At 64.8% G+C, this 53379-nt stretch carries 48 protein-coding genes and 1 tRNA gene (1 of these 49 cut by a window edge); 25 read left to right on the top strand and 24 right to left on the bottom strand.

All coding sequences use genetic code 11. From position 1 onward, the window contains the following. Window positions 1–2709, bottom strand: a 2709-nt coding sequence (locus tag JQ573_RS33495) for a hybrid sensor histidine kinase/response regulator (RefSeq protein ID WP_212408779.1), incomplete at its 3' end; no start/stop codon positions are given. A 398-nt stretch (window positions 2710–3107) separates the two neighbouring features. Then, a complete protein-coding gene (locus JQ573_RS33490; RefSeq protein ID WP_212319029.1) occupies window positions 3108–4706 on the bottom strand; it encodes a flagellin in 1599 nt (532 codons plus the stop codon). A 555-nt stretch (window positions 4707–5261) separates the two neighbouring features. Here JQ573_RS33490 and JQ573_RS33485 point away from each other — a divergent pair. The 3 genes from JQ573_RS33485 to JQ573_RS33475 all read left to right on the top strand — a co-directional run bounded on the left by JQ573_RS33485 (window position 5262) and on the right by JQ573_RS33475 (window position 7277). After that, entirely contained in the window at window positions 5262–5972 is a 711-nt protein-coding gene (locus JQ573_RS33485) for a Crp/Fnr family transcriptional regulator (protein WP_249132617.1), read from the top strand. A gap of 181 nt (window positions 5973–6153) precedes the next feature. Continuing rightward, complete coding sequence (locus JQ573_RS33480) at window positions 6154–6873, top strand: Crp/Fnr family transcriptional regulator (RefSeq protein ID WP_212319027.1); 720 nt, start codon at window positions 6154–6156, stop codon at window positions 6871–6873. A gap of 155 nt (window positions 6874–7028) precedes the next feature. Further along, on the top strand, window positions 7029–7277 hold the full coding sequence (locus JQ573_RS33475) for a hypothetical protein (protein ID WP_092121780.1): 249 nt from the start codon (window positions 7029–7031) through the stop codon (window positions 7275–7277). A gap of 151 nt (window positions 7278–7428) precedes the next feature. On the opposite strand, the gene JQ573_RS33470 is transcribed toward JQ573_RS33475, so the two are convergent. Continuing rightward, complete coding sequence (locus JQ573_RS33470) at window positions 7429–7992, bottom strand: helix-turn-helix transcriptional regulator (protein ID WP_249132616.1); 564 nt, start codon at window positions 7990–7992, stop codon at window positions 7429–7431. A 661-nt stretch (window positions 7993–8653) separates the two neighbouring features. On the opposite strand from JQ573_RS33470, the gene JQ573_RS33465 reads away from it, so the two are divergent. Beyond that, window positions 8654–9049 (top strand): hypothetical protein, encoded by a 396-nt coding sequence (locus JQ573_RS33465; RefSeq protein ID WP_249132615.1) that lies wholly within the window; start codon window positions 8654–8656, stop codon window positions 9047–9049. 369 nt (window positions 9050–9418) lie between these two features. Here the strand turns inward: JQ573_RS33465 and JQ573_RS33460 are convergent, their stop codons facing one another. After that, the gene (locus JQ573_RS33460; protein ID WP_212319018.1) at window positions 9419–10420 is read right to left on the bottom strand and encodes a glycoside hydrolase family 3 N-terminal domain-containing protein; all 1002 of its coding nucleotides are present in this window, start codon (window positions 10418–10420) and stop codon (window positions 9419–9421) included. Between the two features lie 75 nt (window positions 10421–10495). On the opposite strand from JQ573_RS33460, the gene JQ573_RS33455 reads away from it, so the two are divergent. Next, a complete protein-coding gene (locus JQ573_RS33455) occupies window positions 10496–12652 on the top strand; it encodes an acetoacetate--CoA ligase (protein ID WP_283815134.1) in 2157 nt (718 codons plus the stop codon). 16 nt (window positions 12653–12668) lie between these two features. Here JQ573_RS33455 and JQ573_RS33450 read toward each other — a convergent pair whose 3' ends face one another. Continuing rightward, a complete protein-coding gene (locus JQ573_RS33450; protein WP_212319014.1) occupies window positions 12669–13592 on the bottom strand; it encodes a LysR substrate-binding domain-containing protein in 924 nt (307 codons plus the stop codon). 71 nt (window positions 13593–13663) lie between these two features. Between JQ573_RS33450 and JQ573_RS33445 the strand changes: the two genes are divergently transcribed. From JQ573_RS33445 to JQ573_RS33435, 3 genes are read left to right on the top strand one after another with little or no spacing between them, the layout of a single operon-like run. Continuing rightward, on the top strand, window positions 13664–14824 hold the full coding sequence (locus JQ573_RS33445) for a DSD1 family PLP-dependent enzyme (protein WP_212319012.1): 1161 nt from the start codon (window positions 13664–13666) through the stop codon (window positions 14822–14824). Between the two features lie 17 nt (window positions 14825–14841). Continuing rightward, the gene (locus JQ573_RS33440; RefSeq protein WP_212319010.1) at window positions 14842–15498 is read left to right on the top strand and encodes an HAD-IA family hydrolase; all 657 of its coding nucleotides are present in this window, start codon (window positions 14842–14844) and stop codon (window positions 15496–15498) included. 13 nt (window positions 15499–15511) lie between these two features. After that, entirely contained in the window at window positions 15512–16642 is a 1131-nt protein-coding gene (locus JQ573_RS33435) for a threonine synthase (RefSeq protein WP_212319009.1), read from the top strand. Window positions 16643–16742: 100 nt separating this feature from the next. On the opposite strand, the gene JQ573_RS33430 is transcribed toward JQ573_RS33435, so the two are convergent. The 4 genes from JQ573_RS33430 to JQ573_RS33415 all read right to left on the bottom strand — a co-directional run bounded on the left by JQ573_RS33430 (window position 16743) and on the right by JQ573_RS33415 (window position 20125). Further along, the gene (locus tag JQ573_RS33430; RefSeq protein WP_283815133.1) at window positions 16743–17777 is read right to left on the bottom strand and encodes a glycosyltransferase family 1 protein; all 1035 of its coding nucleotides are present in this window, start codon (window positions 17775–17777) and stop codon (window positions 16743–16745) included. Continuing rightward, window positions 17777–18595, bottom strand: a complete 819-nt coding sequence (locus JQ573_RS33425) for a UDP-2,3-diacylglucosamine diphosphatase (protein ID WP_212319044.1) — start codon at window positions 18593–18595, stop codon at window positions 17777–17779. The genes JQ573_RS33430 and JQ573_RS33425 overlap by 1 nt, the downstream gene beginning before the upstream one ends. 281 nt (window positions 18596–18876) lie before the next feature. Next, window positions 18877–19536, bottom strand: a complete 660-nt coding sequence (locus JQ573_RS33420) for a DedA family protein (RefSeq protein ID WP_212319007.1) — start codon at window positions 19534–19536, stop codon at window positions 18877–18879. Between the two features lie 10 nt (window positions 19537–19546). Further along, entirely contained in the window at window positions 19547–20125 is a 579-nt protein-coding gene (locus JQ573_RS33415; protein WP_212319005.1) for a class I SAM-dependent methyltransferase, read from the bottom strand. A gap of 323 nt (window positions 20126–20448) precedes the next feature. Between JQ573_RS33415 and JQ573_RS33410 the strand changes: the two genes are divergently transcribed. Continuing rightward, window positions 20449–21123, top strand: a complete 675-nt coding sequence (locus JQ573_RS33410) for a response regulator transcription factor (protein WP_212319003.1) — start codon at window positions 20449–20451, stop codon at window positions 21121–21123. Window positions 21124–21128: 5 nt separating this feature from the next. Next, window positions 21129–22484: a HAMP domain-containing sensor histidine kinase gene (locus JQ573_RS33405; protein ID WP_212319041.1), complete on the top strand. Its 1356-nt coding sequence runs from the start codon at window positions 21129–21131 to the stop codon at window positions 22482–22484. Here the strand turns inward: JQ573_RS33405 and JQ573_RS33400 are convergent. Beyond that, window positions 22481–23674, bottom strand: coding sequence for a serine hydrolase (locus JQ573_RS33400; RefSeq protein ID WP_212319001.1), 1194 nt, complete (start codon window positions 23672–23674; stop codon window positions 22481–22483). The genes JQ573_RS33405 and JQ573_RS33400 overlap by 4 nt on opposite strands. Window positions 23675–23765: 91 nt before the next feature. Beyond that, window positions 23766–25406, bottom strand: coding sequence for an NAD(P)/FAD-dependent oxidoreductase (locus JQ573_RS33395; protein WP_212318999.1), 1641 nt, complete (start codon window positions 25404–25406; stop codon window positions 23766–23768). 299 nt (window positions 25407–25705) lie between these two features. Between JQ573_RS33395 and JQ573_RS33390 the strand changes: the two genes are divergently transcribed. Beyond that, on the top strand, window positions 25706–26608 hold the full coding sequence (locus JQ573_RS33390) for a helix-turn-helix transcriptional regulator (RefSeq protein ID WP_092121732.1): 903 nt from the start codon (window positions 25706–25708) through the stop codon (window positions 26606–26608). A 30-nt stretch (window positions 26609–26638) separates the two neighbouring features. Here JQ573_RS33390 and JQ573_RS33385 read toward each other — a convergent pair whose 3' ends face one another. Continuing rightward, on the bottom strand, window positions 26639–27673 hold the full coding sequence (locus tag JQ573_RS33385; protein ID WP_212318997.1) for an aldo/keto reductase: 1035 nt from the start codon (window positions 27671–27673) through the stop codon (window positions 26639–26641). Window positions 27674–27695: 22 nt separating this feature from the next. Continuing rightward, window positions 27696–28877: an MFS transporter gene (locus JQ573_RS33380; RefSeq protein WP_212318995.1), complete on the bottom strand. Its 1182-nt coding sequence runs from the start codon at window positions 28875–28877 to the stop codon at window positions 27696–27698. Window positions 28878–28977: 100 nt separating this feature from the next. Here JQ573_RS33380 and JQ573_RS33375 point away from each other — a divergent pair, with 100 nt between their 5' ends. After that, window positions 28978–29934, top strand: coding sequence for a LysR family transcriptional regulator (locus tag JQ573_RS33375; protein ID WP_212318993.1), 957 nt, complete (start codon window positions 28978–28980; stop codon window positions 29932–29934). Between the two features lie 7 nt (window positions 29935–29941). Next, the gene (locus JQ573_RS33370; protein WP_212318991.1) at window positions 29942–30430 is read left to right on the top strand and encodes an SRPBCC domain-containing protein; all 489 of its coding nucleotides are present in this window, start codon (window positions 29942–29944) and stop codon (window positions 30428–30430) included. Window positions 30431–30436: 6 nt separating this feature from the next. On the opposite strand, the gene JQ573_RS33365 is transcribed toward JQ573_RS33370, so the two are convergent. Next, window positions 30437–31186: a class I SAM-dependent methyltransferase gene (locus JQ573_RS33365; protein ID WP_212318989.1), complete on the bottom strand. Its 750-nt coding sequence runs from the start codon at window positions 31184–31186 to the stop codon at window positions 30437–30439. Between the two features lie 348 nt (window positions 31187–31534). Between JQ573_RS33365 and JQ573_RS33360 the strand changes: the two genes are divergently transcribed. The 6 genes from JQ573_RS33360 (at window position 31535) to JQ573_RS33335 (ending at window position 40759) form a co-directional block, all read left to right on the top strand. After that, window positions 31535–33910, top strand: coding sequence for a glucose/quinate/shikimate family membrane-bound PQQ-dependent dehydrogenase (locus tag JQ573_RS33360; protein ID WP_212318987.1), 2376 nt, complete (start codon window positions 31535–31537; stop codon window positions 33908–33910). A gap of 33 nt (window positions 33911–33943) precedes the next feature. Then, entirely contained in the window at window positions 33944–35320 is a 1377-nt protein-coding gene (locus tag JQ573_RS33355) for a carbohydrate porin (protein ID WP_212318985.1), read from the top strand. A 121-nt stretch (window positions 35321–35441) separates the two neighbouring features. Continuing rightward, window positions 35442–36761: an Hsp70 family protein gene (locus JQ573_RS33350; RefSeq protein ID WP_092121710.1), complete on the top strand. Its 1320-nt coding sequence runs from the start codon at window positions 35442–35444 to the stop codon at window positions 36759–36761. 136 nt (window positions 36762–36897) lie between these two features. After that, window positions 36898–38487, top strand: coding sequence for an ABC-F family ATP-binding cassette domain-containing protein (locus JQ573_RS33345; RefSeq protein ID WP_212318983.1), 1590 nt, complete (start codon window positions 36898–36900; stop codon window positions 38485–38487). Window positions 38488–39239: 752 nt separating this feature from the next. Beyond that, a complete protein-coding gene (locus JQ573_RS33340) occupies window positions 39240–39878 on the top strand; it encodes a flavodoxin family protein (RefSeq protein WP_212318981.1) in 639 nt (212 codons plus the stop codon). Beyond that, window positions 39875–40759: a sigma-70 family RNA polymerase sigma factor gene (locus JQ573_RS33335; RefSeq protein ID WP_212318979.1), complete on the top strand. Its 885-nt coding sequence runs from the start codon at window positions 39875–39877 to the stop codon at window positions 40757–40759. The genes JQ573_RS33340 and JQ573_RS33335 overlap by 4 nt, the downstream gene beginning before the upstream one ends. A 21-nt stretch (window positions 40760–40780) precedes the next feature. Here JQ573_RS33335 and JQ573_RS33330 read toward each other — a convergent pair whose 3' ends face one another. From JQ573_RS33330 to JQ573_RS33305, 6 genes are all read right to left on the bottom strand, one after another. Further along, on the bottom strand, window positions 40781–41287 hold the full coding sequence (locus JQ573_RS33330; RefSeq protein WP_212318977.1) for a GNAT family N-acetyltransferase: 507 nt from the start codon (window positions 41285–41287) through the stop codon (window positions 40781–40783). Between the two features lie 348 nt (window positions 41288–41635). After that, the gene (locus JQ573_RS33325; protein ID WP_212318975.1) at window positions 41636–42382 is read right to left on the bottom strand and encodes a glucose 1-dehydrogenase; all 747 of its coding nucleotides are present in this window, start codon (window positions 42380–42382) and stop codon (window positions 41636–41638) included. Window positions 42383–42405: 23 nt separating this feature from the next. After that, entirely contained in the window at window positions 42406–42786 is a 381-nt protein-coding gene (locus tag JQ573_RS33320) for a DUF427 domain-containing protein (protein ID WP_212318973.1), read from the bottom strand. Window positions 42787–42815: 29 nt separating this feature from the next. Then, window positions 42816–43562, bottom strand: coding sequence for an SDR family NAD(P)-dependent oxidoreductase (locus JQ573_RS33315; RefSeq protein ID WP_212318971.1), 747 nt, complete (start codon window positions 43560–43562; stop codon window positions 42816–42818). Between the two features lie 82 nt (window positions 43563–43644). Beyond that, window positions 43645–44481, bottom strand: a complete 837-nt coding sequence (locus JQ573_RS33310; RefSeq protein WP_212318969.1) for an alpha/beta fold hydrolase — start codon at window positions 44479–44481, stop codon at window positions 43645–43647. Between the two features lie 42 nt (window positions 44482–44523). Next, the gene (locus tag JQ573_RS33305) at window positions 44524–45270 is read right to left on the bottom strand and encodes an SDR family NAD(P)-dependent oxidoreductase (RefSeq protein ID WP_212318967.1); all 747 of its coding nucleotides are present in this window, start codon (window positions 45268–45270) and stop codon (window positions 44524–44526) included. 156 nt (window positions 45271–45426) lie between these two features. Between JQ573_RS33305 and JQ573_RS33300 the strand changes: the two genes are divergently transcribed. Next, window positions 45427–46308: a LysR family transcriptional regulator gene (locus JQ573_RS33300; RefSeq protein WP_212318965.1), complete on the top strand. Its 882-nt coding sequence runs from the start codon at window positions 45427–45429 to the stop codon at window positions 46306–46308. A 208-nt stretch (window positions 46309–46516) separates the two neighbouring features. On the opposite strand, the gene JQ573_RS33295 is transcribed toward JQ573_RS33300, so the two are convergent. After that, a tRNA-Ser gene (locus JQ573_RS33295) sits at window positions 46517–46606 on the bottom strand. Between the two features lie 212 nt (window positions 46607–46818). Here JQ573_RS33295 and JQ573_RS33290 point away from each other — a divergent pair. Beyond that, the gene (locus JQ573_RS33290; protein WP_212318963.1) at window positions 46819–47682 is read left to right on the top strand and encodes an alpha/beta fold hydrolase; all 864 of its coding nucleotides are present in this window, start codon (window positions 46819–46821) and stop codon (window positions 47680–47682) included. Window positions 47683–47880: 198 nt separating this feature from the next. Here the strand turns inward: JQ573_RS33290 and JQ573_RS33285 are convergent, their stop codons facing one another. Together JQ573_RS33285 and JQ573_RS33280 are read right to left on the bottom strand one after the other, a co-directional pair. Next, window positions 47881–49038, bottom strand: a complete 1158-nt coding sequence (locus JQ573_RS33285; RefSeq protein ID WP_212318961.1) for an ROK family protein — start codon at window positions 49036–49038, stop codon at window positions 47881–47883. Between the two features lie 106 nt (window positions 49039–49144). After that, entirely contained in the window at window positions 49145–49948 is an 804-nt protein-coding gene (locus JQ573_RS33280) for an SDR family oxidoreductase (RefSeq protein WP_212318958.1), read from the bottom strand. Window positions 49949–50072: 124 nt separating this feature from the next. On the opposite strand from JQ573_RS33280, the gene JQ573_RS33275 reads away from it, so the two are divergent. The 4 genes from JQ573_RS33275 to JQ573_RS33260 all read left to right on the top strand — a co-directional run bounded on the left by JQ573_RS33275 (window position 50073) and on the right by JQ573_RS33260 (window position 52875). After that, window positions 50073–51023, top strand: a complete 951-nt coding sequence (locus tag JQ573_RS33275) for a GlxA family transcriptional regulator (protein WP_212318957.1) — start codon at window positions 50073–50075, stop codon at window positions 51021–51023. A gap of 255 nt (window positions 51024–51278) precedes the next feature. Then, complete coding sequence (rplU, locus tag JQ573_RS33270; RefSeq protein ID WP_212318955.1) at window positions 51279–51737, top strand: 50S ribosomal protein L21; 459 nt, start codon at window positions 51279–51281, stop codon at window positions 51735–51737. 102 nt (window positions 51738–51839) lie between these two features. Continuing rightward, window positions 51840–52109, top strand: coding sequence for a 50S ribosomal protein L27 (rpmA, locus tag JQ573_RS33265; RefSeq protein WP_024583287.1), 270 nt, complete (start codon window positions 51840–51842; stop codon window positions 52107–52109). A gap of 169 nt (window positions 52110–52278) precedes the next feature. Then, window positions 52279–52875: a GNAT family N-acetyltransferase gene (locus JQ573_RS33260; RefSeq protein WP_212318953.1), complete on the top strand. Its 597-nt coding sequence runs from the start codon at window positions 52279–52281 to the stop codon at window positions 52873–52875. A 211-nt stretch (window positions 52876–53086) separates the two neighbouring features. Here the strand turns inward: JQ573_RS33260 and JQ573_RS33255 are convergent, their stop codons facing one another. Further along, window positions 53087–53379: the final stretch of a DMT family transporter gene (locus tag JQ573_RS33255; protein ID WP_212318951.1), read on the bottom strand. It continues 622 nt past the right edge of the window; 293 of the gene's 915 nt are visible here — the last part of the coding sequence; the start codon falls outside the window, past its right edge — the gene reads right to left on this strand; the stop codon is at window positions 53087–53089.

The raw sequence follows: 53379 nt of genomic DNA, 5'->3' as shown, positions 1-53379 counted from the left end.
TTCGGCGGTCTGCTCTTTCAGCGCCGCGATCAGCCCGGGACGATCAAACTTGGCGACATAGTCGTGGAAGCCGGCCTGCCGGCCGCGCTCGATCGCCGCCGGCGACACCATTGCCGACAGCGCGATGATCGGCAGCCCGGTGAGATTGTGGTCACTGCGGATGTTCTCGGCGAACTCAAAGCCGTTCATCTCGGGCATCTCGATGTCGGTCAGCACGACGTCGAAGGCCTGTCCCGAGCGCAGCGCGGCGAGCCCTTCCTGCGCGTTCGGCGCGGTCCGCACCTTGTAGCCGGCGGCTTTCAGCACCGGCGCCAGCATGTTGCGGAAGAACGCGCTATCGTCGACCAGCAGCACCGACTGCGCCGAGGCCGACGGGCGCATCTCCTTGCGCGAGAACCAGTCGGCGAACGCCATCGGCAGGAAGTGGCCGACGTCGATCACCTCGGTGGCCTGGCCCTTGATCACGGCCGAGCCCAAAATGCCGTCCTGGCTGCCCGCGACCTCGATGTTGAGCCGCTCCTCGACGATGTCGATGATCTCGTCGACCACGAGCCCCATCGAGCGGCCGTCGTCGGCGAACACCAGGATCGGCTGCGCGCCCTGGGTCTGCACCTCGACCCCTGCCATCTGCACCAGCGGCATCAGCTGCTCGCGGTACTGCACCATGTAGCGGCCGTTCGAGAGCTCGATCTTGTCGGTTGCGATCTCCTCCAGCCGGGTGACGAGGCCGAGCGGCACCGCCTTCGGCTGGCTGGAACCGGCGCGGAACACCAACAGCGAGGTCAGCTGCTCGCCGCTCGAGGCATGGGCCGCCGCATTGTCGTCGGCCATGTCATGGGCCGAGGAGCCGGACGCGCCCAAGGCCTTGGCAATGCCGTTGGGGTCGATGATCATGATCACAGCACCATCGCCCAAAATGGTGTTGCCGGAGAACATGTCGATGTGCCGCAGTTTCGTGGACATCGGCTTGACCACGATCTCCTCGGTGTGGAACACGCCGTCGACCACGATGCCAAAGGTCTGGCTGCCGACTTGCGTCACCACGATGAAGCTGTTCTCGGCATCCGAGGTGGCGCCATCGTCGATCTTGAGGAGCTTCTTCAGATGGATCAGCGGCAGCAGCTTGTTGCGCAGCCGCAAGACCGCGGTGTCCTTGATCCGCTCGATGCGGTGCTCGGAGTTGGCGCGGGCCCGCACCAGCTCGACCACAGACAATTGGGGAATCGCAAAGCGGTCGCCGCCGGCTTCCACGATCAGCGCGGAGACGATCGCAAGCGTCAGCGGGATCTTGATGGTGACCGAGGCGCCCTCACCGGCCACGCTCTTGATGTCGATGGTGCCGCCGATCTGGTCGATATTGGTGCGCACCACGTCCATGCCGACGCCGCGGCCGGACACCGAGGTGACTTGCGCCGCGGTCGAGAAGCCCGGCGCGAAGATGAACTTGTGGATCTGGGCTTCGGTCATCTTCTCCAGCTCAGCCTCGGTGACGAGACCGTTCTGGAGCGCCTTGGCCTTGATCCGCTCGGTGTTGAGCCCGCGGCCATTGTCGGCGATGCAGATGATGATATGGCCGCCTTCGTGATAGGCGCTGAGGCGGATGGTGCCCTGCTCGGGCTTGCCGCTAGCGACCCGCTCGGCGGTGGTCTCCAGGCCGTGATCGGCGGAGTTGCGCACCATGTGCGTCAACGGGTCCTTGATCAGGTCGAGCACCTGGCGGTCGAGCTCGGTGTCGGCGCCGTGCATCTCGAGCTCGATCTGCTTGCCGAGCTCGCCGGAGAGATCGCGGACGATGCGCGGCAGCTTCTGCCAGGCATTGCCGATCGGCTGCATGCGCGTCTTCATGACGCCTTCCTGCAGCTCGGCGGTGACGTTGGAGAGCCGCTGCAGCGGCACCTTGAACTCGGTGTCCTCGTTGCGGCGTGAGATCTCCAGCAGCTGGTTGCGGGTCAGCACCAGCTCGGAGACCATGGTCATGAGGTGTTCGAGGGTGTCGACGTTGACCCGGATCGACTGGTTGGCGATCTTGTCGCCTTCCTGGACATCCTCGGTGGCGGCCTTGCGCACCGGCTTCTTTGCGGCTTCAACCGGCTCGGCCGCGGGCGCAGCGGTGACGGCCTTCGCGACCGGCACAGGTGCGGGTGCTGCGACTTCAATCTCGGTCTCGCGGAAGGCGCGCTCGAGCTCGTCGAGCGAGACCTCGCCCGGGCGCAGCGGACGCTCCAGCGTCTGCACCACCAGCGTGCCTTCGGTCATCGCCGCCTGCACGGATGGAGATTCAACGACAGGCACAGCTTCTTCGGCGGCAGCTTCACCAGCAGCCATCGCCGCCATGCCGTGCTCGACCATCGCCTCGAGCTGATCGATCAGGTCGCGGTCGTTACCCTCCGGCTCGGCTTCGGTCGCCTCGAGCCCGCCGAGGATCTCCTTGATGCGGTCGATCGAGGACAGGATCAGCGTCACGGCTTCCGCCTTCACCGGCATGCCGTCGCGGAATTTGCCCATCAGGGTCTCGCCGGCATGCGCCAGCGCTTCCAGCCGCGGCAGCCCGAGGAAGCCGCAGGTCCCCTTGATCGTGTGCACAAGCCGGAAAATGTTATCCAGGATCTTCGCGTTGTTCGGATCCTGCTCGAACTGCACCAGCTGGTTGTCGACCGTGTCCAGGCTCTCGCTGCTCTCCGTCAGGAACTCGCGCAACAGATCGTCCATGAATCGGTCCCCTCAAGGTGCTACGGAACGCACGCCTCGCATCGATAACTTGGCCGGCTTCACGGCGACGTTAATTTCGTCGTCCGTGCAAATACGGACGATGAAGCCGTTCAAGGACGACGCATCACGACATCGCGGCCAGTTTCACAGCAACAAGCCCTTACCACCCGGACGGGAAAGAGCCCGTTCCACCTGTCGTCGCAATTTGAACGAAATGCGATCGAGGGACGGTCAAATCCCGCGAAATGCTGGCGGCCATGACATCCGCCTGCATCAGAGCGCGATCGCCCATGGGTTGAACATGGGTTGAAACCGGCGGGATGGTTAAGCGAACCCAAAAGCAAAGGCGGCGGAGTTTCCTCCGCCGCCTCGATAGTCGTTGTCTGTCGCGGCTACGCTTAGCGGAGCAGCTGCAGAACGCTCTGCTGCGACTGGTTGGCCAGCGCCAGCGCGGACACCGCGATCGACTGGCGGGTCGACAGCGCCTGGCTGTTCGCCGCTTCCTCGTTGGTGTCGGCCAGCGTCAGGTTGGACGAGCCGGTCTGCAACACGTTGATCAGGTTCTTCGAGAAGTCCTGGCGGATCTGCACGATCGACAGGTTCGAACCGAGGGTCGAAGCCTGGGTGCGCAGCAGGCCGCTCGCGCTGTTGAGCGTCTTCAGCGTGGCGTTGGCCGAAGCGTTGTCGATGAAGTCCGTGCCGGCGGTCAGCTTGGTGAGGTTGAGGCCGGAGGCATCGAAGGTGACGCCCTGGATCTTCAGCGTCGAGGAGCCCGTCTCGTTGAAGGTCAGCTTGAGCTGATCGCCATTGAGCAGGTTGATGCCGTTGTACGACGCGTCCTGGGCGGTCGTGGTGATCTGGTCCAGGATGTTGTTGTACTGGTTGACCAGGTTGGCGCGGTTCGCCAGTCCATTCGGATCCTGCACCGGGGCGCTGCCCACAAGGGCGTTGAACAGCTTGCCGGCGCCGGCTGCCGTGCCACCGATCGTGCCGATGGTCGCGGACGCAGCATCGTTGGTGGTGCTGATGGTGAGCGCTCCGCCCGCGCTGAGCGACGCCTGCAGGTTGTTCGCGGACAGTGCGTTGTTCAGGTCGTTGAGGGACTTCACCTGGCCCGCGCCGCTACCAAACGTAATGTTGGTGGCCTTGCCGTTGCCGGTCGCGCCGATCGTCAGCGTCAAGCCATCCAGCGGCGAAGGCGTTGCCACGGTGCGTGCCTTGGTTCCGGCGGTAAGGCCGAAAGCGGCGAGGCCCGAGCCGGAGATGTTGAGATCCTGGTTGGTGCCGGTGCTGATCTGGAGCGCACCAGCCGCCACGGTGGAGGCGGTGGCCGTGCCGGTGATGCCGTCGATCGCGGTGAGCAGGTCGCCGACCGTCAGCGTGCTGCCCGCGCCCGTGCCGAGGGTCACGTTGCCGGACGAATCGGTCGTCGACGTGGTCTGCGTGTTCGAGAACGTGATCGACTTGCCGTTGACGCTGATCGTACCGGTCGGGGTCGCTGCCAGGCTGTCGGAGTTGGCCGCAGTGACGAGCTTGGTGGCGGCCGTGATCGGCGCCGGCACCGTCAGATTGTTGTTGACGACCGTACCAGCGAGGGTCGCGTTGCTGTAGGTGGCGGTACCGCGGATATCGTCGGTGGTCGCGCCGGTGACCACGGCGGTCGTCACCTGTGACTTCTGGGAGTAGCCGACCGCGGCCTGCAGAGCCTGGTTGGCGACCGACTTGGCGCTGTCGACGAGCTTCTGCAGCGAAGTGATGCCGGTGTTGGCGGCCTGCAGCACCTGCACGCCGTTGCCGATTCCGTCCAGCAGGTTGTTGATGTCGCTGGCGCGGTTGTCGAGCGACTGCGCCGTGAAGAAGTTGGTCGGATTGTCGAGCGCGGTGTTGACCTTCTTGCCGGTGGACAAGCGGTTCTGCGTGGTGGCGAGCAGGTCGGCCGTCGACTGCAGCGAAAGCAGGTTCTGACGGACCGATGACGAAAGGACGATGCCGGACATACTGGTACCCTTCTGGATGAACACGAATGACGCGACGCCGTAAATTTCGCACGGCGACCGGTGCCACACTGGTCCGTCCGCGCTACCCGTTCGTTAAAGGGCTGCTCCGTACAAATACCCAGGATGGCTTTGCCGGTAATTCCACGGCCGCCGTGCAGACGCTCAGCTAAGCGACGCATGTTCGCCGCCGGATCAATCTCGTGACAGCGAATTTGTCCTCGCATTTGCGGGACTTGCCGCATGCTCGCGCTGCCGACGGGGGCCTTCGACATCCGTAATGGCCATCGCGACGGCACACGCTTGGGTAAACATCAGAGTTAATGGAAATCAATAAATGCGAGACAACGTCGCAACCGTCTCGTCCGGGATACGCGGCATTCGAATCGCCTCGAACGCCGCGCAGGCCGATGCGATTGCCGACCGTCTGCCCCCTAGAGGGTATAGAGTTCGCACCACAACCCTTGTGCTATTGGACAGGCAAGCTATGTTCGCTTTCCACACGCCAAGAGTAGGTGATGCGAGACCGTAGTGCTCCCGCCCTCGGCAGGAGCTCCAATGTCCGCGGTATCGCGTCCGCCCAATCGTCTGTTGCAAGCACTTCCCTCCACGGAATACGCGCAACTTCATCCCGTTCTGGAAACCGTCGACCTGACCAAGGAAACGGTGCTCGCCGATGCCGGCGCGCCGGTGCAGCGGGTCTATTTCCCGCACGGCGGTGTGGTCTCGATGATGGTCAATCTGTCCGACGGGCAATCCGTCGAGATTGCAACCATCGGTCGTGACGGCATCGTCGGCGCATCCGCCGCCCTGCATGAGCGGCCGCTGCTCGCCGACGCGATCGTCGTGGTGCCGGGCACGGCATCGATGGTGCGGGCGGAAGATTTCCGCGAGACCGCCAATCGCAGCGCGGAGTTCCGGACCCTGGTTGCTCTCTATGAGCAGGCGCTGATGGCGCAGACCCAGCAATCCGTCGCCTGCAACGTGTCGCATCCGGTGGAGGCACGGCTGTCGCGCTGGCTGCTGCGCGCGCGCGACCTGTGCGGCAGCGAAGCCTTGCCGTTGACCCAGGAGATGCTGGCGCAGATGATCGGTGTGCGGCGCAATGCGGTTTCGATCGTCGCGCATGGGTTTCAGCAGGCCGGTATCCTGCGCTACAGCCGCGGCCATATCGAAATCACCGATATCGACGGTCTGCGGAAGGCAGCGTGTGAATGCTATGCGACCGTCAAGGCGCACGCCGAACAATTGATCGGGCCCGAAGATTGATCGCGGCGACCCGCTGCAGCCGCGGATAACGTGACGCTCCGGCGATCGGCGTATTCCTAATGGAACCAAGATATGTTTCCATTGGAACCAAGACGTGCCAGAATAAGTTGCATAACGACCCAACTGCACGCATCAGCTTTGATGACCAGAGACAAGCTTTGCCGGAAGGCAGGAGGTTGCTTTGGATACGGTTCCGCGATCGCCCAACGGATTTCTGTCTTCGCTCTCGGAGAGCGATTTTGGGCTGATCCGGCCCTATTTGCGGACGATCGACCTCGCCGCCGATTCGGTCCTGATCGAGACCGACGAGATGCTCGAGCGGACATACATGCCGCACAAGGGGGTGATCTCGCTGGTGGTCAGGCTGGCAAGAGGCGTGTGCGTGCAGATCGCGATGGTCGGCCGCGGCAGCATCTACGGTGCGTTCGCGGGGCTTGGTGAAGCTCCCACGCTGAACAGCGCCGTGGTGCTGGTGCCGGGCGTCGCTTCGACGATCGAGGTCGAAGCCTTGCGGACGGCCGCCGGCCAGAGCCCGACTCTGCGAGCGATGCTGATCCGGCACGGTCTCGCCGTCTATGCCCAGATCCAGCAGACGGCCGGCTGCAACGCCGCGCACACCGTGGAGTCGCGGCTGGCGCGATGCCTGCTGCACACGCGCGATCTCTCCGGCAGCAACAAGATCGCCCTGACGCAGGAGGCGATGGCCCAGATGATCGGCGCACGCCGCAACAGCGTGTCGCTGGTCGCGCATACCTTGCAACAGGCGAATTTCATCCACTACAGCCGCGGCCACATCGAGATCACCAATGCGGATGGACTGATCAGGACCGCGTGCGAGTGCTACGCCACGGTCAAGGCGCAATATGCGGGGCTGCTGAGTTGCCAGGAAGCCGGCGGCTGAAGCTTGCTATTCTTGACGCGTCTTGTTCACGCGAATCGCTACCACTTCGTGCGAAAACGCCCCCGCCGGCGCACAAGCCGTACTTCTACGGCGTACGATTTTCACCGTCGGATAACGCTGCATCCGCAAAGTCGCGTCGACGCACGGGGGAGCCGATGTTCACGTACGAGACGACCGACCGGAAGGAAGCCCGGCGCTTCCGCATGGCCCAGTTCAACGGCCGGCCCGCCACCATCAGGTCCGCCGGCGCGACAGTGACGGGACGTGTGCGCGCGATCGTCGAAAGCAAGTCCGGCGCGACGGCGGCATGGGTGGTCACGATCGTTCCGGACGAGCCGAAGTCAGCCGCCTCCGCCGCGCGGCTCGCGCCGCGCCTGTGCTTCGCCGCGGAAGACGATTTCTGAGAACCGGGTTCTAGCGAACCGAATTCGCCGACTCAGAGCCCCGTTCCGTTGGAATCGGAACCGAACTCTGGACTTTGGTTTTGACGCGTTTCTTTGCGCGAACCGGTACCCACCCCGCATCAAGTGCGGGGCAGGCTTCGCTGAAAACGCTCTATGCGGAATGCAACAAGGCCTTGCGGACGAGATCTGCGGTGTTTCGCGCACCCAGTTTGCGCATGGCCTCGGCGCGATGGCTCTCGAACGTGCGCGGGCTGATGTTCATCCGCAGCGCGCCCTGCTTGTTGGAATAGCCGTCGCTGATCAGGCTGAGCACCTCACGCTCGCGCTTGGTCAGCGGCTTGCGGCCTGCCTCCGGCGTGAACATGACATCGGGCGACCGGGCGCCTGCCGGCTTGTCGTCAAGCGGCGGCCTGAGATCGGTGGCCGGAATCGCGTTCGGATAGAGATCGGAGATCTGCTTCAGCATCGCGGATACCCGCTCGGTCTGCTCGAGCGCGTTCTCGATCACCTGCCGCAGATAGACGCCGTTGCCGGGCGCATGCGCGAACTGCTGACTGTGCTGTTTGAGCTCGTTCATGTAGAGCAGCAGCGCCGTCACCGGCCCATTGAACTGCCGGACGATCGCCGCCCCGGCGTCCGCGGTCACCTGCGTTCGCGGCACAACAGCTCCCTGAATCTCGGGCGGCTGCGCCTCGAGCGTCGCGGTTCCGGCCATCCATGTCGGAAGGCGCGCCTCGGCTCGATTGTCATGTTGCGTCATAAGTATGGTTTACCGAAGGTGAACTTGTGGCCGCGTTAACACGGGACTCCGTAAAACTACGGGTGACGCAACTGTGACCTCGGGCCCCGACCTGCCAAGCAGGCGCAGATTACCGCTGATTTGGCAACGAATCTCGCTTGTTTGAGCCGAAGGACAGTAGTCTTACGGGGCATCAAGGCCACTTCATCCCGATGATGCCCGCAGGTTGGATTTTACCTTCCCGATGCGCTCCGGGGCGCATCGGCGCCCACATCCGCCCCCTGGCTTCAGGTTGAAATGGGCGGGGTGCGCGCCGCCCCTCAGACATCAAGGGCGCCGCCGCCGGAGGAATTTCTGCAGGAAGCGTCCCGAAAGGACAAACCTGAACCACCAATACGCCATTCGCCGGGTCGTCATCGATCAACCCTCCGGGCATCGGGATCGCATCGGCTTACCGCACGCCGGCCGACGCGCGTATGAGACGGATCACATCGGCCGAGGGGCGCGGCGGTGGGCGTCGGGTCAGGCGAATGTCGATTTACAGCCCCGGCATGCGCCGCGATGATCGCCGCCTCTCGACCAACAACAAAAGGGCGCGGCAATGAAGCGAGGGCGGAACGGGCGGAATGGATCCTGGATGACGATTGCGGCGCTGGCCGCAGCACTGCTGTCCGGCACCGGCGCGCAGGCCCAGACCACGCCGACCGGCAATGCAGCACCGACGTCAGACAACGCGATCATGGTCACCATCTTCTTCAAGCATGATCAGTCACGGCCGCTCAGCGAGTTGAATGCGCAACTCGAGCGGCAGGGCTTCTACAAGGCGTTTCCGCCCGAAGGTGTCGAGGTCGTGAGCTGGTACGTGATGATGGGGGTCGGCCAAGTGGTGACCCTGCGGCTGCCGGCCTCGCGGCTGCGCGAGGTCAACCGTGTTATCGAGAACAATGCCTGGGGCGCCTACCATACCGAGTTCTATCCGACCTACGACTACAAGCCGGTCGGGATCGGCAATCACGAGAAGGCGAAGCAATAGGTCGATCGCATGAGGACCGAACGGCATCGCGGCCGCGCGCCGCATTGCCGGCCCTGCGCGAACCGGCTCACGATTGGACGGCTCCGCTGCCTATGCGTGAGCCCGCGAACGCTGGCTCAGCCGCTTTGCCAGTATCCGCAAATCCTCGCGGCGCCCGCTGCAGAGCAGGCGGATGAATTCGTCGGGATCGATGCAGGCAGGCGGCAAATCGGCGGAGTTGCGTGGGACGCGGCGTAGCCAGGTCAATCGGAAGAGACGCTTGAGCATCTTCATGGTTCGTTGCCCCGATGAGCGTCTGTGTTAACTCGCGGCAATGAAGTTTGGTTCCGTTCCTTATGGTCGCCCGGCAGAAAATTTGGTTCAATGCCGTCAGGCGAGCAGTGCCTTGCGCCTTTGCACCCGCGCAATGGAGCGCCGCACCGCGGCCTGATCCAGCGATCCGTCCTGCAGCGCACCCGCGACCGCCGCGGCGATGCCGGCGATCGCCTGCTCCTGGTCGAGCAGATTGTTGCCGATGCAGATCATGTCCACGCCGGCGGCGATCGCCTGCAGGCTGGCCGCGCTGGTGCCGAGCGCCTTTTGTAGCCCCTGCATCTGCATGTCGTCGGTGATCAGCAGCGTCTCGGGCAGCCGGTGGCGAAGCCGGGCGATTCCAGCCGATGACAGTGTCATCGGATGCTGCGCGTCCCACTGGCGGACAATGGCGTGGCTGATCAGCACCGCATCGCCGAAGGTATCCGGGGCCAACGCGTAGAACAACTCCTCCTGCTCCGGCCGCAGCGCATCGGAAATGTCCATGAACTCCAGATGTGAATCGACGTGCGCGCCGCCGATGCCCGGATAATGCTTCAGGCAAAGGCCCACCCCTGCCTGCCGCGCCGCGGCGTCGACCAGACGGGCATTGGCCACGACCTCGCCGATCTCGGACGAATAGGATCGCTTGATCCTGCCGATATTGGGATTGTCGGGATTGTAATCGACGTCGATGACGGGCGCGAAATTGTAGCGGATGCCGAGCCGCCGCAGCTCGCCATAGCTTGCGGCCAGGATCGCCTGCTTGTCCGCAGGCGTGAGCCGATTGAAATCCTTTGCGCTCGGCAGCGGCTGAAAACCGAGGCCCTCCTTGAGCCGGCGCACCAGACCGCCCTCCTGGTCGATGAAGACCAGCGGCTGCGACGGCAACGCCGCGATCTCGGCGCAGAGCGACTGCAGCTGCGCAGGCGATACGATGTTGTTGTCGTATTGCCGGGTCTGGCACGAGTAATCGAACAGGATCACGCCGCCGAGCCCGAACTGTGCGGCAAACTCCTTCAGCCAGGGCGGAATGACCTTGCCGTGGAATCCCAGGATGAAGAGTTCGCCGACGGACATGGCCGCTCGCTATCGGATGGGCATGGAATCAGCCCCGCACCCGAAGCAATAGCACGCTGCGGCAGCGGTAAGAATATGACGCCAGTCGCGGCGCGACTGCGTTCCCCGTGCTCGCATCACTATGTTAAGACACGCCGGCACGCCTCGATCGCGGCTGCCACAACACAAGAAATTTCGGAAACGCCCATGACAGCACCTTACGTCCCGCAAATGGCCCTGTACCGCGACTGGCTGAAGGACACACGCGGCCTTGCGTTTGCGGATTTCGAGGCGATGCGGCGCTGGTCGGTCACCGATATCGACGCCTTCTGGCAGAGCGTCTGGGATTATTTTGACCTGCGCTCGCCGACGCCGCATTCGGCGGTGCTGGCCGAACGCAAGATGCCGGGCGCGGTGTGGTTTCCCGGCGCTTCGGTGAACTATGCGCGCCAGGTTTTCCGGCACGTCGCGCCGGCGCACGCCGCCGGCCTGCCGGCGCTGATCTCGAGCGGCGAGGAGGGCAAGCTTTCGGAGACGAGCTGGCCGGAGCTGCAGCGCAAATCGGCGGCGCTTGCGCTGCACCTGAAGGCCAACGGCGTCCGTGCCGGCGACCGCGTCGCGGCGTACTTGCCGAACATCCCCGAGACGATCATCGCGTTTCTGGCGACCGCGAGCCTGGGTGCGATCTGGAGTGTCTGCGCGCCCGACATGGCCGCACCCGCGGTGATCGACCGCTTCAAGCAGATCGAGCCGAAAGTGCTGATCGCCTGCGACGCCGTGACCTATGCCGGCAAGCGCCATGACCGGAAGCCGGTGATCGAGGAATTGCGGCGCGCGCTGCCGACGGTGCAGCATGTCATCCTGCACAGCGATGCCGCGCCGTCCGAAACACTGCTGTCGTCCATCCTTGCCGGCCAGAGCGCGGAGATCGACGCCTTCGAGCCGGAATGGCTGCCGTTCGACCACCCGCTCTGGATCGTCTATTCCTCGGGCACCACCGGATTGCCGAAGCCGATCCTGCACAGCCATGGCGGCATCATCGTCGTGGCGCTGCCGCTCTCGACCCTGCACAACGACATCGGCTGCAGCTATCAGCCGAACTCGTTCGGCGAGCGCTTCCACTGGTACTCTTCGACCGGCTGGATCATGTGGAACTGCCAGGCCAACGGTCTGCTCAACGGCACGACCTGCTGCATCTTCGACGGCAGTCCCGGCGGCACCAAGGACAAGCCGGACTGGACTACGCTGTGGCGCTTCGTCGCCGACGCCAAGGCGACCTTCTTCGGCGCCGGCGCAGCGTTCTTCGCCAATTGCACCAAAGCGGAGATCGATCTCGCTGGGGTAGGCGACCTCTCGGGCCTGCGCACGCTCGGCTCGACCGGCTCACCGCTCAGCGCCGACACGCAAGCCTGGTTCAACGAACGCTTCGCCGCGCTTTCGAAACGCAACGGCAACGCCGCGCAGGCCGACATGTGGTGGGCCAATATCTCCGGCGGCACCGATTTCGCCGGCGCCTTCATCGGCGGCAATCGCGAACTGCCGCAGACCCCCGGCATCATGCAATGCCGGCTGCTCGGCTGCGCGGTGGAGGCTTTCGACGAACAGGGCCGTGCCGTGATCGACGAGGTCGGTGAGCTCGTCTGCACCGAGCCGCTGCCCTCGATGCCGCTGCGCTTCTGGAACGATCCCGGCAATGCGCGCTACATGGCGAGCTATTTCGAGACCTATCCCGACAATTTCGACGGAAGTGGCCGCGGCCCGGTGTGGCGGCATGGCGACTGGCTCAAGATCAACCCCGACGGCTCCTGCGTGATCTACGGCCGCAGCGATGCCACCATCAACCGCCATGGCTTGCGGATGGGCACCAGCGAGCTCTATTCGGCGATCGAGGCGCTGCCGGAGGTGCTGGATTCGATGGTCGTCGACCTCGAATATCTCGGCCGCGACAGCTACATGCCGCTGTTCGTGGTGCTGCGCGAGGGCATTGTCCTCGATGCCGCGATGAAGGCGAAGATCAACAAGGCCGTGGAAGCCGGGCTGTCGCGCCGCTTCCTGCCCAACGACATCTTCGTCGTGGCGGAAATTCCGCGCACGCTGTCCGGCAAGAAGCAGGAGCTGCCGGTCAAGAAGCTGTTGCTCGGCCATTCCGTCGAGAAGGTCATCAACCGCGATGCGATGGCCAATCCCGGCTGTCTCGACTGGTATCTCGACTTTGCCAGGAGCTATCTGAGCAAGCAGGCCGGCGCGGCGTAAGCGATCGCGCCGTTTGTCAGCGCGGCCTGCTGCGCCAAGGCGGCGGTGAGAGGGCATCGCGCAGATGCTCGACAAAAGCCTGCGTGCGCCTGGCTCGCCCGCCGCGGCCCGGATTGAGCAGCGCGACGATGTCGGCCGGCGGCAGGCGGAAGCTCGGCAGCACCCGCACCAGCCGGCCACCGGCGAGATCCTCGGCGACATCCCATTCCGACCTGACGATCAGGCCATGATCCGCCAGCGCCCAGGCCTTCACCACCTCGCCGTCATTGCTCGACAGCATCGGCTCGATCCTGATGACATCAGGCTCCGCCGCCGCACGCCGGCGCGAGAAGCGCCAGAGCGTCACATCCTCTTCGTTCTCGCGGAGCGCGATGCATTGATGCCCGCGTAGCTCCTGCGGGCTCGCCGGGATTCCACGGCGCTTCAGATAGGCCGGCGTGGCGCAGAGAACGCGTTCATTGGGCGCAAGACGCAGCAAGCGAAGCGAGGAATCCTTCAACGCGCCGATATGGATCATGACATCCCACGCGCTCGCGGCGGCACGCGCCGGCCGATCGGACAGTTCGAGCTCGACCGACACGTCGGGATGCTGTGTTCGGAAGCCGGCAACGGCCAGCGCGATGTAGCGGCGTCCGAAGCCGAGCGGCGCAAGAATCTTCAGGTGGCCGGCGATGGTTCCGCGACGCGCCTGCAGCGCCTCCGTCAGCTCCGTCGCCTCGTCGAGCAGCGTGCCGCCGCGCAGCACCAGCAGCTCGCCTTCATCGGTCAGCGTCAGCCGCCGGGCCGAACGGCTGACCAGTTGAACGCCGAGGCGCTGCTCGAGGCTCTGCAACCGCTGCGACACCGCCGATGGCGTCACGTCGAGCGCCCGCGCCGCGGCGGCGAGCGATCGGGCCGCAGCGATGGCCACGAAGAAGCGGATGTCGTCGGTCGAGAGCATTAAGTCCAGACTTAATATAGGAATGACATTCGGTAAATTGTACTTAGCATGGAAACGGCTAGTCTCGCCGGATGTCATCAGCCCCTGTTTTGAACGCCTCGCATCCGCTTGCCGATATCGAGACGCCCTGCCTCGTGCTCGACGAAGACAGGATGCTGCACAACATCACCCGTTTGAAGACGCGGCTGACGCGGCTCGGCGTACCGCTGCGCCCGCATCTGAAGACCGCGAAATCAATTCCGGCGGCGCGCGCCGTGATGGACGGCCCAGGCGGCCCGGCGGCGGTCTCGACCCTGCAGGAGGCCGAGGTGTTCGCCGCGGCAGGCGTCAAGGACATCCTCTATGCCGTCGGCATCGCGCCGCAAAAGCTCGATCGCGTCGCCGCGCTGCGGCGACAGGGCGTGGACCTGTCGGTGGTGCTCGACAGTATGGAGCAGGCGGCGGCCGTCGCCACGATGGCGCGCATGACGAACGACCGCATTCCGGTGCTGATCGAGATCGATTGCGACGGCCATCGCGCGGGTGTCGGCGCGCACGACCCGCAACTGGTCGAGATCGGCCGCGCGTTGCATCAAGGCGGCGCCGAGTTGCGTGGTGTCATGGCGCATGCCGGCGAATCCTATTCCTGCCGCAGCGTGGCGGCGCTCGAGCAGGCGGCCGAGCAGGAGCGCGCCGCCGCCGTTGCCTGCGCCGAAACGCTGCGCGGAGCCGGACTGCCATGCCCCGTGGTCAGCGTCGGCTCGACGCCGACGGCGCATTTCGCGCGCCGGCTCGACGGCGTCACCGAGGTGCGCGCCGGCGTCTTCGTGATGTTCGACCTGGTGATGGCCGGGATCGGGGTCTGCGCGGTCGACGACATTGCGCTGTCGGTGCTCGCGACGGTGATCGGCCATCGCGCCGACCGCGGCTGGACCTTCATCGACGCCGGCTGGATGGCGCTGTCGCGCGATCGCGGCACCGCGAAGCAGCCGATCGACCAGGGCTACGGCATCGTGTGCGACATCGATGGACGGCCCTATCGCGACCTGATCGTGACCGAAACCAATCAGGAGCACGGCATCATCGCGCTCCGTCCCGGCAGCACCGCGCCGCAGGTGGCGCCGCCGGTCGGCGCGAAGGTGCGGATCCTGCCGAATCATGCCTGCGCGACCGGAGCCCAGCACGACCGCTATCATGCCGTCGCCGCCGGCTCCAACTCGGTCAGGCAATGGGAGCGGTTTCGCGGATGGTAGGAAATGGAGCGCAGCCCATGACCCGAGCCTATGACGCCGTTCTGTTCGATCTGCTGACCGCGCTGCTCGACAGCTGGACACTCTGGAACAAGGTCGCGGGCTCCGATGAAGCCGGGCTACGCTGGCGGGCCGAGTATCTCAGGAACACCTACGCCACCGGACGCTATCGTCCCTATGAGGATCTGGTGGGCGAGGCGGCACGCAATGTCGGGCTGCCGTTCGAATTGGCCGAGGAGCTCGGCGCACGCTATGCGGAGCTCGATCCCTGGCCCGAGGTTTTCGATGTCCTGCAAGCGCTGCACGAGGCCGGCGTCGCGCTCGGCGTCGTGACCAACTGCTCGGAACGGCTCGGCCGCATCGCCGCCGATCGCATCGACGTTCCCTTCACCGTGTTCGTGACGGCCGAGCGCGCCGGCTATTACAAGCCGCAGCCGCAACCCTATCAGCTCGCGCTCGACGAACTGCCGGTCCCGGCCGATCGATGCCTGTTCGTCGCGGGATCGGGCTATGATCTGTTCGGTACGGCACGTGTGCGCTTGCCGACTTGGTGGCATAATCGGGCCGGAATGAACCCGCCGGAAGGGGCGCCCGCCCCGATCATGGTTCGTGACAACCTTGCGACCTTGCCGGCTTTCGTGCTGGGTCGCGAGATGTCCGGCCGGCACGCTCCTTGAGGACTGAACCGAGATGCCATCACCCAGCTACATCGACCCGCTCAACGGCAAGCTCTATCCGCTGGATGTCCCGCGCTGGTGCTCCGACGAAGGCAAGCCGTTGCTCGTCACGCCGCTGCCTGGCATCTCCCGCGACGAGGTCGATCACGGGACGCGCTCGCTGTGGCGCTACCGCGCGGCGCTGCCGGTCGAGATCAGGCAGCCGATCACGATGGGCGAAGGCTTCACACCCGCGGTCGAGAAGGCGTGGGGCGACCTGCGGCCGCATTTCAAGCTCGAATGGTTCAATCCGACCGCGAGCTTCAAGGATCGCGGCACCACGGTGATGCTGTCTTTCCTGCGCCAGCTCGGCGTCGATGCGGTGCTGGAGGACTCTTCCGGCAATGGCGGCGCATCCGTCTCGGCCTATGGCGCGGCGGGCGGCATGCGGGTCAGGATCCTTGCGCCGGCGACGACATCGCCGATGAAGGTGGCGCAGATGCACGCCTTCGGCGCCGAGGTGCAGCTGGTCGAAGGCCCGCGCGAGGAATCCGAGGCGGAAGCGATCCGCCAGTCGAAGCAGATCTTCTACTCCAGCCACAACTGGCAGCCCTTCTTCCTGCAAGGCACCAAGTCGCTGGCCTACGAGATCTGGGAAGATTTTGGCTTCACCGCGCCCGACAATGTCATCATGCCGGTCGGTGCCGGCAGCAGCCTGCTCGGCTGCTATATCGGCTTCACGGAGCTGCTCGCGGCCGGGCAGATCACGCGGCTGCCGCGGCTGTTCGCGGCCCAGCCGCTCAACTGCTCGCCGGTTGATGCCAGCTTCGTCTCCGGCGTCGACACGCCGGTCGATCGCGAGGTCCGCAAGACCATCGCCGAAGGTACCGCGATCAAGCATCCGCTGCGCCTGAAGCAGATGATCGCGGCGCTGAGGGAGAGCGGCGGCGGCACTGTCGCGATTCCCGAAGACGGCATCGTCGCCGCATTGAAGCGGCTGGCGCGTAGCGGCCTGTTCGTCGAGCCGACCTCGGCCTCGGCCGCCGCCGCGCTCGATGTCCTCAAGGAGCGCGGCGCGATCCGGCCGGCAGAGCGCACCGTCGTCATCATCAGCGGGACCGGGATCAAGGCAGCCGGGCTGATCACGGAGCTGCTCGGCAGCTAGAGCGTTTTCGAGCGAAGTGAGCACCGGTTCGCGTGAAGAAAACGCGTCACAACAAGAAGCTAGAGCTTCGGTTCTGATTCAATCAGAACCGAAGCTCTAGTCAGCCCGCTCCCGCGACGGCTGCGCGCGCCGGCGAGGCGTGGGCCCGCCCGATATTGTCGAGGAACTGCCGCACGCTTTCCTGCCAGGTGAAGGTCAGGGCGTGGGCGCGGCATTTCTCGCGCGGCACCAGCAGCGCGCCGAGCGCCGCGCGACGCAGGTCGTGATCGAGACAACCGCAGCCTGACTTGCCGATCACGTCGAGCGGTCCCATCACCGGAAAGGCCGCAACCGGCAGGCCGCTGGCCAGCGCCTCGAGGATCACCATCCCGAACGTATCGGTCAGGCTTGGAAACACCATGACGTCGGCGGACGCATAGACGTCGGCGAGCGCCCGGCCCGTCCGCGTGCCGAGGAAATGCACGTGCGGAAACCGGACCCGCAAACTGCTGCGCAGCGGCCCGTCCCCGACCACGACTTTCGAGCCCGGCAGGTCGAGACCGAGAAAGGCGTCGAGATTCTTCTCGACCGCGACGCGGCCGACATAGAGGAACACCGGCGCCGGGAAGGCGATCGGCCGCTCTGTACGCGGACAAAACAGCTCGGCATCGACGCCGCGCGACCACGGCATCAATTTGCGGAAGCCATGCGCCTTCAGCGCCCGCTCGAGCGACGCCGAGCCGACCATGATGCCGTCCCCGCTATTATGGAAACGGCGCAACGCCGCGTAGCTCCACCGCAGCGGGACCGGCAGCCGCGCGGCGAGATATTCGGGAAAGCGGGTGTGATAGCTGGTCGTGAACGGATAGCCGCGGGTCTGGCAGACGTGCCGGCTGATCCAACCGATCGGGCCTTCGGTCGCGATGTGCACCGAGTCCGGGCGCGCAGCCGCGATGGCGCGCGCGATCCGCCCGATCGTCGGCAACGCGAGGCGGATCTCCGGATAGCCGGGCAACGGCACGGTGCGGAAATCGGCCGGCGTCAAGAAGCTGATTTCCGCGCCGAGCGACGGCGCTTCACTGGCGAGATATTCGAGCGAGCGGACCACACCATTGATCTGCGGCCGCCAGGCGTCGGTTGCCACCAGCACGCGCATCAGGCGACCGCCTGCGCGAGCGGCGCGACGTCTGCAGTACCTAACGCCCTCCGCGCCTCCGTCCATCGGACGATTTCAAACTGCCCGTTATGGCGCTCGACCACGCCCGTGCAGGACTCTACCCAATCCCCGGTGTTGATGTAGCGGACGCCGAAATCGTCGTGCAGTGCCGCGTGGTGGATGTGGCCGCAGATCACGCCTTGAACGTTGCTGCGCCCGGCCTCCGATGCCAACACCTCCTCGAACCGGCCGATGTGGTTGACCGCATTCTTGACCCGCAATTTCGCCCAGGACGAGAACGACCAATAGCCGAAGCCAAATCGGCGCCTGATCCAGTTGAGCCAGACGTTGCAGGCCAGCGCGGCCCGATAGCCGACATCGCCGATCAGCGCGAGCCAGCGCGCATGCCGCACCACGAGATCAAAATGATCGCCGTGAACGACGAGGTAGTCGCGGCCGTCGAGGCCACGATGGATCGCCCGTTCGACAATCTCGACGCCGCCGAACGCCGCACCGGCATAGTCACGCAGGAACTCGTCGTGATTTCCGGGAATGTAGACCAGGCGACAGCCCCGTTGCGCGAGCTCGATCAGCTCCCGCACAACCGCATTATGCGCCCTGGGCCAGTACCAGCTCGACCGCAGACACCAGCCGTCGACGATGTCGCCGACCAGGAATACGGTTTCGGCATCATGGTGACGAAGGAAGTCGATCAACCGCTCGGCCTGGCATCCCCTGGTCCCGAGATGGACGTCGGAGACGAACAGGCTCCTGACCTTGACGACATCCCGCGGCGTGTGATCGCCAGCCCCATGCATCGTAAGTTGGGAGTCGACCTTGCCGTCCGGCCGAAACGCCGCCGCCATGGCCTCGGCCAATCCCGCGAGAACTTTCGTGACATCGCGGCTGGCGCATCGCCTGAAGATCGAGCGGTGCCAATAGATGCCTGCGATAAGCACCAGCAGCGCGAACTCGGCCGCCCGATATCGCCCGCCGGAAGCCGCGTGACCGAACTGATAGCTCGCGGCCAGGACCAGCAGGGTTGCGGCAGCGCGCTCGAGCGTATCCGAGCCCGGCCGCAGGCGGGCCAACAGGGTTCTCATACGCCTTCCTCCACTGGCAAGCGTGAGGGCAGCGCGCGCGGCTTCCCGAGAGGACGCGGCGCGAGCGAACGTTTGTAGAAGCGAAATCCCAGGAGCAGCGCGACCTCCACGGCGACCAGGATGACCACCACCCAGAAGCCGAGGCTGACCGGATCGTGGCTGCTGCCGCGCAGGGCATAGCCCAGGGTGAGGAACGGCATGTTCCAGATCACGGTGCCGATCGCCGTCGCCATCACGAAGGCGCGCGGCTCCAAGTGCAACACACCGGCCGGGAGAGCGAGGTAAATCCGCACGGTGGGCAGCGTCTGACCGATCAGCGTCACCCAGAAATGATTGCCGCGATAGGCGTCGGTGAGCTGTCGGTAGAGCGAGGGCCGCAGCAACACGAACTTGCCATAGCGCGCCACCAGCCCCTCGATGCGCCGCGAGCCGAGCGCGCGCCCGAGCCCGTACCAGCCGATGGCACCGACGACAGACCCGACGCTGGTCGCGAGGATGGTCATCGCGAGCATCGAGCCGTCGGAGACAGTCAAGCCGAGCAGCATCAGCAGCACGTAGGACGGCAGCAGCGGAATGAACTTCTCGGCGACGGCGAGGCAGCCGATACCCAGCAGGCCGAAGTGCAAAAACATCGCGATCGTGCTCGACGTGTCCATGGCGTCTCGATCAAGCGTGGGAGTGGCGGCGGCTGATCCGGTACACGGAAGCCGGCGGCAGGTTGAGAAACGTCTGCCCGATGCAGCTCGCCTGCAGATCGAGGCGATCCAGGATCGCGTCTGCGACAGGACAACGCGGACCATAGGTGATCTGGTAGAACGCCCCGCCGGCGCGGAGATAGCCGAAGGCGCCGTGGAGGATGGTTATGACTTTCTCCGGCGGCATCATGAGGAGCCCGAGGCCGCTCACGACTGCACCGACCGGCGCCCCGTCGAACAGCCTCTCCCTCCGCAGCCAGGCCGCATCCATCCACAGCACCCGCGCGCCCGGGAAGCGCCGCTGCAGCAGCGGGATGAATTCGGAGCCGTACTCCACCAGCGTCAGATCCTGCTGCCTGACGCCGCGCTTCAGCAACGCGCGGGTGAAGACGCCCGTGCCAGGGCCAAGCTCGAGCACGGGGCCGGTGTCCGCGGTGATCTCCCGCGCCATGAGCGACGAGACAGCGGGCCCGGACGGCGCGACCGCGGCGACACGCAACGGATTACGCACCCAGGCGCGGACGAACGGCAGGATGTCAGCGGCCGACATGCCGGAGCTCCCGCACGATGAGCGCGCAATCGGTCTGGCGCCACGGATTTATTAACAAGGCCATTCGCGTGTCTTTCGCATTGCGGGTCCTCCCCATCATGTGTGGTAGGCTCCCGCCGGTTGAGCAGTGCCGGTCGGTGTCGGGACGATTCGATCGCCCCGATGCACGCTTCTGTCTCATGCGAAGCTTGCGCGAGCCTGTCGCGAATCCACGCGCGTGCGAAATTTTGGCGTGCGACGCAATCACGCGGAGCAAACCGCAAGGTTGCCGCAATGAATGAGACATAAAGTCGGCAGATCGATGCGGAGGTAGAGACAACGAAATGCGGGTGCTGTTGGTGGAGGACCAGCCGGACATGGTCGCGGCGCTGCGTGCGGCACTCGCGCGCCACGACATGCTGGTCGATCACGCGCCGGATCTCTTGGAAGCCGAGGCGATTGCCGCTGCGGGAAGTTACGATGCGATCGTGCTGGATCGCCAGTTGCCTGACGGCGACGGGCTGTCGCTGATTCCGAAATTGCGCGCGAGCGGCAACACCGTCCCGGTGTTGGTGCTGACCGCGCGCGGTGAGCTGGCAGACCGGATCTCGGGTCTCGACAGCGGCGCGGACGACTATCTCGGCAAGCCGTTTGCGTTCGAGGAGCTGCTGGCGCGGTTGCGCGCGCTGCTGCGCCGGCCCGCCAACGTGCAGCAGCATGTCGCGCGGATCGGCCGCCTGGCGTTCGACTTTACCCATCGCGAGGCCAGCGTCGACGGACGCCCGCTGGAGATGCCGCGTCGCGAACGGCTGGTGCTCGAAACACTGATGCATCGGATGGGACGCATGGTGCAGCGCTCTGCGCTGATGGAGGCGGTCTACGGCCTCGACGACGACGTGCAGCCCAATGCGCTGGACAGTCATGTGTCGCGCTTGCGCCGCAGGCTCACCGAGGCCGACGCCGGCGTCACCATCAACGGCGTTCGTGGCCTCGGCTATATGCTGCGAGAGACACCGTGAGCGTGCTGCGCCCGCGATCCCTCACCTGGCGCCTGGTCGGACGCCTCGCGGGTCTGCAGGCCGTTGCGTTGACCCTCCTGATTCTGCTGATCGGGGCCGCCGCGATCGGGCTGCTGTGGGCAGGGCTGCTGATCGGCGAGTACCAAGGCAGCACCCTCGATACGCTGAGGGACGCCATCACACGCGATGAAGCGGGCGGACTGACGCTGCGCCAGACACCGGAATTGGCCGCCCTGCGCGCCGAGCACGCCGATCTCTGGTACATCATCCGCGACGCTGACGGTCACCAGATCTCCGAAGGCACCGTGCCCTCGCAATTCGCACCGATCGCATCGGCCCTCGAGCATGTCAGCGAGGCGGTGCTCAAGTGGAACGACGCCGTGGCCGCGCGTCCCGCTGGACTCGTCAAATCGGTCGACACGTCGGCTGGATCAGTCCAGATCCTGACCGGAACGTACGGCGAGCTCTCGATGTGGCGAGCGCTGCAGATCACACCGCAGCTGTTCCTCAACATGATCCTGCCGATCGTCGTGCTGATGACGCTGGCGACGCTGGTCGCGACCCCATTCGTGGTGCGCCGGGCCATGAAGGGCCTCGCACTGGTCGCGGCGCAGGCCGAACGCATCGACATCGACCAGCGCGGCGCGCAATTGCCGCTCGACGAGGTGCCGGTCGAGATCACCCCGCTGGTCAAGGCCATTAATGCCGCGCTCGACCGCCTGGACAAGGGTTACGAACGCCATCGCCGCTTTCTCGCCGATGCCGCACACGAGCTGCGCACGCCGATCGCTATACTCTCGACTCGAGTCGCTTCGCTGGAGGCCGGACCGGAGAAGACCCATCTGCTCGAGGACGCGACCCGCCTCAGCGTCATGGCGGGCCAGCTGCTGGACCTGCAGCGGCTCGATCAGCGCGCCGACACGTTCGGCCCCGTCAATCTCGTCGGCATCGCGCGGCAGGTCGTGCTCGACCTCGCGCCGCTGGCTTTCGCCGCGGGATATGAAATGTCGTTCGAGCACGATGGCGAGACGGTCATGGTGACCGGCGACCAGACCTCGCTCGAACGGGCCCTCACCAATCTCGTGCAGAACGCCGTCGATCACGGCCAGCGGCGCGGCACGATCCTGGTTCGGGTGACGACAGCCGGCCAGATCGAGGTCAGCGACGACGGCGACGGCATTCCGCCCGACGAACGCGAGCAGATCTTCGAACCGTTCCGCCGGCTGCATCCGGGCGGGCGCGGCGCCGGCCTCGGCCTCGATCTGGTGCAGAGCATCATGCGTCTGCACGGCGGCCGGATCGAGGTCGATCAAGCCCCGTCCGGCGGCGCCTGCATGCGCATGGTGTTCCCGAAGGTTTAGCCCGCCTTGCGCAGTTTCAGGGCCTCGTAGAATGAGGTCTCGAAATTGATGTAGCCGACGAAGGATGTCGGATCACCAAACGGCAGGATCTGCGTCGCCCAGAATCCGCCGAAGCCGTTCTGGCGATCGATCCAGTAGAACAAGTTGGCGAGGCCGGCCCAGCCGAGCGCGCCGGCGGGACGGCCGGTCGGAGCCTGCTCATCATTGATCATGAAGCTGAGCGCCCATGATTTCGACTGGCCGGGGAAGAACTCGGCGTCGTTGGCGAGCGAGGTGATCACGCCGGTAATGGCGGTGACCTTGTTGTTGCCGAGATGGTTCTTCTCCGCCATCCGCACGGTTTCGGCTTTCAGGACCCGGCCATGCTCGCCGGCGCCGTCGTTCAGCCACATCCGGATGAAGCGCATATAGTCGCCGATGGTGCCGTAGAGTCCGTGGCCGCCCATATGGATCTCCGGGTTAGGCGGCAACTCAAAATCCATCGGCGTGAGCGAGCCGTCGGCGTTGCGGGCGTGAATGCCGGCGAGGCGGCGGCGCATCGCGTCGGTGAGCTCGAATGCCGTGTCCTGGATTCCGAGCGGCTCGAAGATCCGTGTCTTGAAGACCTCGCCGAGCCGGCGGCCGGCGATCGACTCGACGATCTGGCCGCACCAATCCAGGTTGGTGCCGTATTCCCATCGCTCGCCGGGATCGAACAGCAGCGGCGTCATCAACGACGCCTTGGACGCCGTGATCACGCTGGGCTGCCCCTTCTCCTGCGCGAGGCGATTGTAGGTGTGATTGATGAAGTCGTAGCCCAGGCCTGCGCTGTGGACCATCAGCATGCGTGTGGTGATGTCGCGCTTCGGTGCACGCAGCCGCGGCTCGCCGCTGTCGTCAAAACCCTCGATGACCATGAGCTTGCCGAGGTCGGGTGCGTAGGTCCTGGCCGGCGCATCGAGATCGAGCTTGCCCTCCTCGACGAGTTGCAGGACGGCCGTCCCGGTGATCGCCTTGGTGGTCGAGAAGATGGCGAACACGCTGTCGGTGGCCATGTCCGCTGCCTGATCGAGGCGGCGCTTGCCCGCGGCGCCTTCGTAGATGTTGCGATGGCGGTCGGTCACCATGGCAACGACGCCGGGAACGCGCGGGTTGGATGTCACGACGCCGTCGAGAATCGCATCTGCCGCCGCACCAAAATTCATGCTCATTGTCGTCCTCCCATATACTGCTTTGTGATGTGATCAATCCTGAGCGGCCGCGCGGTCAGCGAAGACCGCGGCGCCACGTCACGATCAGGTGCTACTGCATGGCAAAGCCCTGATAGCCGCTCGCGGCGACCTCGTCGCATTTCTGGCGATAGGTACCGACGCCGCCGCAATAGGACAGCACCCGGCGCGGCTTGCCCTCGACATTCGAGCCGAGGTACCAGGAGTTGGTCTTGGCGATCAGCGTTGCGTTGGCGGTCTCGTCGTGATGCGCCACCCACTGATCCTCGGCGTCCCTGGTCGGCTCGATGACATTGAGGTTCTTGCCGCGCAGATAGTTGATGCAATCGGCGATCCACTCGACCTGCTGCTGCAGGCAGGTGGTCATGTTGCAAAGCGCGGCCGAGGGCGCGAGCGGCACCGCTGTCGTGAACAGGTTCGGATAGCCGTGGACCTGCAAGCCCATCGTGGTGCGGATGTCCCTGCCCCAATCGTCCTTCAGCGATCGCCCCTCGCGACCGCGGATGTCGATGCGCGTCAACGCCCCCGTTCCGGCGTCGAAGCCGGTGGCCAGGATGATGACGTCGAACGCGTGCACCGTGCCGTCGGCGGTCTGGATACCCTCCGGCGTGATGCGGGCGATCGGATTGTCCTTGACGCTGACGATCTCGACATTGGGCCGGTGGAAGGCCTCGAGGAAATTGCTCTCCAGCGGCACCCGGTGCGTGCCGAAACCGTAATCGGACGGAATCAGCTGCTCGCACAGCTTGGGGTCCTTGATCCGCTCGCGCATCTTTTCGCGCACGAACTCGGTGATCTCGGCGTTGATGGCTTCGTCGAAGAACAGTTCGGCGAAGGACGAAACCCACAGTTTGAGCGATCCGTCATTCCAGCAGTCCCCGATCACCTGGCGGCGCTGCTGCGGCGTCAGGTCAGCCCAGACGTGCTCGAAGTCGAACTCGAATCCGGTGAACGTCTTCGGCAGCCGTTCGGTGAGGAACTTGAATTTCGACTTGTAGGCCTCGGCATCCGCCGCGTCCCATTTCGGGTTCTTCATCGGAATGATGTATTGCGGGGTGCGGATGAAGACCTTGAGGTGGCCGACCTCGCCGGCAATCGACTGTATCACCTGGATTCCGGTCGCGCCGTTGCCGACCACGCCGACGCGCTTTCCCGCAAGTTCGATCGGCCCCTTGGGCCAGCGCGCGGTGTGGAACAGCTCGCCCTTGAATGTCTCCTGTCCCGGAAAGGATACGTGCGGCGCCGAGAGCATGCCACAGCAGGTGACCAGGAATTGGGTATCGATCACGTCGCCCTGGTCGGTCGTCACGAGCCAGCGTTGCGTTGCCTCATTGAAATGCGCGCTCTTGACCGTGGTGCCGAACTGGATGTCCTTCCTGAGGTCGAGGCGGTCGGCGACGTAGTTCAGCCAGCGCTCGATCTCCGGCTGGCCCGGGAACCGCTCGCTCCAGCTCCAACCCTTGTAGAGTTCTTCGGAGAACAGGTACTGATAGGTGTGGCCTTCGGAATCGAAGCGTGCGCCGGGGTAGCGGTTCCAGTACCAGGTGCCGCCGACGCTTGAACCGGCATCGATCGCCTTCACGCTCAGCCCCTGCTCGCGCAGACGGAACAGTTGGTAAAGACCGGCGACGCCGGCCCCGACGACCACGGCGTCGAGCTTGGTCGTTGCACGCGCACCATTGCTTCCATTCGACCTTGTAACGGTCTCGGTCATCGTTTCCTCCTGTTGTCTTGCTTCGCACGCGCTCATACCCGCCGTGTCGCCGGGTGATGGTGCGTTGCGTCAATTGGATCTCGGCCGCTGGTGCTGTCGCCGAGACGCAGAGCAGGCTACGTGCCGCGCGACCGAGCGGCTTGGATGAAACCGACAATCTCTGGAACGCGGCCGTGCAATCGAGCCATCGGCCGTTGGTCGCCTTGGCAAACGGCGAAAGCGGCCTATCCTGCGCTCAGACGTTCGGCCAAGAAGAAGCGGTCAACCGCGCCACAGATTCCACGGAGGAGGCTCGCGCGATGGGCCAATTGATCACGGTCGAGGAGCTGCCGCGCTATGCGCCCGGTGAACTGAAGCTGGACAGCGCCTCAGTCGGGAGGAGCGACTTCCGGCTGCGGATTTTCCGCTATGAGCCATCGGATATCTGGGTTCCCCCGTCGGAAAACTTCCTGCTCGTGCTGTATCGCGACGGCGTGACGTCGATGAACCGCCGCGTCACCGGCGCGTGGAAGCAAGATCACGTCGGTCGTGGCGTCACGTCATTGCTGACCCGTGCCGAGCCATCAAGCTGGCACTGGAAGAACGACATCGAAGTTACCCATTTCTATATCGCTCCAGCGCTCATGATGAAGACCGCGAGCGATGCCTTCGACCGCGACGCCGAGGCGATCGAGCTTCACGACCTGCTCAAGGCCGAAGACCCGATGCTGACCTGGATCAACGACCAGATGGTCCAGGAGGTTGCCGCAGGCGGTCCGGGCGGACGCCTCTGCTATGACGCGCTGGCGCTGCAGGCGAGTGTGCACATCCTGCGGAAGTATGCGGCGATCGAATTCAAAATGCCGTGCGCGCAAGGACGCTTTCGCCCGGCGCACGCCCGGCTGATCGAGGACTATATCGAGCAGAACATCTTCCGGAACATCACGCTGGAAGAGCTCGCGAACATCTGCAATTGCACGCCGATCCAGTTCGCCCGCAAGTTCCGCGTGCATTACGGCACGCGGCCGCACGCCTATGTCCTGCGGCGCAAGGTGGAGCACGCGTGCCAGCATCTGCGCAAGGACCGCGTTGCGCTGAAGGAGATCGCGCTGCTGAGCGGCTTTGCCGATCAAAGCCACCTCAATCGCGTGTTCCGGCAGCACATGAACATCACGCCGGCGGAATACCGCCGGCAAGTCTGCGAACATTCCACACAAGCGTGAGACTGTGACGCCGGTAGGCCCACGGCCGGCTCACACCGGCGGCAGGTTCAGCAGCGCGAAGCCTTCTTGAATACGGTAAGGGTAGTACGGATAAGGCGGCATCACCGCGCTCGCTCTGTCGAGACGCGCGATCTGGTCCGCCGAGAGCGACCACCCGACTGCGCCGAGATTGTCGCGAAGCTGCGTCTCGTCGCGCGCGCCTGTTATCACGGACGAGACGCTCGGCCGCGTGAGCAGCCAGGCAATCGCAACCTGCGGCACGCTGCGGCCGGTCTCGGTGGCGACGACGTCCAGCGCGTCGACGATCGCATAAAGCTTCTCGTCGTCGACCGGCGGCCCGAACTGCGCGGTCTCATGCAGTCGGCTGCTCGCCGGCAAGGGTTGCCCGCGCCTGATCCTGCCGGTGAGGCGGCCCCATCCGAGCGGACTCCAGACCAGCGCGCCGACGCCCTGGTCGAGCGCGAGCGGCATCAGCTCGGATTCATAGTCGCGGCCGACCAGCGAATAATAGACCTGGTGCGCCACATAGCGCGGCCAGCCGTGCCGATCGGCAATGGCGAGCGATTTCATCAGGTGCCAGCCGGAGAAATTCGAGGCACCGACGTAGCGCAGCTTGCCGGCGCGCACGAGCGCATCGAGCGTCGACAGCACCTCGTCAATCGGCGTGAAGGCGTCGAAGGCATGAAGCTGCAGAAGGTCGATATAGTCGGTATTGAGCCGCTTCAGCGCCGCGTCGACCGAAGCGACGAGGCGATATCGCGACGTGCCGGCATCGAGCGGGCCGTCACCCATCGGCAGGCCGGTCTTGGTCGAGATCAAGACTCTGTCGCGGCGGCCCTTGATCGCGGCGCCGAGGATCTCCTCCGACGCACCGTTCGAATAGACATCGGCGGTGTCGAACAAATTGACGCCGGCATCGAGACAGATGTCGATCAGCCGTCGCGCCTCGCTAGCGTCGCTGCGCCCCCAGGCCGAGAACAAAGGTCCCTGGCCGCCGAAGGTGCCGGTGCCGAAGCTAAGCGCTGGGACCTTCAAGCCGGACGCACCGAGATTGCGATATTCCATGGTCAGACTCCTTTGATCCGGTTCATTCCGCTGGGCACTGCGTGGCGAGGACGGCCGGCCGGTCGAGGCGCAGGCTCCACAGCGCGAGCAGCAGCCCGACCGCGGTGATGACGGCAGCCACCAGCGGCAGCGCGCCGAGACCGAGGCCCCGATCGATGGTGACGCCGCCGGCCCAGGCGCCGAGCGCGTTGCCGAGATTGAAGGCCGCGATGTTCAGGCTGGAAGCCAGCGTCCGCCCTTCCACACCGGCAGCTTCGAGCACGCGAAGCTGCAGCGGCGCGACGGTTGCGAACGCGGCGATGCCGAGCACGAACAACAGTACGACCGCCAACGCCTTGATCGAGATCACCGCCGCCAGCGCGACGAGCACGACAGCGAGACCGCCGAGCGACACCAGCAGCGCGCGCCCTACTCCCTTGTCGGCGAGCCGTCCGCCAGCGACATTGCCGATCGCAAGCCCGGCGCCGAACACCAGCAGGATCGGCGACACCGCGGCGTCGGAAAATCCGGTGAGGCGCGTCAGGATCGGCTGCACATAGGTGAAGACCGCGAACAGCCCGCCGAAGCCGAACACCGTCATGGCAAGCCCGAGCAGGACCTGCGGGCGGCCGAGCACGGCAAGCTCCTCGCGCAATTGCGCGGGCTTGTCGTTGGCTCCGACATGCCCGGGGACCAGCACGGCCAGCACGATGAAGGCGATCACGCCGATCACCGCCACCGCCCAGAACGCCGCGCGCCAGCCGAGCATCAGGCCGAACCAGGCGCCGAAGGGAACGCCGAGCAAGGTCGCGACGGTCAGGCCGATGAACATCGTCGCGATCGCCGACGCGCGCTTGTCCTCCGGCACGAGGCTTGTCGCGACCACCGAGCCGACGCCGAAGAAGGTGCCGTGCGCGAGCGACGTCAGAATGCGCGCCGCCATCAGCAACTCGTAGTTCGGCGCCAGCGCGCAGGCCGCGTTGCCGAGCGTGAAGATCGCCATCAGCGCCAGCAGCACCGCCTTTCGCGGCATCCGCCGTGTGGCCAGCGTCAGGATCGGCGCACCGACGAACACGCCGAGCGCGTAGCCGGAAATCAACAGGCCCGCCGCGGAGACCGATACGTGCATGTCGGCGGCGACCTGCAGCAACAGCCCCATGATGAGGAATTCGGTGGTGCCGATGCCAAAGGCACCGGCGGTCAAGGCAAGGACTGCGAGAGGCATGTGTCGCTCCGGATGGAAGGATTCCGCAATGCGACATAGCGGTCCGGACCAATAAGGATTAGAATGACCGCAATCCAATCATTTGTGACGTGAATTCAAGATGTCCCGAACTGACACCAACCGCTCCGGCGAGATGGACGTGTTCGTCCGCGTCGTCGACCTCGGCGGCTTCACGGCTGCGGCAAACAGCCTGCGCCTGACGCCGTCGGGCGTCAGCAAGCTGGTCTCCCGGCTCGAGACGCGGCTCGGCACGCGGCTGGTCAACCGCACCACCCGCAAGCTGCAACTCACCGAGGAAGGACAGGCCTTCTATCAGCGCGCCCAGCGCATCCTCGCCGACATCGATGAGGCCGAACGCGAGGCCGCCTCATGCGTGCCGCGCGGCCATCTCACCGTGAACAGCAACATCCCGTTCGGCATGCTGCATGTGATGCCGCTGCTGCCGCGCTTCATGCGCGAGCATCCCGACATCACGCTCGACATCGTGCTGACCGACACGCTGGTCGATCTGATGCAGGCGCGCGCCGACGTCGCGATCCGGGTCGGCCCGCTCGGCGCCTCGCGGCTGATCGCACGCAAGCTCGGCACCAGCCGCATGGTGGTGGTCGCCGCGCCCTCCTATCTCGCGCGCTACGGCACGCCGAAGACCCCGGCCGACCTCGCCACCCATCGCGGCATCGGCTGGACCTTTCCGCGCAGCATCCGCGGCTGGCCGTTCCGCCGCGCTGAAAAAATCGAAGAGGCGCTGCCGCCGCCGGTCGCCCGCGTCAGCGACGGCGAAGCCGCGCGCCAGCTCACGCTCGGCGGCATCGGGCTCGGACGGCTGGCGCTATTCCATATCGGTCCCGACATCGAGGCCGGACGCCTGGTGCCGGTGCTGCAAAATCTCAATCCCGGCGATCGCGAGGACATCCACGCGGTCTATGTCGGCCATGCCGGCCCGCTGCCGGCGCGGGTCCGCGCCTTCATCGACTTTCTCGCGCAACACATCCGCATCGGCGATCCGGCGCTGCGGCGTGGTGGGGACGGGAAATGGAAAGTCGTAAGTGACAAGTGAGCATTTGATGACGAACGAAACCTCGGTTTTGCAGACTGTCACCGAATCGATCCGGATCGCGGCGCAGCCAATGCAGGTGTGGGACGCGATCATCGATCCCAAAGCGGGCGAGATATGGCGCAACGCGCATTTCAACACCGATTGGCAGATCGGCGCATCGATCGAGATCGAGGCGGAGATCGGCGCGAAGCGCTATCGCGACAAGGGCCGCGTCCTCCGTGTCGAGGCGCCGTCACGGCTCGAATATTCCTATTGGTCGCAGGTCTCCGGCCTGCCGGATGTTCCGCAATCCTATGCAACGATCACGATGACGCTCGCAGCTGACGGCAGCGAGACAACGCTGACCGTCACCCAGCAGGTGCCGCCGTCGCCGATTCGGCGCGGGGACGGTTGGGAAATCGGCGCCGACTCCGGCGCGAAGCATGTCGCGTTCTACTGGCGCATGGCGCTGCCGCGCCTGAAGCAGGCCGTCGAGCAAGGACGCGCCGCACAATAGCGAAGGCTAGGTCCGTTTCAGCAAAAGGAGCTGCGTAACATAAGGAAACACCACCTCGTCGGAATCACCGAGGCCGGCCTCACGCAGGATGGCGTCGGTCTTGTCGCGAAGGACCGCCTTTTCGGCGTCGGGAAGATTGGCGACATAGCTCGTCGACACGACGCGTTCATAGACGCCATGACGCGGCATCCGATGCGGATGGTCCTGCACGATTTCCTTCTCGAGCGCGAAGCGGGGATCCTGCAAGATCCAGCGCCAGTGCCCGGAGCGTTGCCGCGGTGTGTCTCCCGCGTATTGCTCAATCATGACCGACAACGTGTCGACCCATGGTGCGCGGCCATCCCTGTTGTTCCAGACCAGCGCCAGCGTACCGCCGGGACGCAACAGTCGTGCGATCTCGGCGACGGACGGCTCGTTGTCGAACCAGTGGAAGGCCTGCGCGCAGGTCACGAGATCGACGCTGCCGGTTTCGAGGCCGATCGCATCGGCGCGGGTGTTGATGACCTCGATCCCGGCTTCGTTCGCGAGTTTCGCCGACATCTCGGCGACGGGCTCGATCGCGACCAGACGCGCCGTCTCGGACAAATGCGGGAGCAGCAGGCGAGTGAACTTGCCGGTTCCTGCTCCGAGATCGACGACACAGCGCGCGTCCCTTAGCGGCAGCGCCGCGACGATCTCCGCCGGATAGCTGGGCCGGCCCGCCTCGTAGGCTGCGACCGCGACACGATAATTCCTGGCCGTGGGGTTCAATGTCATTGTTGCTTCTCCTGCGAGCCGGGCATCTGCGATGAGATCTGCGGAACGGTATAAAGCAGCGCTGGCGCAGAACCGGAAGAGCGCGTCGATTCAAAATTCGCTGAGAACCCATCACCTCTGCGGCAGTGCCAGGCGCCTGGCGTTGCTCCTTGTCGAACAAAGTGCGCGCAGTTTGAATGATCTTGCTTCGGCAAGAATTGATATCGCAACTTTGCGCGCTTGTGTTGCACCAACGTCGCAGTTCCCGGTTGCAAGTTACGGTTGATTGAACCACAGTTCTTGAAAGCGGACGCGGTCTGTTGCGCTTGCGCAGGACAAGCCCGGTGCCTCTTCCGCACTGGTGCAGCCATGCAGCGATCCAGGGCCGTCTTTGTCACGGGTATCGTCTACGCCTTGATCGGTTTGATCCTTGCGGGCGGCGGTATCTGGCTCGCCGCGCTCGGTGGATCCATCTCCTACATTGTCATCGGCGTCGGCATTCTTGCTACGGCTGCGCTCTTGCTGGCGCAGCGCCATCAGGCACTCTGGCTGTTTGCGATCGTGCTGGTCGGCACGCTGGCATGGGCCGTCTATGAGGTGAAATTCGACTGGTGGCCGCTTGCGGCGCGTGGCGACATCATCTTCCCGATGGCGCTCTGGCTGCTGACCCCGGTGATCGTTCGCGGACTGCAGCGAAGCGAGCCGGTGTCATACGCACGCGCCACGGCGCCGCTCTGGGTCGGCGTCGTGGCAGCAGCAGTCGTCCTCGTGACCGGGCTGCTGTCGAGCTATCACGACATCAATGGCACGATTGCGGAAGCCGGTCCTGCCGTGCAGCAAAGCGAAGCCGACCCCCAACCGGATGGCGATTGGCGCGCCTATGGACGCACGCAATTCGGACAGCGCTATTCGCCGCTGAAGCAGATCACGCCCGACAATGTCGGCAAGCTCAAGGTCGCCTGGACCTTCCGCACCGGCGACGTGCCGACGCCGGAGGATTCCGGCGAGACCACCTTCGAGGTCACCCCGATCAAGGTGCGCGACACGCTCTATCTCTGCTCGCAGCACCAGGTGCTGTTTGCGCTCGACGCCAGGACCGGCACCGAGCGCTGGCGATACGACCCCAGGCTTGTGCACAACAAGACGTTCCAGCACATGACCTGCCGCGGCGTCTCCTATCACGAGACCGCGGCAGGTGCCGTCGACAGCAGCGGCAGTCCCGCGCCGGCCGAATGCCCGCGTCGGATCTTCCTGCCCGTCAACGACGGCCGCATGATCGCGCTCGATGCCGACAGCGGCAAACTCTGCGATGGCTTTGCCGATCGCGGCATCCTCGACCTGCAGCAGGGAATGGGGATCAAGACCGCCGGGTTCTTCGAGCCGACCTCGCCGCCGGTCGTCAGCGACAGGATCCTGGTCGTCGCTGCCGCGGTGATCGACAATTACGCGGTCGAAGTGCCTTCGGGCGTGATCCGCGGCTTCGATGTCTACACCGGCAAACTGGTCTGGGCCTGGGACTCCGCCGCGGCCGACGAGAACGCGCTGCCGTCGCCGACGCGTCATTACACCAACGGCTCACCGAATTCCTGGATCACGGCCTCGTTCGATCCGAAACTGAATCTGGTCTACATCCCGACCGGCAACAACGGACCCGACATCTGGGGCGGCAATCGCGATGCGTTGGTCGAGCGCTATTCCAGCTCCATCGTCGCGCTGGACGTCGACACCGGCAAGCGCGTCTGGTCGTACCAGACCGTGCATCATGATCTCTGGGACATGGACGTTCCCTCGCAACCGAGCCTCGTCGATGTGGCGACGGCCAAGGGCGTCGTTCCCGCGATCATCCAGCCGACCAAGGTGGGCAACATCTTCGTGCTCGACCGCAGGACCGGCGAATTGATCGTGCCGGCGCCGGAACGTGCGGTGCCGCAGGGCCCCGCGCCCGGCGACCGCTCCGCACCGACCCAGCCGTTTTCCGAACTGACGTTCCGGCCGGAGGCAAAGCTGACCGGCGCCGACATGTGGGGCGGCACGATCTTCGACCAGCTGCTGTGCCGGATCATGTTCCACCGCTTGCGCTACGAGGGCACGTTCACGCCGCCGTCGTTGCAGGGCACGCTGGTCTTCCCGGGCAATCTCGGCATGTTCGAATGGGGCGGCATCGCGGTCGATCCTGTGCGGCAGATCGCCATCGCCAATCCGATGTCGCTGCCGTTCGCCTCGAGGCTGATTCCGCGCGGCCCGCAAAATCCTCCCGCGCCGACGGCCGAGAAGCCGGTCGGCAGCGAGGTCGGGACGCAGCCGATGTACGGCACGCCGTTCGGGGTGGATATCTCGAGCTTCCTGTCGCCGCTCTCCGTGCCGTGCTACCGGCCGCCATGGGGCTCGATGGCCGCGATCGATCTCAGGACGATGAAGATCGTCTGGCAGCATCCGAACGGCACGATCAGGGACACCACGCCGCTGCCGCTTCCGTTCAAGATGGGCGTGCCGATGCTCGGCGGGCCGATCACCACCGCCGGCGGCGTCGCGTTCTACACGGGGACCTATGAGTACACGATCCGCGCCTATGACGTGCGCGACGGCAAGGTGCTCTGGGAAGATCGCTTGCCTGCCGGCGCCCAATCGACGCCGATGAGCTACGAGGCCGGCGGCAAACAATACGTCGTCACCGCGGCCGGCGGCCACGGCTCGTTCGGCACCAAGCGCGGCGACTATGTCATCGCCTACGCGTTGAAGGATTGAAGTCGTTGAAGCATTGAATCCGGGAGCGTCGTCATGCCTGCGTCATCCGGCGACCGAACGAAGCATCCGACAGCGTTCTGTCTCTGGCTGGGTCTCGTGGCGATGTCGGTCTGTGCAGCCGGCCACGTCACGCACGCTGCCGATCTGACGGTTGCCGGGGCGACGACCAATCCAACGCCCGCGCCGGTCCCTGCTCCAGTTCCTTGGCTGCTCGGCGACTGGAACGGCGCACGCACCCGGCTGTTGAATGCCGGCATCGATTTTCAGTTCGGCTACACCAGCGAGCTCGCCGGCAATGCAACGGGTGGACAGCGGCAGCAGGTCGCCTACACCGATCAATGGACCTTCGGCACCACGTTCGATCTTGCGAAGCTGGGTGTCGTGCCCGGCGGCACGGTTCAGGTCACATGGACCGACCGCAACGGCAGTAATCTCAGCGATGACGCGCGCCTCGGCACGCTGCAGCAGGTACAAGAGTTGTTCGGACGCGGCCAGACGCTGCGGCTCACGCAATTCTGGTACGACCAGAAGTTCATCGACGGCCTGGTCGACTGGAAGATCGGGCGCATCACCTTCGGCGAGGACTTCGCATCGTTCGCGTGCGACTTCCAGAACCTGACCTTCTGCGGCGCGCAGCCCGGCAACCTCGTCGGCAACTACATCTACAATTGGCCGGTCAGCCAATGGGCAACGAGACTGAAGTTCAACCTGCAGGGCTTCGGCTATTTTCAGTTCGGCGTCTATGACGCCAATCCCAATTACCTGAAGGTCTCGCAGTCGGCGCTTCCGGTGTTCTACTCGGGATCCACCGGCCTGCTCATCCCAGCCGAGGTCGCCTGGCTGCCGAAATTCGGCAATCTGCAGGGCAGCTACAAGTTCGGCGGCTGGTACGACACCTCGACCGCCCCCGACGTGGTCACCGACGTCAACGGCAATCCGGCCGTGCTCACCGGACAGCCGCTGCTGCAAAGCCGCGGACGTTACGGTGCCTATGTCAGCTTCGTTCAGCAGGTGATCCGCCCATCGCAAGCCAGCTCCGCCGGCATGCTGAGCCTGTTCTTCAATGCGACCATGGCCGACCGCCGGACCGCCACCACCGATTATCAAATCGCGGGCGGCCTGACCTATACCGGACCCTTCCAGTTGCGACCCGAGGACGACATCGGATTTGCGGTCGGCACCACCCATGTCAACAGCCGCATCGCCTGGTCGGAAGAGCTGCAGAATCTGGCCGGCCTCGGTCCCGTGGCCGTCCAGGGCAATGAATACGTCATGGAACTCTACTACACTTATCGGCCGCTCGCCGGCCTGCAGGTGCGACCGAACATCCAGTACGTGATCGACCCCGGCGGCACCAGCAGGAACGCGAACGCACTCGTGTTCGGTCTGAAGACGGTGGCGAACTTCTGACACCGCGCATGACGCCGTTGTCGTTCGCCGGATCGTGAACTTTGCGGCGTCCGGAAGGGTTGGCAAATCCGGCCAAAGCCGCTAAAGGTCCGCCCCCTTTCACAGACAATCCGAGCATGACATGACGAGCGCCCCGCCCGCCGTCTCGATTGGCGTCGATTTTGGCACCAGCAACACTGTGGTCGCGCTCTCCGATGCCGACGGCCGCGTCGAGGCGATCCGTTTCGACCATGGCGGCCGCACGCATAGCGTCTATGTCTCCGCGCTGTGCTTCTGGGAGGACCGGCCGGGCGCCGGCCTGCATCCGCGTGCCGAGGGCGGCCCGTGGGCGATCGAGCAGTTCCTCGAGGGACGGACGATCCATCGCTTCATCCAGTCGTTCAAGACCTTCGCGGCGAGCTCGGCGTTCAACACCACCCAGATCTTCCGGCAGCGCTACAAGTTCGAGGATTTGCTCGCCGCGTTCCTGCGCACGCTGACCCGCCATGCCGGCGAAGGCTTCGACTTGGGCGCACCGACCATCATGGTCGGCCGCCCGGTGAAGTTTGCCGGCGGCAATCCCAATGACGAGCTCGCGATGCAGCGCTACCGCGCCGCGTTCGAGCGGCTCGGCGCCGGCCACGCGCGCTATGTCTACGAGCCGGTCGGCGCGGCGTTCTCCTTCGCGCGCAGCCTCGATCACGATGCGACGGTGCTGGTCGCCGATTTCGGCGGCGGCACCAGCGACTTTTCCGTGATGCGCTTCTCGCGCAAGGGCGGCGTGCTGCGCGCCGAGCCGCTCGGGCATTCCGGCATCGGTATCGCCGGCGACACCTTCGACTACCGCATCGTCGACCACATCGTCTCGCCGCGGCTCGGCAAGGGCACCAACTACCGCTCGTTCGACAAGGTGCTGCCGATCCCCAATCACTATTATTCGAGCCTCGCGCGCTGGCATCAGCTCGCGATGATGCGAGGCAATGGCGATTTGCGCGAATTGCAGCAGCTCGCGCGCACCGCGATCGATCCGGCGCCGCTGCACGATTTCATCACCATCGTCGACCACGATCTCGGCTTCGCGCTGTACCGCGCCGTATCCGACACCAAGGTCGCGCTGTCGAGCCGCGACCGCGTCGAGTTCCGCTTTGCCCGGCAAGGCATCGATATCGGAGCGACCGTGACGCGCGACGATTTCGAATCCTGGATCGCCGACGACATCGAGCGGCTCGGCGCAACGGTGGACGAGGCGCTGGCGAAATCCGGCATCACCGCGCGCGACGTGGAGAAGGTGTTCCTGACGGGCGGCACCTCGTTCGTGCCGGCGGTGCAGCGCCTGTTTGCCGAGCGTTTCGGCGAAGCGCGGCTGACCTCGGCGGACCAGTTCGAATCGATCGCCTATGGTCTCGCCTTGATCGGCCATACGCCTGATCCGGACCGTTGGACCTTCGCCGAAGCTGCGTGACGTTCGCGTCGCGCCTTGATCCCGGCCAAATACGCGGCTAAATCAGTTCAACATCAATTCGAGAGGATGCCGACAGCCATGGATTTCATCCGGACCGCAACGCCCATCAGCCTTGCCCACCGGGATATCCATCGCCATGCCTGCATCGATCACGCTCTCAAATCTGACCCTGTCCGCGCCTGACGGCCGGGTTCTCCTTTCCAACATCGATCTGAACTTCGGACCCGAACGGACCGGCCTTGTCGGCCGTAACGGCGTCGGCAAGACGACGCTGCTCGGCCTGATCGCAGGCGCGCACGCGCCGCAATCCGGCACGGTCTCGGTTCAGGGACGCGTCGCGACGCTGCATCAGACGGTTCAGCTGAAGCCGGACGAAGGCGTCGTCGACCTGTTCGGCGCGCGCGGTGCGCTGGCTGCGTTGCGCCGGGCCGAACAGGGCCTTGCCAGCGCTGAAGAGCTTGCGGATATCGACTGGACGCTCGACACCCGCATCGCATCCGCGCTCGAGCGCGTCGGACTGAGCGATGTGCTCGACGCCCCGCTGGCGACGCTGTCGGGCGGACAGGCCACCAGGGCGCGCCTCGCCGCACTGACCTTCGCGCAGCCTGACTTTCTGCTGCTGGATGAGCCCACCAACAATCTCGACCGCGCGGGACGCCAGGCGGTGATCGACCTGCTCGCGGACTGGCGGCATGGCGCCATCATCGTCAGCCACGACCGCGAGCTGCTCGAGACCATGGATGCGATCGTCGAACTGACCTCGCTGGAGGCCCGACGCTACGGCGGCAATTGGAGCCAGTACCGTGCGCGCAAGGCCATCGAGCTGTCGGCAGCACGACACGATCTGGCCGATGCCGAAAGGCGCGTCGCCGAGATCGACCGCAAGGCAAGGGAGACGTTTGAACGGCAGGCGCGCAAGGACGGCGCCGGCGCGAGGAAGCGCGCCAAGGGCGATCTGCCGCGCATCGCCGCCGGGCTGCGCAAGGATCGCAGCGAGGACACCGGCGGCGAGAATGCCCGCCTCGCCGAGCGGCGGCGGACGCAAGCGCTCGACTTGGCCACCGCAGCGCGCCAGCGCATCGAGGTGCTGCAACCGTTCTCAGTGCAACTGCCGTCGACCAATCTGCCTGCGAGCCGGATGGTGCTGCGGATCGAAGGTGCCGATGCCGGCTACACTGCGGAGGCGCCGATCCTGCGCGATCTCACCTTCTCCATGTCGGGCCCGGAACGCGTCGCGATCACAGGCCCCAACGGCGCCGGCAAGACGACGCTGCTCAAGCTCGTCAGCGGCGATCTGATCGCGGCGCGCGGCACCGTCGAGGTGATGACTCGCTTTGCGATGTTCGATCAGGCGGTCAGCCTGCTCGATGCGAATGCTTCGATCCTGGATAATTTCCGGCGCATCAATCCGGATGCGAGCGAGAACGCCTGTCGTGCCGCGCTGGCGCGTTTCATGTTTCGCGCCGATGCCGCGCTACAGACCGTCTCCAGCCTCAGCGGCGGCCAGCTGCTCCGCGTCGGCCTCGCCAGCGTGCTGGGCGGCCCAACGCCGCCGCCGCTCCTGATCCTGGACGAACCGACCAATCACCTCGACATCGAATCGATGGAAGCGGTCGAGGCCGGACTGCGCGCCTATGACGGCGCGCTGCTGGTGGTCAGCCACGATGAAGCCTTCCTCGAGGCCATCGCGATCACCCGCAGATTGGATCTCGCTGAGTGGAGATGATGGTGCAGAAAGTGAACAGCCGAGCACGCGTCGCCTTGGGGTAGGTCGTAAGGCGCGGTGCTCGGCTGTCAGGCCGCGCGGCGGTGCGGCCATTCCGCCAGCTTCGCTCGTCCCCACGAGCGAGGCCGTCGGAGCTGAATCTCGCCGGTAGCTAAATCCGAGCCATCGAATGGAGTGCGTTTCTCCAAAGGGCAAATGCGACGAAGCCTGCCAGCAACAAAAAGCCGCCACCGGCCGCGATCAAAAAGTGCGCGAACGTCATCTTGGAAATCCCAATTGAGGAGCATCCTGCGGCGCGACACGCACCGCAGCCTGGCAATCAATGCACTTCACAAATTGATTTGCCCCGCCGGCCGCCGCCGGACAGCCCGAAAGGTGGCTGGCACTGCGCTCTGCCCACCCTTCGATTCCAGAGAGGTCGTCAAGCCACTCGGCTGTTGCCTCTCATCGTGCGGTTCGTCACGCCGCTCAACTGTCACGAGGATAATCGATAAAACTTTATCGACAATCGAAACGAAGAATTAAGGTTACCGACGCGGGCCGGCGCGCCGGCGAGGGTCGATCGCGTCCGGCGGACCCGGCTCCCAGCAAAATATCGAAAACAACCCCATGCACAGTAGCCGGTGGCCACCGCTCCAGCCCGAGTGGCGGTCAATTGCCGCAATATCCTCCGGACGAAAGTCCGGAGAACATGTCACGTTTCGACGTGCTGCCTTGTCCTAGCTTCTGCAATGCCAGCAGCAGAGGACACCATGCATACTATCGGAACCGGAGGCGGTCGCACCCTGATCGCGATCGTCTATCATAGCGCTTACGGCCACACCCGGCGTCAGGCGGAGGCCGTGAGGTCCGGCGTTGGGGATATCGATGGCGCGGAGGCGCTTCTGGTGCCCGTCGAGAGCGTGGAGCAGAACTGGGATCGACTGATGGCGGCGGAAGCGTTGATCTTCGGCACACCGACCTACATGGGCGCCGCCTCCGCAGCCTTCAAAGCCTTTCAGGAAGCAACTTCAAGTGCAGTGATGTCCAAAGGCTATCGGTGGAGGGACAAGCTTGCGGCCGGCTTCACCAATTCGGGGGCCCATGCCGGCGACAAGCTCTCCACATTGATCCAGCTTGCATTGTTCGCCGCCCAGCACGGGATGCATTGGGTCAATCTCGACCTGCCGCCGGGTAACAACTCCGCATCGGGATCGGAGGCCGATCCGAACAGGCTGGGGTTCTGGCTGGGGGCCGGCGCGCAATCGAACACCGACGAGGGGCCGGATACCGCGCCGCCGGAATCCGATCTCGCAACCGCCCGTCACCTGGGACGGCGGGTGGCGAAGGCAGCACTGCAGTTTGCACGCGGCCGCGACGCAGCAGCGGTCGCCGTTCGGGCCGCGTCATGACAAATGCAGCCGAAACATCGGCGGCCGGCATCTTCGCCGAGCTGCGGCCGCGCCTGATCCGGCTGGCCTATCGGATGCTGGGCTCGGTCGCCGACGCGGAGGATGTCGTGCACGACGCCTGGCTGCGCTGGCTCGCTGCCGATCGCGATCAGGTGCGCGATCCCAAGGCGCTCCTGCACACCATCGTCACCCGATTATCCCTCAACGAATTGAAGTCCGCGCGGCGCCGGCGGGTGACCTATGTCGGACCGTGGCTCCCCGAACCGTTCTTCGACCCCGAGGACGAGGAGGCGGCCGACGATCTGACCCTGCCGTTGATGATCGCGCTGGAACGCCTGTCGCCATTGGAACGGGCGGCTTTTCTGCTGCATGACGTGTTCGGATTGGGGTTCGATGCCGTATCCGAGACGATCGGGCGCGAGGCTGCGACCTGCCGCAAGCTTGCCAGCCGCGCACGCGCGCATATCCACGATGCCAGGCCGCGATTCGCCGTTGGGAATGAAGAAGGCTTGCGGCTCGCGAATGCCTTCTTCACGGCGACGCGGACGGGCGATCTTGCCGCGCTCCGCGCCATGCTCGCCGAAGATGTCGTGGTGTATGCGGATGGCGGTGGCCGGGTCCCGGCACCGACAGAGCCTCTGGTCGGGTGTGATGCCGCGATGGAGCGCTTCGCGGGGCTCGCCCGCCTGTTCGCCGTACATCCCTCACGATTGATCCGCTACGCCATCATCAACGGATTGCCGGGCTTCATCACGATCGAGAACGGTATTGTTCAAACGACCGCGTTGCAAATCGAGAACGAACGGGTCGTTGCGATCTATGTGACCCGCAATCCCGACAAGCTGCAAAACGTGCCTGATGTGACGAGATGGCGGAATTGATGATGCTTCATCCGTCTCCGCTCAGCGCGCCCGATAGCGGTAGACGAGATCGTGCGGATCTTCTCGCGGCGCCGACGGATCGAGCACACCGCCCAACCGTCTTGCCACCGCAGCAGACATCGCATTGCCAGGTGCCATGTAGCTGACCAACGTGGGCAGCTTCAGCGCTGCAAAAGCCCAGTCGCGCAACGCGAGCGCGGCTTCGGTGGCGTAGCCGTGTCCCTCATGTCCGTCATAGAGCAGCCAGCCGAGTTCCTTCTCCGGAAACAGCGGCCCATGGTTGATGCCGACCTGGCCGACGCACTGCTTGGTCGCGGCGAGTTCGATCATCAGCGCGCCATGGCCGAACAAACGCCAGCACGCGAGGTCGTGGCAGAACATCCCCCACACAGCGCGCACATCGAACGGACCGCCCACGCCGGTGGACCGGGACGAAGCCAGGAACGCCAGATAGGCGGGGAAGTCGTCGAACGCTTGCGGACGGAGTGTCAGGCGATCGGTTCTGATTGTTGGAATGTCAGGGGTCATTGGCTGGTCTCTCGGAGGCGGCGCGGACCGGCTTTGCGGCCAGCCGCGCTCTCCTGGCCTGGCGTAGCCGGATGCGAACGTATGCCTCGTTGCTGCTTGATACGTGAATCAAAAGACTGGCTGCTGCGCCGCGGCGCCCGCTAGCCTGACTTTCCAAGAAAGCGCTTCTTTGCAAGCGCCTTTCCGGAGCCGGACTTGAAATAGCGCTCGAGCTCACGAGCCGTTCGCCCATCCGTTACCGCATGTCAACGCCGAGCGAGACCCAAAGACTCGCTCGGCGGCTCAAGACCAGTCTCGGCCCAGAATGTCGGCCATCCGATGACCGGAGGCCGACATGGACCCGTCCCATCAGCGCAAGCCGCCACCGGCCGAGATCCTTTCGCCGGTCACCCAGCGCGCGTCATCCGAGGCCACGAAGGCCACGACGTCGGCGATGTCCTGGGGCTGGCCAAGGCGCCCGAGCGGCGTCTGGGCGATGATGCCGGCTTCGAACTCGGACGCGAGCATTCCGGCACTGTGGGTGCCTTCGGTCTCGGTGAGGCTAGGGCTCACGGTGTTGACCCGGATTTTTCGAGGCCCGAGTTCGTTGGCCAACACGCCGGTGACGACGTCTACCGCCCCCTTGGTGGCGGTGTAGACCGCCGTCTGTGGAGGGGTGATGGCAGTAACGCCGGAGCCGATGTTGATGATGCTGGCGCCTTCGCCGAGATGGGGGGCCGCGGCCTGGGTCATCAGCAGCAAACCCAGCACGTTGACGTCGAACATCTTTCGGAACTGCGGCTCGGTGATCGATTCAAGGGGGCCGAATTCGTAGACGCCCGAGTTGTTGACCAGGATGTCGAGGCGACCGTAGGCAGAAATGGCTGCGTCCACCAGAGCCTTGGCTTCCGCAGCCTTGGAGACATCGCCCTTGACGGCGATTGCCTTGCCGTCCGAGCCGGTGATCGAATTGACCACCGCCTCGGCGCCGGCTTTGCTCGACGCATAATTGACAACGACCGCGGCGCCACGTGCGGCCAGGGTCTTGGCGACGGCGGCACCGATGCCTTTCGACGCGCCGGTGACGATGGCGACTTTGCCGGTGAGATCAGACATGACGTACTCCTTGAAGATGCCGCTCAGGCGGCCTGATCCTCGATCGCGTCGACGCGGTCGAGGTAGAAAGCGAGGTGATTCTTGATCTCGGCCACGGCCTCATAGGGCGCTTCATAGGTCCAGATCGCATCGGTCGAGCGCTCGCCGCCGGCCGGGATGCTGAAATAGGCGGCGTCCCCCTTGTACGGGCAGAAGGTTTGCGTGGCCGATCGTGCGAGGGCGGCCATGTCCACGTCTTGGCGCGGAATGTACTGGACCGGTGGATACTTGGACTCGCGCAAGGTGAGCGCGTTGCGCGTATCCGCGATCACGCGTCCACCGACGGTGACGATGACCCGCTTTTCGTTCCGCTCGATGGTGATCGGGTGATCCGGGCCGGGTATCTTGATCATGCGTTCCGTCATGACGTTGTCCTTTCATTGCTTCTTGTCGCTCAAAGCTTCGAGCCGCCGTCCACCCGCAGCGTGTCGCCGGACACCCAGCGCGCGGCGTCGGAGGCCAGGAAGGCGATGGCGCCGGCGATGTCGTCGGGCTGCGCCACCCGCTTTAGCGCCTGCATGGAGAGGGTGAACTCGCGGCCGGACTCGGTCCTTGCGAAGCTGGACATGTCGGTCTCGACGACGCCGGGCGCCACGGCGTTAACCCGCACGCCCCTGGCTCCGAGGATCAGGGCGAAGTGCTTGACCAGGGTGTCGACGGCGCCCTTGGTGGCGGCGTAGGCGGAAAGATTCCCGACCGCCGCGTGCGCTGCGAGCGAGGACGTGAAGATGACGCTGGACCCAGCTTTCAGGATCGGCAGCAACTGCTGGACCAGAAAATATGGAGCGCGGACATTGACGGCGAACAGCGCGTCGAAGTCCTCGACCGTGGTCTCCTCGATCGTTGCGGCCTTCGACACGCCGGCATTGGCGACCAGAATGTCGAGCCGTTCGCCGACGATTTCGCGCACCTTGAAGGCGAGCTTATGCGCGCCTTGAGCATCGGAGAGATCGAAGCCGATCGCCTCGGCCTTGCCTCCAGCAGTCTTGATTTCGTCGACCACCGAACGCGCGTCCGCGGCGCCGCGTCCGTAGTGGACCAGGACCTGGGCTCCAGCCTTGGAGAGCGCCAGGGCGGCGGCGCGCCCGATGCCGCGCGAGGCGCCGGTGACGAGCGCGGTCTTTCCACAGCACGGTTTCATGATGATCTTCCTTCGAGGGAATCAAGGGCACCGATTGGACGTGCTGGAAGCGCGACCGACCGGCTCGACGACTCGCGCTTGGTCATGCATCCAGGAACAGGGCGGCGTGGGCCACGAAGAGTTCCGGGTACTGGTTCTGAGGCCCGTGGCTGGAGTCGGGATAGATGATGAGATGCGCGTTCGGCAGATGCTGCTGCAGCGTGAATCCGTTGACCGTGGGGATGATCAGGTCGTTGCTGCCGTCGACCACCAGAGCCGGATGATGGATGTCGGCCAGGTAATCCCACACGCCATCGGTCTTCTCATTCGACTTGACGATCGCCGCATACTGCGCCGCGGCGGACGCCTCGCTCACTTCCGGGCTGCGATCCTTGCGGCGGAACTTGCGTTCGAGGTACTTCAGGCCGGCCGCGCGGCCGGCAGCATTGGGCAGGAAATGCGCGGCGATCCAGAGATGTTCGGGCGGATCGTAGGTAGCAGAGAAGATCTCTGCTGATTTGCTGGCGGCGGTGTCGGCGCCACGCGGTCCGGTGCCCACCAGGACCAGCTTGCGCACCAGGTCGGGCGCCTGCACGGCGATCTCCTGAGCGACCTTGCCGCCGAGCGAATAGCCGAGGATGTCGGCCTTGCCGATCCCGAGCGCCCTGATGAAGGCGATGGCATCTGTCGCCATGCCGGGGATGGTCGCCGGCGTCTGGCCCGAGCTGGCGCCGATGCCCGCATTGTCGAACAGGATGACTTCGCGTTGCTGTGCCAGCCCATCGGTCACGGCCGGATCCCAATGGTCCATGGTGCCGCGGAAATGGATGTTCATGACGATCGGCACGCCGCCTGTCTTGCCGAAGCGCCGATAGGCGAAGCGGGTGCCGTTGGCTTCGACGAATTGGGTGGGCGCAGTTTGGTGTGTGTGCGTGGTCATGGCAGAACTCCTTTATGTCTGAGATGATGTGACCGAATGGATTCAGCTTGCGGTCTTGCCGCCGTTGACCCGTACGATCTGGCCTGTGATGAAAGAGGCCTTCTCCGAAGCCACGAAAGCGACGGCCTCTGCGATTTCCTCTGGTCTCGCGCCGCGCTTGAGCGGTACGGCGGCGTAGAAGGCAGCCTTCTTATCCGGCGAGCCGGTCAGACGATCGAGCATCGCGGTCTCTGTCGGCCCCGGCGCCACTGCGTTGACGCGGACGCCGAAAGCGGCCGCTTCGAGTGCTGCGGATTTGGTGAGGCCTTCCACGGCGTGCTTACTCGCGACGTAGAGCGACAGGTTGGCAGCGCCGCGCTCGCCCATGGTTGACGAGATGTTGACGATGCTGCCCGCGCCCTGCCGCTGCATGACCCTGAGTTCGTGCTTCAGGCTGAGCAAGGTGCCGAGCACGTTGGTGTCGAACATCGCGGCATAGCTTTCCAGCGTCGTCGAGGTCACTGGCCCCGGCGTGCCCTCGGTGCCGGCATTGTTGACGGCAACATCCAGCCGGCCGAAGCGCGCGACCGTCTGGTCGACCAGGCGACGGATGTCGTCTTCATGACGCACGTCGGCCGGAAGGAACGCGGCCTCCGCGCCGAGGCTCCGGAGCTCGGCCTCGAGCGACCGGCCTTCGGCCTCTCGGCGGCCGGAGACGACCACGGTCGAGCCCTGTTTGGCGAAGGCGATGGCGGTGGCGCGGCCGATGCCGGTCAGCGCGCCGGTGATGAGGACTACGGGAGTGGACATACGAAGCTCCTCGATTTCGGCAAAAACTTGCCATTCCCTGCCACGTAGGCATGGTCCCAAGGCACTTTGCCGTTCAGCGTTGGAAGCTATTTGGGGCGTCCTAGCGCTTTTGAAAAAGACTTTGTAAGCTCCCTCTCCATACCTGGAGAGCATGGAATGGAGCTTCGTCATCTCCGCTATTTCGTCGCCGTCGCCGAAGAAGGCAGTCTCACCGTGGCGGCCGAGAAGCGACTGCACACCGCGCAGCCTTCACTGAGCCGGCAAATCCGGGACCTGGAATACGAAGTCGGCGTGCCGCTCCTGACCCGCAGCGTGCACGGCGTGCAGCTGACGGAGGCTGGCCGGGTCTTCCTCGATCACGCGCGATTGGCACTGATGCAAGCCGAAGCGGCCACCGAAGGCGCTCGGCGCGCGGCGCAGCCGAGCAAGCAGGTGTTTGCGATCGGCTTCACCACCGGGCAGGAGGTCGATTGGCTACCACGTGCCACCAGATTGCTACGCAACGAACTGGCCGACATCGAAATTCGGGTATCCAGCGATCATTCGGCGACGCTGGCGGAAGAGCTCACACATGGCAGGCTGGACGTCGCATTCCTGCGCGGCGAAAAGATACCGGATATTGAATTCAAGGTCGTGGCGCAGGAGCCGCTGGTCGCGGTTCTGCCCAGCGATCACAGGCTCGCGCAGCGAGAGACTTTCGATCCGAAGGATTTGGTCGGCGAAACCTATATCGGCATCTCGAAAGTGCCGCGTGTGCTGCGCGCGCTCATCGCCGGTTATCTCGATCGCTGCGGCATCGAGATCACACCAGCGTTCGAGATCGACAACTACGCTATGGCGATCTCGCTCGTCGCATCCAACCGCGGCGTTGCGATTTTGCCAGCATCGGCGAAGAATTTTCTGCCTTGGTCGGTCGTAAGTCGCCCCCTCGAAGGTGATGCGCCGACGATTGCTGTGACGGTCGGCTTCCGTCGAGACAACGCCTCGCCCATCTTGAAGACTTTTCTATCAAGAATCGATGGCCTGAATGTTGCCTAACCTTCCGGCCGCGCCGACAACGGAGGGCCTGAAAGCGAAATATCCAGTGGCGTTTTCCGGTCGAGTTGGCGTGATCCGGCTCGCAAAGGCCGCTTGTCGCGACTGCCGCCGGACGTGTTAGCCAGGGGCTACCTCGGGGGCTACACCAGAAGTTCCTGGCGTGCAGTAAGACCCGATTTTGCGGGGCTTTCTCGAAGCCGTTTTATTATGGCGGAGAGGGAGGGATTCGAACCCCCGATAGGCTTGCACCTATGCCGCATTTCGAGTGCGGTGCATTCAACCACTCTGCCACCTCTCCGATGGCCCGGGTGATTTGCGCCACCCGCGGTCGGGGCGTGTTCTAGGCGAGGATGGCGGGCCAGACAAGGCGCTGCAATAATATTTCCGTCACCGGCGCCTCGTCCCATCGAACCACCGGGATGACGCAAGAAAGTGCGCGGAAACAAGGCGCTAGCGGGACGGTTGTGGTCCGGTCGGCGCGCGGGCGAAGCAAAGGCAGCAGGAGGGCCCATGGAGCATGTGACGATTCGAGCCAATGGCGCGGCGTTCCACGTCGCGCGGACCGGGAGCGGCCCGCCGCTGCTGCTGTTGCATGGCTGGCCGGAATTCTGGCTGACCTGGAAGCCGGTGATGGCGCGCCTCGCCGACCGCTACACCCTGATCGCGCCCGACCTGCGCGGCTTCGGCGACAGCGACAAGCCGCAGGGCCCGTTTGGCCCCGATCAGCATACCGACGACATGCTGGCGCTGCTGGACGCACTCGGGATCGACAAGGCCGGCGTGGTCGGCCACGACGTCGGCGGCGCGGTGATGCAGCCGCTCGCCCGCAAGGCGTCCGAGCGCATCGCCGGGCTGTTTTTCTTCGACTTCGTCTATCCCGGCATCGGGGCGCGAATGGCCGCGCCGGACCGGCTGAACCACATCTGGTACCAGTCGTTCCACCAGATGGAGATGGCGCCCGCGCTGGTCGGCACGAACAGAGAGACCTGCCGCACTTACATCGGCCATTTCCTGCACAGCTGGACCCACCGCAAGGCCGCGTTCGACGACGTGATCGAGGACTTCGCCGACAACTTCTACAAGCCGGGCAACCTCGCCGGCGGCTTTGCGCATTATCGCGCGTCGCATGCGGGCCGCGTGAAGATGATGCAGGGCGAAGCGCCTGCGCTGCCGCCGATTGCGGTGCCGACCTGCATCCGCTGGGCCGAGCACGACCCGCTGTTTCCCTACGCCTGGACCGACCGGCTGGGCGAGACCTTCTCGAACCTGGACCTGAAGATGTTTCCCGATGTCGGGCACTTCCCGCATCGCGAGGATCCCGACTGCGCCGCGGCCGAGATCGCCAGCTTCTTCGCGCGGATCAATTGGAAGTAGAAGGTGGTGGGACCGCCAGGACGCGACAAAAACTGGCGGTCCCGTGCCGCTTCTCAATATTGCTGGCCGGGAAGTGCGGCTTCGCCGGTCGGCGGGAGCGACACGGTCCACGGTAGCGGCCGGCGCCCAAACAGCAACGCGAACCCCATCTTAACCTAACCGATCAACCTTACCGGGCGATCGGCCGGCCCGAGCGGCTCAGGCGTCGGCCTTCTTGGCTTTCTTGGCCTTTTTCTCGCTCTTTTCGTCCTCGTCGTCCTTGTCCCTTTTCTCGGCCTTCTTCTCGTCCTTGCCGTTGTCTTTCTTGCGATTGGTGTAGCGGGCATTGCCGAGCCCGGTTCCGATCGTCAGCACGCCCCAGCGCGCGACATCCTGCATGAACGGCACCTCGGCCAGCCCCTGCGCCACGCCGTCATTGTGCATCACGATCGCGGTGTCATGATCGCCGATCTGCGGGATCGCCTCGACCAGGCTCGCCGGCAGGTTGAATTTGCTGCTCTCCCAATTGCCCGGCAAATTCTGGGCGCCCTTCTCGATCGAGCCGTCCTCGTTGATGACGCCGGGACAGGCGATGCCGATGAACGGCGCGAGTCTGAGGTTCTCCTTCTCGGCGGCAGCAATCAGATCCTTCAGCATCTTCACCAACCGCTTCACCGCGCCTTCGCGCGTCGGCTCGTCATCGGCGTGGCGCCACAGCTCGGATTTCCAGACCGTTGCCTTGGAAAGATCGGGCGCCTTCTTCCAGCGCGTCTCGACGATGCCGCAGCGGATGTTGGTGCCGCCGATATCGACCGCGAGCACGCCGTCATGCGCCTCGAAAATCCACGACGGCGCCAGATGCAGCGTGCCGATCAGCCCGGCATCATCGGGATGAAAGCGGATCGGCACCAGGTCGACCTTGAAATCCTCCGACTTCAGGATGATGTCGGTGCGCGCGATGGCGAGCTCGCCGAGCCTGGAGTCGCGAAAGCCGCCGCCGACCACGATACGCTCGGTCTTGGCCCAGGCCTTGGTGCCGAGGAAGCGCCGCGTCACATAAGCAAGCTCCTGCGCAAACTCCTCGATCGCGCTGTGCACGACCGCGGAGGCCTCGGTGTCGTCGCCGACCAGCAATTCGTCGAGCTTCTTCTTGCTGATCTGGTCCGAGGGCTCCTCGCCGAACGGATCCTCGTCGGATTTGCGCAGCGGCTTGCGCCAGCGGTCGAGGATCTTGCGGAAAGCGCCCTTGGAAGCGCGATCGCCGAGAAAACCCTCGTCGTCCTTCAGCTCGATGTTGAAGCTGTCGATGTCGACGGATGGCAGCCGCGAGGCACCGTGGTGCGCGATTCCTGTGGTCAGTCCGGTGTCTTCGGCCATTCGCCCTGCCCGCTTGAGATTCCCTGCATTAACGACGGGGAACTCAAATGGTTGCGTCCCGCGCTCGGGCGCTCGGCCTGCGCGGGACGCAATCTTCGCTGCGGCGTCAGGCCGCGTTCACCCCGTAACGCGCCGCGGGCGTGCTGCGCGACAGGTTCGGCATCAGCTTCTGGCGGGCCGCCTCATAGGCCTGCCAATCGGCAGCATCCGGCAGCGACGGTACGGTGAAGACCTCGCCCTGGTCGAACCCGGCCAGCGCAGCGTTCACCATGTCCTCGGCCTTCATCACGATCTCGCCGGGCAGATGCGCGACAGGCGTGCCGGCGATGTCCCAGAACTCGGTGGCGGTGGCCCCCGGCAGCACGGCCTGGACGCGAATGTTCTTGTCCTTCAGCTCGTGCTGCAGCGAGTGGGTCAGCGCCAGCACGAAGGCCTTGCTGCCGCCGTAGACGCCGTTGAGCAGCTCCGGCTGGACGCCGACGACCGAGGCGATGTTGATGATGGTGCCGCCGCCGCGCGCGACGAATCCCGGCACCGCCGCATAGGTCAGGCGCATCAACGCGTCGACATTGAGCGCGATCATGTCGCTCATCTTGTCGACATCGGATGCGAGCAGCGGTGCGGTGGCGCCGACGCCGGCGTTGTTCACCAGCACGCTGATGCCTTCGTTGCTGCGCAGAATGGATTCGATCCGTGCAACATCGCCGCGCTTGGCGAGGTCGGCGGCGACGATCTCGATCGATCGGCCTGTCTCCGTCGCGAGACGCTTGGCGAGCCCGTCGAGGCGCTCACGGTTGCGGGCAACGAGGATCAGATCGTAGCCACGCCGTGCGAGCCGGTCCGCGTAGATGGCACCGATTCCGGACGACGCACCGGTAACGAGCGCCGTGCCTTTGGCTGACTTGGTCATGTTGGTCTCCTGTTTGACCTGAACGGCCGGACTTGGCCGTTACTCAGGTTCTACAGGCCCCCTTGCATGTCTCAAATGTCATATATACACCTTTTTAGGACACGGATTGTGGTTGGAGAGTTCCATGCAGGAGATCGGCTTCGTCGTCTTCCCGGAGTTCCAGGTGATGGGCTTCACCGCCATCACCGCCTTCGAGGTCGCCAATTTGATCGCGGGCGTGCCGTTCTATGAGGTCACGCTGCTGTCGGAGAATGGCGGCCCGGTGCGGTCATCCGCCGGCTTCAATGTCGAAACCGAAGCCTTCGGCGATCGCAACTTCGACACGGTCTTCATCGGCGCCGGCCACGAGCTTCATCCGGCATCGGCGAAGTTGATCGACTACATGCGACGCGCCATGACGACATCGCAGCGCATCGCCGCGCCCTGCATCGGCGCCTTCTCGCTGGCTGAAGCCGGCCTGCTCGACGGCCGGCGCGTCTCGACGCACTGGCAATTCGCCCCGGAATTGCAGGCCCGATTTCCCGGGCTGAAGGTCGAGCAGGACCGCATCTATATCGTCGACGGGCCGATCTGGACCTCGGCCGGCATGACCGCGACGATCGATCTGGCGCTGGCGATGATCGAGCATGATTTGGGCGTCGAGGTCGCCCGTTCGGTGGCCCGCAAGCTCGTCGTCTATCACCGCCGCACCGGCGGACAGTCGCAGTTTTCAGCGCTGCTCGAGCTCGACCCGAAATCCGATCGCATCCAGAACGCCCTCAACTACGCCAAGGCGCATCTGCGCAACGAGCTCTCGGTCGAGGAATTGGCCGAGGTGGCACGGCTCAGTCCGCGCCAGTTCAGCCGCGCCTTCCGCGCCGAAACCGGCCAGTCACCGGCCAAGGCGATCGAGCAGCTCCGGGTCGAGGCTGCCAGAGAATTGATCGGCGATGGCCGCCATTCGATGGACGAAATTGCCGGTGGGACCGGCTTTGCCGATCGGGAACGGATGCGGCGGGCGTTCCTGCGGGTGCTGGGCCAGCCGCCCCAGACCATCCGCCGGCACGCGCGGGCCGCGGCAAAGACCGCGGCCTGAGGGGCAATCCAGGTCAAAATCACGCCAAACCCTTCATTTTTGGCCGGTTTTTGCCCTGCTTTACCTTGACTCCGCCTCGTCAGCAGCTATAAGTCCGCCCATCCGGCGCGGAGTTTTCTCGCGCCGATTGTTTTTGTGCGATCCAGTTTGGGAATTCATTCCCTTCGCGCGAAACACATAACCCATAGCGACTGAACAAAAAGCCGACCCGGGCTAACCGTCCGAGGCCGGAACCGAACACGAAGGAATCAAACGATGTTCGCAGTCATCAAAACCGGCGGCCGGCAGTACCGTGTCGTTCCGAATGATGTACTCGAGATTGGCAAGATCGCCGGCGATGTCGGCACGATCGTGCAGCTAGGCGAAGTTCTGGTGCTCGGCGGTGACACGCCGGTGCTGGGAACGCCCACCGTGGCAGGCGCCACCGTTGCGGCCGAAGTGCTGCAGCACAAGCGCGGCGCCAAGGTGATCGCGTTCAAGAAGCGTCGCCGCAAGAATTCACGCCGCAAGCGCGGCTATCGCGACGAGCTCACGGTGCTTCGCATCACCGAGATCCTCGCCGATAACGCCAAGCCGACCGTCGGCCCGCGGCCGAAGAAGGAAAAGGTCGCAGCGCCCGCCGATGATGGCGAGGACGCAGCACCGAAGGCGGCCAAGAAGAAGGCGCCGGCCGCGAAAAAGGCTCCGGCCAAGAAGGCCGCGGCCAAGAGCTAGGAAGAAGTGATCGTCGCGCTTTCAGATTTGAAGCGTGACAAAACGTGAAATGATTCCGTCAAGGAATTGATCTAGAGATCAAAGCGAAGTCGGAGACGAGCTATGGCTCATAAAAAAGCAGGCGGTTCATCGCGCAACGGACGTGATTCCAAGGGCAAGCGCCTTGGCATCAAGGCGTTCGGTGGCGAGCGCGTGATCCCCGGAAACATCATCGCGCGTCAGCGCGGCACCACCTGGCATCCTGGCCTTAATGTCGGCATGGGCACCGATCATACTCTCTTCGCCAAGGTCGAGGGTCATGTCGAGTTCCGTGCCAAAGCCAATGGCCGCACATTCATATCGGTTATTCCGATGGCAGAGGCGGCCGAGTAGACGGTGGACACACATGAGTCCGCCGGGTCCTGTTGAACCGGCGGAGTCGCAAAGGGCTCCAAGGGGAGGCGGGATGACCGGCCTCCCCTTTTTGTTGCGCGCGATCCGGTTCGACCGCGCGCAACGTTCCAAGCGTTGCGTACCGATTGTCGCATCACAGGAGCTCGACATGTTGCAGGACATCCCGACGCCGACCTTGCGCGAGGCAAGAGCTTGCGTCCTCGAGACCGAACGGCTGACATTGCGCAAGCCGACGCTCGCGGACGTAAAAGCAATTGCACGCCTCGCCAATGACCGCCGCATCGCGGAGAACACCCGCCGCCTTCCGCATCCCTATACCCAGGACGACGCCATCGACTTCGTGCGCGCGCTCGGCGCCGGCGGACGCGAAACCGTCTTCCTGATCGAGAACAATCACACGCCGATCGGCATGGTCGGCATCGACTGGCGCGACGAGACCGCGGCCGAACTCGGCTACTGGCTCGGTGTCGACCATTGGGGCCAGGGTTTCGGCACCGAGTCCGCGCGCGCGGTGATCGACTACTTCTTCGAGGAATTCGATCTCGACCAGCTGATCGCGGGCGCCCGCGTCGTCAACCCGTTGTCGCGCAACATCCTCGAGAAGTGCGGCTTCCAGTGGATCGGCGTCGAGCTGTACCGCTTCGAGGCGCTGGGCTCATCGAGCCCGGTCGATGCCTTCCGGCTGTCGCGCGGCGTCTGGGCGTCGCTGAAGAGCTGGAACAACTCGACCCGGCGGGAGAGCTGAGGGCTCTGGCCTTCACCCTCCCCTAGAGGGGGAGGGTCGGATCACATTGAGCGCAGCGAAATGTAAGACGGGGTGGGGTGATCTCTCAACTCGGGCAGCGTCCGAGTGGAGAGACCGTCACCCCACCCCGCCGCGCATTCCGCTCCGCTGCATGCCCAGCGACCCAAGAGCGAGCTTCGCTCGTCTCGCCCCCTCCAGGGGAGGGTAAGAGTCACGCCGGCGGATTGATCGCGGAATCCGTGCGTCCGAGCTGCTGTTCGCGCACGAAGATGTAGAGGCCGGCCGCGATGATGATGGCGGCGCCGACGATCGTGGCCCAGGACGGCACGTCGCCGAACACCACGAAGCCGAAGATCACCGCCCAGACGATCATCGAATACTGGTACGGCACCACCACGCTTGCCGGCGCGAGCTTCAGCGAGCGGTTCACGCACAGCAGCGCCGCGACCGAGATGATGCCGGCGGTGAAGAACAGCACGAGGCTGCCGGCCGATGGCGTCACCC

The sequence above is a fragment of the Bradyrhizobium sp. AUGA SZCCT0105 genome, assembly GCF_018129565.1.
Lineage (GTDB): Bacteria > Pseudomonadota > Alphaproteobacteria > Rhizobiales > Xanthobacteraceae > Bradyrhizobium.
This window is presented reverse-complemented; position numbering and strand designations above follow the sequence as displayed.

Bases quoted from the DNA above. Each gene is read 5' to 3' on its own strand.
- JQ573_RS33440 (WP_212319010.1), top strand. From the start codon at position 14,842: ATGACCCGAGCCTATGACGCCGTTCTGTTCGATCTGCTGACCGCGCTG.
- JQ573_RS33300 (WP_212318965.1), top strand. From the start codon at position 45,427: ATGGAGCTTCGTCATCTCCGCTATTTCGTCGCCGTCGCCGAAGAAGGC.
- JQ573_RS33340 (WP_212318981.1), top strand. From the start codon at position 39,240: ATGCATACTATCGGAACCGGAGGCGGTCGCACCCTGATCGCGATCGTC.
- JQ573_RS33360 (WP_212318987.1), top strand. From the start codon at position 31,535: ATGCAGCGATCCAGGGCCGTCTTTGTCACGGGTATCGTCTACGCCTTG.
- JQ573_RS33350 (WP_092121710.1), top strand. From the start codon at position 35,442: ATGACGAGCGCCCCGCCCGCCGTCTCGATTGGCGTCGATTTTGGCACC.
- JQ573_RS33435 (WP_212319009.1), top strand. From the start codon at position 15,512: ATGCCATCACCCAGCTACATCGACCCGCTCAACGGCAAGCTCTATCCG.
- JQ573_RS33380 (WP_212318995.1), bottom strand. From the start codon at position 28,877: ATGCCTCTCGCAGTCCTTGCCTTGACCGCCGGTGCCTTTGGCATCGGC.
- JQ573_RS33465 (WP_249132615.1), top strand. From the start codon at position 8,654: ATGACGATTGCGGCGCTGGCCGCAGCACTGCTGTCCGGCACCGGCGCG.
- JQ573_RS33315 (WP_212318971.1), bottom strand. From the start codon at position 43,562: ATGAAACCGTGCTGTGGAAAGACCGCGCTCGTCACCGGCGCCTCGCGC.
- JQ573_RS33470 (WP_249132616.1), bottom strand. From the start codon at position 7,992: ATGGCCGGAACCGCGACGCTCGAGGCGCAGCCGCCCGAGATTCAGGGA.
- JQ573_RS33290 (WP_212318963.1), top strand. From the start codon at position 46,819: ATGGAGCATGTGACGATTCGAGCCAATGGCGCGGCGTTCCACGTCGCG.
- JQ573_RS33400 (WP_212319001.1), bottom strand. From the start codon at position 23,674: ATGAGCATGAATTTTGGTGCGGCGGCAGATGCGATTCTCGACGGCGTC.
- JQ573_RS33475 (WP_092121780.1), top strand. From the start codon at position 7,029: ATGTTCACGTACGAGACGACCGACCGGAAGGAAGCCCGGCGCTTCCGC.
- JQ573_RS33260 (WP_212318953.1), top strand. From the start codon at position 52,279: ATGTTGCAGGACATCCCGACGCCGACCTTGCGCGAGGCAAGAGCTTGC.
- rplU (WP_212318955.1), top strand. From the start codon at position 51,279: ATGTTCGCAGTCATCAAAACCGGCGGCCGGCAGTACCGTGTCGTTCCG.
- JQ573_RS33375 (WP_212318993.1), top strand. From the start codon at position 28,978: ATGTCCCGAACTGACACCAACCGCTCCGGCGAGATGGACGTGTTCGTC.
- JQ573_RS33455 (WP_283815134.1), top strand. From the start codon at position 10,496: ATGACGCCAGTCGCGGCGCGACTGCGTTCCCCGTGCTCGCATCACTAT.
- JQ573_RS33345 (WP_212318983.1), top strand. From the start codon at position 36,898: ATGCCTGCATCGATCACGCTCTCAAATCTGACCCTGTCCGCGCCTGAC.
- JQ573_RS33335 (WP_212318979.1), top strand. From the start codon at position 39,875: ATGACAAATGCAGCCGAAACATCGGCGGCCGGCATCTTCGCCGAGCTG.
- JQ573_RS33385 (WP_212318997.1), bottom strand. From the start codon at position 27,673: ATGGAATATCGCAATCTCGGTGCGTCCGGCTTGAAGGTCCCAGCGCTT.
- JQ573_RS33325 (WP_212318975.1), bottom strand. From the start codon at position 42,382: ATGTCTGATCTCACCGGCAAAGTCGCCATCGTCACCGGCGCGTCGAAA.
- JQ573_RS33370 (WP_212318991.1), top strand. From the start codon at position 29,942: ATGACGAACGAAACCTCGGTTTTGCAGACTGTCACCGAATCGATCCGG.
- JQ573_RS33485 (WP_249132617.1), top strand. From the start codon at position 5,262: ATGTCCGCGGTATCGCGTCCGCCCAATCGTCTGTTGCAAGCACTTCCC.
- JQ573_RS33390 (WP_092121732.1), top strand. From the start codon at position 25,706: ATGGGCCAATTGATCACGGTCGAGGAGCTGCCGCGCTATGCGCCCGGT.
- JQ573_RS33310 (WP_212318969.1), bottom strand. From the start codon at position 44,481: ATGACCACGCACACACACCAAACTGCGCCCACCCAATTCGTCGAAGCC.
- JQ573_RS33320 (WP_212318973.1), bottom strand. From the start codon at position 42,786: ATGACGGAACGCATGATCAAGATACCCGGCCCGGATCACCCGATCACC.
- JQ573_RS33395 (WP_212318999.1), bottom strand. From the start codon at position 25,406: ATGACCGAGACCGTTACAAGGTCGAATGGAAGCAATGGTGCGCGTGCA.
- JQ573_RS33330 (WP_212318977.1), bottom strand. From the start codon at position 41,287: ATGACCCCTGACATTCCAACAATCAGAACCGATCGCCTGACACTCCGT.
- JQ573_RS33445 (WP_212319012.1), top strand. From the start codon at position 13,664: ATGTCATCAGCCCCTGTTTTGAACGCCTCGCATCCGCTTGCCGATATC.
- JQ573_RS33410 (WP_212319003.1), top strand. From the start codon at position 20,449: ATGCGGGTGCTGTTGGTGGAGGACCAGCCGGACATGGTCGCGGCGCTG.
- JQ573_RS33490 (WP_212319029.1), bottom strand. From the start codon at position 4,706: ATGTCCGGCATCGTCCTTTCGTCATCGGTCCGTCAGAACCTGCTTTCG.
- JQ573_RS33460 (WP_212319018.1), bottom strand. From the start codon at position 10,420: ATGTCCGTCGGCGAACTCTTCATCCTGGGATTCCACGGCAAGGTCATT.
- JQ573_RS33425 (WP_212319044.1), bottom strand. From the start codon at position 18,595: ATGCATGGGGCTGGCGATCACACGCCGCGGGATGTCGTCAAGGTCAGG.
- JQ573_RS33415 (WP_212319005.1), bottom strand. From the start codon at position 20,125: ATGTCGGCCGCTGACATCCTGCCGTTCGTCCGCGCCTGGGTGCGTAAT.
- JQ573_RS33450 (WP_212319014.1), bottom strand. From the start codon at position 13,592: ATGCTCTCGACCGACGACATCCGCTTCTTCGTGGCCATCGCTGCGGCC.
- JQ573_RS33430 (WP_283815133.1), bottom strand. From the start codon at position 17,777: ATGCGCGTGCTGGTGGCAACCGACGCCTGGCGGCCGCAGATCAATGGT.
- JQ573_RS33365 (WP_212318989.1), bottom strand. From the start codon at position 31,186: ATGACATTGAACCCCACGGCCAGGAATTATCGTGTCGCGGTCGCAGCC.
- JQ573_RS33355 (WP_212318985.1), top strand. From the start codon at position 33,944: ATGCCTGCGTCATCCGGCGACCGAACGAAGCATCCGACAGCGTTCTGT.
- JQ573_RS33275 (WP_212318957.1), top strand. From the start codon at position 50,073: ATGCAGGAGATCGGCTTCGTCGTCTTCCCGGAGTTCCAGGTGATGGGC.
- rpmA (WP_024583287.1), top strand. From the start codon at position 51,840: ATGGCTCATAAAAAAGCAGGCGGTTCATCGCGCAACGGACGTGATTCC.
- JQ573_RS33285 (WP_212318961.1), bottom strand. From the start codon at position 49,038: ATGGCCGAAGACACCGGACTGACCACAGGAATCGCGCACCACGGTGCC.
- JQ573_RS33305 (WP_212318967.1), bottom strand. From the start codon at position 45,270: ATGTCCACTCCCGTAGTCCTCATCACCGGCGCGCTGACCGGCATCGGC.
- JQ573_RS33420 (WP_212319007.1), bottom strand. From the start codon at position 19,536: ATGGACACGTCGAGCACGATCGCGATGTTTTTGCACTTCGGCCTGCTG.
- JQ573_RS33280 (WP_212318958.1), bottom strand. From the start codon at position 49,948: ATGACCAAGTCAGCCAAAGGCACGGCGCTCGTTACCGGTGCGTCGTCC.